This window comes from Nocardioides acrostichi (genome assembly GCF_015319165.1).
GTDB lineage: Bacteria > Actinomycetota > Actinomycetes > Propionibacteriales > Nocardioidaceae > Nocardioides > Nocardioides acrostichi.
Window position 1 is genome coordinate 284,903 of record NZ_JADIVZ010000004.1, and the last position, 57,671, is coordinate 342,573.

Sequence of the window (57,671 nt, forward strand, 5' to 3'; positions counted from 1 at the left end):
TCAGCACCTTCACGATCAGCTCGGCCACGGCGTCGAACTCGTCGTGGCCGAAGCCGCGCGTGGTGAGCGCGGGCGTGCCGAGCCGGATTCCGGAGGTGTACCAGGCGCCGTTGGGGTCGCGCGGCACGGAGTTGCGGTTGGTCACGACGCCGGCGTCGAGCAGGGCCGACTCGGCCTGACGCCCAGTGAGCCCGAAGCTCGAGACGTCGAGCAGCACGAGATGGTTGTCGGTGCCGCCGGTCACGAGGTTCGCGTCGCGCTTCGAGAAGCCCTCAGCCAGTGACTTCGCGTTGTCGGCGACCTTCTGCGCGTAGCTGCGGAAGGAATCCTGGCGCGCCTCGGCCAACGCCACGGCCTTGGCGGCCATCACGTGCGAGAGGGGACCACCCAGCACCATGGGGCAGCCGCGGTCGACGCTGGGGGCGTACTCCTCGGTGGCGAGCACCATCCCGCCGCGCGGGCCGCGCAGCGACTTGTGCGTCGTGGTCGTGACGACGTGGGCGTGCGGCACCGGATCCTCGTCGCCGGTGAACACCTTGCCGGCCACCAAGCCCGCGAAGTGGGCCATGTCGACCATGAGCGTGGCGCCTACCTCGTCGGCGATCTCACGCACCTTCGCGAAGTTCACCCGGCGCGGGTACGCGGAGTAACCGGCGACCAGCACGAGCGGCTTGAACTCGCGGGCCTTGGCGGCCAAGGCGCCGTAGTCGAGCAGCCCGGTCTCGGGGTCGGTGCCGTACTGGTTCTGGTGGAACATCTTGCCGGAGATGTTCGGGCGGAAGCCGTGGGTGAGGTGGCCGCCGGCGTCGAGGCTCATGCCGAGCAGACGCTGGTTGCCGAGCTCGCGGCGCAGGGCCTCCCAGTCCTCCTCGGTGAGGTCGTTCACGTTCTTGGCGGACGCCTTCTCCAGCCAGGGGCCTTCGACCCGGTGGGCGAGGATCGACCAGAAGGCGACCAGGTTGGCGTCGATGCCGGAGTGCGGCTGGACGTAGGCGTACTCGGCGCCGAACAGCTCGCGCGCGTGCTCGGCGGCGATCGACTCCACGGTGTCGACGTTCTGGCAGCCGGCGTAGAAACGGTGGCCGACGGTGCCCTCGGCGTACTTGTCGGAGAACCAGGTGCCCATGGTCATCAGCACGGCCGGGCTGGCGTAGTTCTCGCTGGCGATGAGCTTGAGCGAGCCGCGCTGATCGGCGAGCTCGTTGCGGGTGGCCTCGGCGATGCGGGGCTCGACGCCCTCGATCACCTCGAGGGCCTGGCGGTAGACGCTGCTCACGAGAGTGCTGTCGCTCATGGCGGCAGACTACGAGGATCCGCCCCTCGCGCCGCCATCGGCTCGGATCGCCGTCCACTATATGGACGACAATCCCATATTGTGGGATTACGATTTGGAGATGGCAGGATGCCCTGCCCAGACTCTTCCTCATGAGTCTTGCTGCCACCCATGCGCACCTCGTGGTCCGTCGCCACGTGGATCTGTGCCGCATGCGCAGCGCGCTGTGTCACCGCTGAGGGTTCCGCCTCATCCGCACCACCGATCAGCCCGGACCGATCCAGCTCTCGCGCGCTCTCCGCCGCGCCCACCCGAAGGACGACGCATGCCCAGCACGACGACGCAGATTCCCCGCCCGCGCAAGGGCGAGGGTCAGTGGGGCCTCGGCTACTCCGAGCCGCTGAACAAGAACGAGCAGAGCAAGAAGGACGACAACCCGCTCAACGTCGCGGCCCGCATCGAGCACATCTACGCCAAGCGCGGCTTCGACTCCATCGATCCCGCCGACCTGCGCGGCCGGTTCCGCTGGCTGGGCCTCTACACGCAGCGGGCCGAAGGCTTCGACGGCGGCCGCACCGCCACGGTGCCGGAGGAGGATCTCGACGCCCGGTTCTTCATGATGCGCGTGCGCACCGACGGCGCGTTGCTCTCCGCCCACGCCTTGCGCACGCTCGGTGAGATCGGGCGCGACCACGCGCGCGACACCGCCGACGTCACCGATCGCGAGAACATCCAGTACCACTGGATCCAGATCGAGGACGTGCCCACCATCTGGTCGCGCCTCGACGAGGCCGGGCTCACCACCATGGAGGCCTGCGGCGACTCCCCGCGCCCGTTCCTTGGCTCGCCCGTCGCCGGCGTGTCGTCGGAGGAGATCATCGACGGCACCCCCGCGCTGGAGGAGATCAAGCGTCGCTACATCGGGGACGAGAAGTTCGCCAACCTGCCCCGCAAGTTCAAGACCGCGCTCACCGGTCACCCCGGCCACGACGTGTCGCCGGAGACCAACGACGTGGCGTTCGTCGGCTCGATGCACCCGGAGCACGGCCCCGGCTTCGACCTCTGGGTCGGCGGCGGCCTCTCCACGAACCCGAAGCTCACCCACAAGCTGGGCGTCTGGATCCCGCTCGCCGAGGTACCCGACGTGTGGGCCGGCGTGGCCTCGGTGTTCCGCGACTACGGCTACCGGCGGCTGCGCTCCCGCGCACGCCTGAAGTTCCTGCTGGCCGACTGGGGTCCGGAGAAGTTCCGTGAGGTGCTCGAGAACGAGTACCTCGACGCGCCGATGGTCTCCCTGCCCTCGCCGCCCTCCCCCGTGGGTCACCGCGACCACATCGGCGTGCACGAGCAGAAGGACGGACGCCGCTACGTCGGCGTCGCGCCCGTCGTCGGCCGGGTCTCCGGCACCATGCTCGTGGCGCTGGCCGACCTGGTCGAGGAGTTCGGGCTCGACGGCGCCCGGCTCACGCCGTACCAGAAGATCGTGCTGCTCGGGGCCGAGCCCGACCGCGTCGACGACCTCCTCGACGCCCTGGAGGGGATCGGTCTCTCGGGTCGCCCCTCGAACTGGCGCCGCAACACGATGGCCTGCACCGGCATCCAGTTCTGCAAGCTCGCGATCGTCGACACCAAGAACCGCGCCCGCGACCTCATCGCCGAACTCGAGCAGCGCTTCCCCGAGCTCAGCACCGACGACCTCGGTGGGGGCATCACCATCAACGTCAACGGCTGCCCCAACGCGTGTGCGCGCACCCAGGTCGCCGACATCGGCCTCAAGGGTCAGCTGGTCACGAAGGACGGCGAGCAGGTCGAGGGCTTCCAGGTGCACCTGGGCGGGGAGACCGGGCTGCACGCCAACTTCGGCCGCAAGCTGCGTGCGCACAAGGTGGCGAGCAGCGACCTCGGCGACTACGTGGCCAGCGTCGTGTCGGCCTACCTCGCCGACCGCCAGCCCGAGGAGAGGTTCGCCCAGTGGGTGCACCGAGCCGACGAGGGGTTGCTCACGGGGGCCTCCTCGTGACCTCCGCGACGACACATGCCGCCCGGGCCGCCCGGGGAACGGTGACCGAGGGGCGCTCCCCCGAGGAACTGCGCGACCTGGTCTCGCACTGGGGCGCCGAGCTCGAGCTGGCCCCCGCCGAGACCATCGTCGAGTGGGCCGCGGCCACGTTCGGTGAACGATTCTGCGTGACGTCGTCGATGGGTGACGCCGTGCTCGCCCACCTGGCCTCGCGCGTCGTCCCCGGCATCGACGTGGTGTTCCTCGACACGGGTTACCACTTCGTCGAGACCCTCGGCACCCGTGACGCGGTCGAGGCGACGCTGCCCGTGAACCTCCGCACCATCACGCCCGAGCAGAGCGTCGCCGAGCAGGACGCCACCGAGGGCAAGGATCTGTTCCGCACCGACCCGGACCGCTGCTGCGCCCTGCGCAAGGTGGCGCCGCTCCAGCGGGCGCTGGCCGACTACGACGCCTGGGCCACGGGGCTGCGTCGCGCCGAGACGCACGCGCGCGTGATCGCGCCCGTCATCGGATGGGACGCCAAGAAGCAGAAGGTCAAGGTCTCGCCGCTGGCCCGATGGTCAGACGAGCAGGTCGAGGCCTACATCGCCGAGCACCATGTGCTGGTGAACCCCCTCGTCTACGACGGCTACCCCTCGATCGGTTGTGCCCCGTGCACGCGTCGCGTCGCACCCGGCGACGACGCCCGCAGCGGACGCTGGGCCGGCACCGGCAAGACCGAGTGCGGCATCCACATCTGAACTCCCCCTCCCGACGCAGCACCACGAAAGAGACACCGATGACCGCTCCCGCCCTCATCGCCCTGGCCCACGGAAGCCGCGACCCCCGCTCTGCCGCCACGGTGCGCGCGCTCGTGGCCGAGGTCCGCCGTCAGCACCCTGGAATCCGCGCCGAGGCTGCGTTCCTCGACCTCAGCACGCCCGCCTTCGACGCGGTCGTCGATCGCCTGGTCGACGAGGGGCACGACGAGATCGTCGTCGTGCCGCTCCTGCTCACCGAGGCGTTTCACGCCCGGGTCGACGTGCCTGCCGCCGTCGCCGAGGCGAACGCCCGTCACCCGCAATGCCGCGTGCAGGCGACGCCGGTGCTCGGCACGGAGCGTTGCTTCCTCGAGGTGCTCGACGTGCGCATGCGCGAGGCGCTGCGTACCGCCCGAGTGCGCGAGCTCGACGCCCTCGTGCTGGCCGCGGCCGGCTCCTCGGACCCTCTCGCGAATCAGGCCGTGGCGCGCATGGCGCGCGTGTGGGGACAGCACCACAAGCTCCCGGTCACCGCGGCCTTCGCCTCCGCCGCACCGCCGGCCACCGGCGAGGCCGTACGCGCGTTCCGGGCCGAGGGACGGCGTCACGTCGCCGTCGCCTCGCTGTTCTTGGCGCCCGGCCGATTGCCGGACCGCGCGGCCGAGCTGGCCCTCGAGGCCGGTGCCGTGGCGGTCTCGGCTCCGCTGGGCGACCACTCGGAGGTCGCGCGGGTGGTGCTGGCCCGGTACGCCGTCGGCGCCGTCGAGCTCGTTCCGGTCTGACCTGGGCGGTTCAGCGCACGAGACGGTCGAGCAGCCCGCTCAGCTCGGCGGCGCAGTCGGCGGTGACGCCGCCGTGCACCGGACCGGGTTGGAGCACGGTGGAGCGGGGGGCCTTGAGCAGCCCGAAGCGCTGGGTGAGCGACTGGACGGCCGCCGCGCCCGCTCGCGCATCCCCCGCACACACGCCGTCAACGAACCTCAGCGCGTCGCGCACTCGGTCGACGTCGAGGCCGGGCGCGAAGACGTGGAGCCGGTCGCTGTCGACCTGCCAGGCGACGTCGAGGAATGCGGCGGCCTGGCAGTAGAGCACCACGCCGACGTTGACGAACTCCTCGCGGTCGGGCCGCGGCACACAGCGCAGCACGACGTACTGGTACGGATCCGGGTGCGTGCTCACGGCAGCCACCCGCTCGCCTGCAGGCGCGCGGCGAGGAAGTCGACGTAGGCGGCGCGCAGAGCCTGCGGCGTCTCAGCGCCCGGCACCGGCTCCAGCCACTCGTCGGGCACCTCGCCCAGCACTTCGGCGAAGACGTCACGGTCGAGCTGCTGGCGCAGGTCGGCGTCGACAGCCGCGAGGGCCTCGTCGTGCACCACAGCGCGCAGCACGTGGTCGCTGGGATCCCACGGTTGCGCCGCGAAGCGCGCCGGATCACCGACTCCGCGGCCCCAGCCGTGGTGGAAGTAGAGGGAGGCGCCGTGGTCGATGACCCACAGGTCGCCGTGCCACACCAGGAGGTTCGGGTTGCGCCAGGAGCGGTCGACGTTGGCGCAGAAGGCGTCGAGCCACAGCACCCGCGCCGCCTCGTCGACGCCCGCCGGCAGGTCGCCGTCGTACCCGAAGGCGCCGGGCAGGAAGTCGATGCCGAGGTTGCGACCCACGCTCTTGGCGAGTAGATCCTGCACCTCCTCGTCGGCCTCGTAGCGAGCCAGATCGCGGGAGAGGTCGAGCACGACCAGCCGCGGCGTGCGCAGGCCCACTCGTCGTGCCAATGCGCTCACGATCACCTCGGCGACGAGCACTCGCAGCCCCTGACCGGCGCCGCGGAACTTGCAGACGTAGGTGCCCAGGTCGGCGCCCTCGACGATGCCGGGCAGCGAGCCACCCTCTCGCAGCGGGGTGACGTACCGCGTGACCGGCACCAGGGGCAACGACTCGGTGCTCACGCCACCGGGGCCTCGTCGGTGAGCCGGGCCCGTTGCTCCTCGACGTCGAAGTCTGCGTCGGGCCAGGTCGGTCTCATCTGCGCGAGCGTGTCGCGCAGCAGCAGTCCGATGGCCAGGTTGCGGTACCACTTGCGGTCGGCCGGGACGACGTGCCACGGGGCGATCTCCGTGTTCGTCCGCTCCAGTGCGACCTCGTAGGCCTCACGATAGGCGGGCCACACCTGGCGCTCGTCGATGTCGCCCGGGTTGAACTTCCAGTGCTTGTCGGGCCGCTCCAAGCGCTCGAGCAGGCGCTCCTTCTGGGCGTCGGGCGACACGTGCAGCATGCACTTGAGAATGTGCGTGCCCGACGCGACCACGTCGGCCTCGAACTCGTTGATCGCCTCGTAGCGGCGCTCGATCTCGTCGGCGTCCGCGAGATCGCGCACCTTGGCGATGAGCACGTCCTCGTAGTGGGAGCGGTCGAAGACTCCGATACGCCCCGGCGTCGGCAGCGCCTTGCGGATGCGCCAGAGGAAGTCGTGCCCGCGCTCCTCCTCCGTCGGCGCCTTGAACGCGGTGATGTCGACGCCTTGGGGATCGACGAGACCGACGGTGTGCCGCACGACTCCCCCCTTGCCTGAGGTGTCCATGCCTTGGAGCACGAGGAGGACGGCGCGCGAACCGCCACGTTGACCCTCGGCGAAGAGCCGCTCCTGGAGGTCGGAGAGGGTGCTGTCGAGGTCGGTCAGCGCCTCCTTGCCCTCGCTCTTGCCACCGTCGAAACCGGGTGTCGCTCGCGTGTCGTGAGAGGTGAGGTCGACGGACCCGACGGGGAGCCGCAGGTGCGCGCCGATCATCGGGCCACCTCGCGCTCGTGGAGCAGCGAGGGCTGTGCCGACCACGGGAAATCGATCCACGCGTCGGTGTGCCGCCACACGTAGTCGGGTTGCACGACCGACCAGGGCTTCTCGTAGATCACGGCCGTGCGCGCCTCCGCCACGTGCTCGTGGCAGTACTCGCGCACGGTCTCGAGCGTGTGCCCGGTGTCGGCGACGTCGTCGGCGATGAGCACCTTCAGACCGGCGAGATCGACCGCGTTCGGGGTGGGCGGCAACAACACCGGCATCTCGAGTCGCTCCTCGACGCCGGTGTAGAACTCGACATTGACCGCGGAGAGGTTCTTCACCTCCAAGGCGTACCCCAACCCCATCGCCAGCCCGAGGCCGCCGCGCGCGATAGCCAAGATGAGGTCAGGCTCGAAGCCGGAATCGACCACGGAGCGGCCGATGTCACGGACGGCCAGCCCGAACTGCTCGTAGCTGAGAACCTCACGGGGCGGTGCCGAGTCGCTCATGGCGACCTAGTCTGGCAGGTGATCGAGCAACTCATCAGCCCCGGCCAGCTCCTCGCGGACGACCGTGTACGCCAGGCCGGCCGGGTAGCCCTTGCGGGCCAGCGCGCCCACGAGGCGCCGGGTGGCTGTGGTCGGTTCGACGCCCTGGAGGCCCCGCAGCTTCTTGCGGACCAGTTCGCGTGCGGCCTGCTCCTCATCGTGCGGATCGATCTCGTCGAGGGCGAGCTGGGCGACGTCGTCGTCGACGCCCTTGCGGCGCAGCTCGGTGGCCAGCGCCCGGCGAGCCAGCTTCTTGCCGGGCTGTCGCGAGGTCACCCAGGACCGGGCGAACGCCTCGTCGTCGACCAGCCCGACCTCCTCGAAGCGGTCGAGGAGGCGGGTCGCGACGTCCTCGGGCACGGCTTTGGCGCGCAGCTTGTCGGCGAGCTCGCTGCGGCTGCGAGCCCGACCCGTCAGCTGGTCGAGCAGGATGGTGCGAGCCACCTGCTCGGGATCGGCGTCGGGGTCGGCCTCGTGGTCGCGCGGCTCGCCGGTGAGCGGCGGATCAGAAGTCATCGACGCCGATCGGCTCGTCCGAGAGCGCCTCGTCGTCGACCTGCGGGCCCACACCGAGCTTCTCGAGGATGCGCTTCTCGATCTCGTTGGCGAGGTCGGGGTTGTCGCGCAGGAAGCCGCGGGCGTTCTCCTTGCCCTGGCCGAGCTGGTCGCCCTCGTAGGTGTACCAGGCGCCGGCCTTGCGCACGAGGCCCGCCTCGACACCGACGTCGATGAGGCCACCCTCGCGGGAGATGCCCTTGCCGTACATGATGTCGAACTCCGCCTGCTTGAACGGCGGGGCGACCTTGTTCTTCACGACCTTGACGCGGGTGCGGTTGCCGACCATCTCCTGGCCGTCCTTGAGCGTCTCGATGCGACGGACGTCGAGGCGCACCGAGGAGTAGAACTTCAGCGCGCGACCACCGGTGGTGGTCTCGGGCGAGCCGAACATGACGCCGATCTTCTCGCGCAACTGGTTGATGAAGATCGCGGTGGTGCCGGAGTTGTTGAGGGCACCGGTCATCTTGCGCAGCGCCTGGCTCATCAGGCGCGCCTGCAGGCCGACATGGCTGTCACCCATCTCGCCCTCGATCTCGGCCCGGGGGACGAGCGCCGCGACGGAGTCGATGACGATGAGGTCGAGCGCCCCGGAACGGATGAGCATGTCGGCGATCTCGAGCGCCTGCTCACCGGAGTCGGGCTGGGAGACCAGCAGCGCGTCGGTGTCGACGCCGAGGTTCTTGGCATACTCCGGGTCGAGCGCGTGCTCGGCGTCGATGAAGGCGACGATGCCGCCGCCGCGCTGGGCGTTGGCCACGGCGTGCAGGGCGACCGTGGTCTTACCGGAGGACTCCGGGCCGTAGATCTCCACCACACGACCGCGCGGCAGACCACCCAGACCGAGCGCGATGTCGAGCGCGACCGAACCGGTCGGGATCACCTCCAGCGGTGCCCGGGTCTCGTCGCCCAGCCGCATGACCGAGCCCTTGCCGAACTGCTTCTCGATACCGGCCAGCGCTGCGTCGAGCGCCTTCTCGCGGTCTCCACCCATGGGTCTCTCCGTCTTCTCGTCGAGGTCGTGCCTCGGGGGTCATCTCTCGTCGGGAGACGCTAGACGCGACCACCGACAGTGCGCCCGACACGGACGTCGGACTGTGGACGACACCCACCGGAAGGGCGTCTGTGGAGACGAACCTACTCCGAACAGGTGTTCGAGGGGTGAACCGGGCACGGCGTGTCGTCCGAGAAGATCCACGGCCCGAACGGGCGGGTGACGGAGTCGAGTCGTCAGGAGACGGGCGTGAGGACGCCGGCCCACCGGCGGGACGCGAACTCGACCACCTCGAGCACACCGAGGCCCACCGAGGCAGCCAGCTCCGCCACACCGTCGACACCCACGACGGCCCACCGGAACGGCCGGCTGCGCGAGACACCGCCGACCTCGAGCGTCGCCCAACGGGCCGAGGAGGGAACCCCCGGCCCGGCCAGTTCGACGACGAGGCGACCACGCGCGTCGAGCAGCTCTCGGACGCGTCCGAGCAGAGCAGCGGGATCGCCACCGATGCCCACGTTGCCGTCGGCGAGCAACGCCGTCTGCCAGCGCCCCTCCCCGGGCACCTCGTCGAACACGTCGCGGTGCAGCGCCGAAGCCCCGCGCGCCCGCGACTGGTGCACGGCCTCCTCCACGACGTCGATGCCCAGGCTCAGGTGTCCGAGCTCGGCCAGTCGCGCAGCCAGCCGCCCCGGTCCGCAGCCGATGTCGATCGTCGTGCCCGAGCACAGCGCGAGCAGGGCGTCGTCGCCCGCGTCGGCCTCACGCGTCCAATCCGCGACCGGCAGCACCATCGGCCCACCGTCGAGACCCTCCACCAGGCACTGCTCACCTCGCAGGGCACGCGAGAAGACGTCGGTGAACGACGCGTCGGCCGCCTCGCTCGAGAGCTCGTCGTCCAGATCGCCGTCGGCGCCGCCACACGTCATGCGTGCACCCCCGCGTGTTCGCGTCGGGCCGCCCACGCGCGGGCGAAGAGGGTGCCGGGCGCCTGGCTCGCCACCAGGTCGGCGTCGGCGACCGTGTCGACATCGACCAGGGTGGGGCAGTCGCCCACCGAGAGACCGGCGCCGGCCAGTGCGGTGCGCGTGTCGACACCGGTCGAGGGGGTCGACATCGGCACCCCGGTCAGACACGCGGCGGCGGCGGGGTCGCGCAGCGCGAGCACCCACCAGCCGCCGTCTTCGGCCGGGCCCAGCACGGCGTCGTGGAGGTCGAGGCCCTCGACGACCTCGCGCAGCAGCGAAGGCGTGATGTGCGGGGTGTCCATGCCGACCTGGACGACGGGGCCGGGCCCCGATGCAGCCACATCGGCGTGGGCGCGGGCCAGCCGCTCGTCGAACCCGTCGCCGACCTGGGTGTGGAGGGTCCAGCCCTGCGTCGCAGCGAGGAGCTCGGCCCCGCGGACCGCGCCCGCCAGGTCGCCCTCGAGCGAGAGATGGCACTGCGCAGACCCGAAGGCCTCGGTGCAGCAACGCACCGTGTCGAGCAGGGCCGCCGCGGCCATGTCGGCAGCCACGTCGAGACCGACGTCGGCCCCCAGACGCGTCTTCACCCGCCCGGTGACCGGCGCCTTGGCTACCACGAGGGCCCTCATCGCAGCACCCGGTAGAAGTCGCGGGCGGTGCGCAGCGTGCCCTTGACCGAACCCGACACCTTGGAACGGGTGCCCTCGGCTCGGGGGTGGTAGGCGACATCGCGCTCGCTCACCCGCCAGTCGGCGACCGTGAGTCGCTGGAGCAGCTCGACCGGGTAGCCGAAGCGACGGTCGCGCACGTCGAGCTCGAGCAGGGCCTCGCGACGGCACACCCGCATCGGGGCGATGTCGTGCGCACGCATGCGGATCCTCCGTCGTAGCCAGGCAACGATCAAAGCGTTACCCAGGCGGGCATGCCAGGGCCACACCCGAGAGGAGACTGGACGACGCCGGCCGACGCCGATGTCCGCGCGGCCGCTGCGCACGTCGTCGAGGAGAGGGAGCAGCTCACTGGGGTCGAAGCTGCCGTCGCCGTCCATCACCGCGACGTAGTCGTGGGTCGAGGCCACCACCCCTGCGTGCACGGCCGCGCCGTAACCGGGGCGGGACTCGCTGACCACGGTCGCGCCGAGCGCGCGCGCCACGCTGGCCGTGTCGTCGACCGAGCCGTTGTCGACGACGACCACGTGGAACTCCGGCGGGACGCGCGGCAGCAGGCCCATGAGGGCCGGCGCCTCGTCCTTGCACGGGAGCACCAGGTCGGCGACGGCCGGCGAGGAGTCGGGTCGGGGAGGGTCCGAGAGTTCAGACCTGGCGGGGGGAACCGAGTCAGGCATGAACCGGGACGCTAGCCAGCGAGTCTGATGATCGCCTGAGTGGGGTCTGGGCCGGTTCTGGGTGTGCTGCCCTAGGGTCAGCGGCATGCCCGGCCGTCTCCTTGCCCGGCGGACACCCTGGATCGGCCTCGGCGTGGCGCTCGTCCTGGTGGCCGCTGCCTTCGCGGTGCCGCCTCTCACGGGGTGGCAGGTCTATGCGCGCGCCCCCCGGTCGGCGTCCGACCTCGGGGCGCCGCCCCTGCACGGCGTGTGGGATCCGAAGCTGTTCGGACCCGGCACGATCCCGGCGATCCTCGTGGCCTGGGTGGGCTGGCGGTGGTTCGCCCGGTGGGTCGTCTCGGCCCGTTGGTGGCAGCTGCAGTCCGTCGGCTATGTGCTGGGCCTGATGTGGCTCTTCTCACTGGCGCTCGTCGACGGGCCCGAGGGACTCTCACGCGTGCTGGGGCACAGCTCCGAGTACCTGGAGAGCGCCCGCGACGTCGGCTCGATCGGCTCGTTGCTGCACCACTACGTCGACCGGATGCCCATCGACTCCCCCGGCGCCTGGCCCACCCAGCCGGCCGGGCACCCGCCGCTGGCGCTGCTCCTCTTCGTGGCGTTGGTGCGAGTGGGCCTCGGCGGGTCGCTGGCCGCCGGGTGCGTGGTCACGGTGATCGCGGCGCTCGTGGCGCCCTTGGTGCTCTCCACCGTGCGCACGCTCGGCGCCGAGGATCTCGCGCGCCGGGTCGCCCCGTTCCTGGTGCTCACCCCGGCCGCGGTGTTCATGGCAGTTTCCGCCGATGCGGTCTTCTCGGCCGTCGCGGCCGGCGGCCTGGCGCTGCTGGCTCGTGGGGCCACGGCCCAGCGGCTCACGTGGGTCGGCTGGTCGGCAGCGGCCGGGCTGGTGCTCGGGGCCGGCGTGATGATGTCGTACGGCCTGCCGCTCATCGGACTGGTGTGCCTGGCCGTGCTGGTGACGGCGCGATCGTGGCGACCGCTGCCGGTCGCAGCGCTCGCGGCGCTCCTGGTCGTGATCGGCTTCGCCCTGGCTGGCTTCTCGTGGTGGGAGGCCTATCCCGTGCTGCACGACCGCTACTGGGCCGGCGTGGCCGCGGTCCGGCCGGCGGCGTACTGGATGTGGGGCGACCTCGCCCTGCTCGCCATCTCGGCGGGCCCCCTCGTCTACGCCGGCATCGCCGTGCTGGTGCCGCGTGTGCGCGGACTCGCCGGGGTGCACCACCTGCACCACGACCTGCGGCCTGCGTGGACACCGGCCGCGCGCGCCGTCGTGCTGCTCGCAGCGGCGGGCGTGCTCTGCGTCGTCGTGGCCGACGTCTCTCGGATGAGCAAGGCGGAGGTGGAGCGCATCTGGCTGCCGTTCATGCCCTGGATCACCCTCGCGGTGGCCCTGCTTCCCCAGAAGTGGCGGCGCTGGGGGCTGCTGGGTCAGCTGGTCTGGGCTCTGGCAGTGCAGCAGTTGTTCTACACGTCGTGGTAGCGAGGGCGGCAGTTGTGGGTGCCGTTTGATCCCAAACGACGGCAAAATCCACGATCCGCGTGCAGTTTCCCACCAAACGTGGAGCCTGCCGCTGCCTCACGGGCGACCAGGCCCGAAACGCGACGTTTGGTCGAGAACTGCACTCGACAGTGGGACTTTACGCTCGATTGTGCCCAAACGACACCCAGTGTCACGCCCGCAGCGGGGCGGTGGCGAAGGCGGGCAGCCCGTCGTGGGGCAGCACGCTCGCGCTGAAGCCGAGCTCGACGCGCGCCCGCTCGGGCGAGGCGACGATGTGGCGCACGTCGCCGAGGCGATAGCCGCCGGTGACCTCCGGGGCGATGCCCGCTCCCACGCCCTGCCCCACCATCTCGGCCACCTCACGGATGCCGATGGGGTGGCCACTGGCGACGTTGTAGGCACGGTGGTGCCCGGACGGCGCGGCCACGGCCGCGTCGATCGAGGCCAGGTTGGCGCGGGCGACGTCGGAGACGTGCACGAAGTCGCGCATCTGGGCGCCGTCCTCGTAGACCTGGGGCGACTCCCCCCGCTCGAGGGAGGAGCGGAACATCGCGGCGACGCCGGAGTACGGGGTGTCGCGGGGCATGTGCGGGCCGTAGACGTTGTGGTAGCGCAGCGAGATCGCGGCGGAGTCGGCCTGGCGCACCCACGCGGTGGCGTAGTGCTCCTGGGCCACCTTGCTGGCGGCGTAGCTCGACCGCGGGTCGAGCCGGGCGTCCTCGTCGACCAGCCCCCACCCCAGCGCGGTGCCGCAGGTCGGGCAGTGGTTGTCGAAGTCGCCGGCGTCGAGCGCCTCGCGGGAGCGCGGTGGCGGCACCACGTCGCCGTGCTCGGTACAGGTGTAGCGACCCTCGCCGTAGACCACCATGCTCGAGGCCTGCACCAGGGTGCGGACGCCGGCCTCGTGCATGGCGACCAGCAGCCGGGCCGTGCCGAGGTCGTTGTGGGCGGCGTACTCGGGCAGGTCGGAGACCTTCACCCCGGCGCCGACCACGGCGGCCTGGTGGCACACGACGTCGACGCCACGCAGCAGCCCGGCCCACTCCTCGGAATCGGCCGAGCGCACGTCGAGCTGGTGGGTGCCCTCCGGCGCGGCGGCCTGCCCGTGCGCCATCGGCAGCATCAGGTCGACCGCGACCACCTCGTCTCCGCGCTCGCGCAACTGCTCGGCGATGGCGGTGCCGATGAACCCGGCCGAGCCGGTGAGCAGGATCTTCATTGGTCGCCTCCGGGGATGTCGTACGTGAGCTCGACGCCCTCGGTCCAGGTGGAGCACGTGCAGCCGTCGGGGTCGGGCAGGTTCGCGATGGCGGTGCCGAGCAGGCCGGTGAGCCGCTCGAGGTTCGACTTGAACAGCGCGAAGACCTCCTCCTGGCTCACGCTGGAGCCCTCCTCGGCACCGGCGTCCATGTCGGTGACCAGGGCGACAGAGGCGTAGCACTGACCCATCTCGCGGGCCAGGGCCGCCTCGGGCAGCGCGGTCATGTTGATGAGGGTCCAGCCCTGGGCCGCGTAGTGCTGGCTCTCGGCGCGGGTGGAGAACCGCGGACCCTCGATGACGACCATGGTGCCGCCATCCTTGACGACGGGGTCGGCGCCGACCAGAGCGCGGCGCACTCCGGCGCAGTAGGGGTCGCCGAAGGGCAGGTGCACGGCGCCGCGCTCGACGTAGGAGCCGACGCGGCGGTAGGTGCGGTCGACGAGCTGGTCGGGCACGACCACGTCGCCGGGCGCCACCTCCTCGCGCAGGCCGCCGACCGCGCAGGGCGCGATCACCTGCCGCACGCCCAGCGAGCGCAGTGCCCAGAGGTTCGCGCGGAACGGGATGCCGTGCGGCGGGAAGTCGTGGTGGTTGCCGTGGCGGGGCAGGAACGCGACCCGTCGTCCGGACACTGTGCCGACCGCGATCGGGGCCGACGGCGCACCGTAGGGCGTCTCGACCTCGACCTCCTCGGGATTCTCGATGAAGGAGTAGAAGCCGGTGCCGCCGATGACGCCGACCTCGGCGGTCGCAGGTGAGCTGGTCATGCGGCCACTCTGCCAGGCACCTCCGCGCCCGCTCGGGTGGCCCGGTGCGCTGCCACCGCGGCCCCCGCGACGACTGCCACCAGTACCACGGAACCGAGGGCCAGGGCCGGGTAGCCGGCCAGGGACACCACCACACCGGCCAGCGCTCCCGCCGCCGCGGCGGAGGTGTTCATCACGAGGTCGGCGACTCCCTGCACGTCGGCACGCGCGTCGAGCGGCGCATGCTCGGCCACGAGCGTGGACGACGCGACGGTGCCGCACGACCACCCCAGCCCGAGCAGGAACAGGCCGCCGAAGATCTGCGGCGAGCTGCCCGCCGGCGAGAGCGCCGCGAGCAGCAGCGCGGCCAGCAGGACGCCGGCACCCAGCGCGAGCACGCGCGGACGCCCCCAGCGGTCGGCCAGCCAGCCGACCAACGGGGAGAAGGCGAACATGCCCAGCACGTGCACGCTGATGACCACGCCGATGATCTCCAGCGAGGCACCGCCGTGCTCCATGTGCAGCGGCGTCATCACCATGACCGCCACCATCGCCGCGTGCGATCCGGCCAGCCCAGCGATGGCCGCGACGAGCACGGGCCGCTCGCGCAGTGCCTCACCTACCCGCCCCCACGAGGTGCCGCCGGGCGTGGTCGCACCGGCCGGCCCGGCTGCGGCGGCCGCGTGGTCGCGGGCCAGCAGGAGTGGGTCGGGACGCAACAGCAACGTGACGACGAGCGCCGCGAGCAGCATGCCGAGACTGCCGACGAGGAACGGGCCGGTGAGCGCCGGCACCCCCAGACTCCTCGCCAGGCGCCCCGCGGGGCCCGACAGGTTCGGACCCGCCACCGCTCCGACGGTGGTGGCCCACACGACGGTGGCGAGCGACCGAGCGCGCAGCTCGTCGCGCGCCAGGTCGGTCGCGGCGTATCGGGCCCCGCTGTTGGCCGCGGTGGTCGACCCGAGGAGCAGCGCGCCGAGGAGCAGCAGGGTCATCGAACCCACGGCTCCGGCCAGCACCGCCAGCACGGCCCCGAGCGCGCCCAGCAGGTAGCCGGTGGTCAGGCCGATGCGGCGGCCGCTGCGGGCCATCACCCGCGCGAGCAGATAGGAGGCGGCCGCGGCGCCGAGCACCTGGAAGGTCTGGGTGAGGCCGGCCAGCCCCTCACGGCCCGAGATGTCGCGGGCGAGCAGGGAGGCGGTCGCGATGCCGATGGTGATGCCCACCGCGCCGACGGCCTGGGCGAGCACCAGCACGAGCACGGTGCGCCGCTGGGCGGCGTCGAGGTCGGTCGCCGCGGCACGCGCGGTGCCGTCCTGCGCGATCACCTCATCACCCGCGGGAGGTCGAGGAACCGCCACACCGCCGCCCAGACCTCCTTCGGCGGCACGCCGGCAGCGAGCGCCTCGTCGACCGTGCGGCCGTCGAGGTCGCCGAGCACGGTCAGTCCGGCCCAGCTGCGTGAGGAGGCGCGCCCCAGCGCGGTGTCCATCCGGTCCCAGAACTCCGTGTGCCGCACGCGGTCATCCTCGCCCACGGAGCGCGTGCACCATCAACCAGCGCTCACCCCGTAGACCCTCGCGCCGCGTCACCTCGAGCACCCGCCAGCCACCGGCTGCCAGCACCTCGCGCAGCGCCGGCTCGCGCCAGTAGGTGAACCGGCGGGGCGCGGCGACGTGGCCGTGGGTCGACCACGCCTCGCCCTCGCCCTCCTTGAGCGAGCAGAACAACGCTCCACCCGTCCGTGTGGCCGCCGCCAGCCGGGTCAGCACCGTGCCGAGGTCGGCACGAGCCACGTGCAACAGACACGCGTTCGCCCACACGCCGTCGTAGGGCTCCTGCCCGGTCTCGAGCAGCACGTCGCGCAGGGGGTCGAGCACGTCGGCTTCGAGGCCAGCCTCGTGCAGCAACGCCACGAACCCGGGTGAGACGTCGGTGCAGCGCACCGTGAGGCCGTGCTCGGCCAGCAGCCGCGCATCGCGCCCACCGCCGCTGCCGATCTCGAGCACCCGGCCGCTGGTCCCCACGGCCTCGGCGAATGTGGCGACGGCATCCCCCACCGCGTCGTCGACCTCGAAACTGGCCGCCGCGTACGCCCGCGCGGAGCGGTCGTAGGCGCACACGGTGGCGCGCTGCGCGGCAGCACGCACGTCCCAGCGGTGGTGCACCTCGTCGTGCAGGTGGTAGCGGGCCAGGCTCTCGAGGGTGAAGGTGCTGCCGTTGGAGCGCCGGGAGGGCCGGGCCCAGAGGTCGTCGTCGAGGGGGTCGAGCTCGTCGTAGACCGCCGCCACGTCACGCGCCGCAGAGGCCAGCTCCTCGACGACCACGGAGGCCGTCTGCTCGCCGTAGCGCTCCTCGACGGCCGCGGCGTCTTGGTCCCAGTTCGCGAACAGCGGATCGTGCTCGGCCAGCACGAGGCGCACCCGCTCGGCGAAGGTGAGGTGCACGTCGCGCACGTGGCAGCCGTACTCCAGCACCGACCACGTTGCCTCGTCAGGACGCCGCCCCGCGTCGTCGACGGCCAGCACGGCGCGCCAGGTGTCGACGCCGGCGAGCACCTCGGTACCCAACTCGGCCCGCCCCACCCGGGCGGCGTCGAAGCCGCAGTCGGGACAGGGCCGCTCCAGCACCCAGGTCCAGTCCTTGACGTCGGGCTCGAACGTGCCGTTCACGTCAGCAGCAACCGGTCGAGTCGGCGTCGGCAGATGTAGAGGCCCACGGCACCCAGCGCCACGAGATACAGCAGAGAGGCTCCCGACGCCCAGGAGACCATGCCGGTGGTGAGCTCACGACACAGCACGACGCCTCGGTAGAGCGGCGTGACCTCGACGACCCAGCGCAGGGCCCCGGGGTAGGCCGTGACCGGGAAGAACGTGGCCGAGAAGAGGAACATCGGCAGCGTGGCGAGGGTGACGAACTCGAAGTCCTGCCACGAGCGCATCCAGGTGGTCAGCGCCATGCCGATGCCACCGAACGCGAGACCGATCAGCAGCGAGGCCGGGACCACCAGCACCGCCCACCACGAGTGCACCAGGCCCATCGCCACCATGACGAGCAGGAACGCGGTGGAGTAGATGCCACCGCGCAGCAGCGACCAGGCGAGCTCGCCGCGAGCGACGTCCGAGGTCGTCAGCGGAGTGGCCAACATCTGGTCGTAGAGCTTGTTGTACTTGAGCTTGAAGAAGAAGTTCATGGTCGCATCGAGCACGGTGCCGTTCATCGCCGAGGCGGCGAGCATGCCGGGTGCGACGAAGGAGGCGTAGCCGATGACCTCGCCGTTGAACTCGAATCCCGACACGAGCTGACCGACGCCGACGCCGATGGAGAAGAGGTAGAACACCGGCTCCAGGAATCCGGTGAGGAAGATCCACCAGGCCCGCCGGTAGGCCAGGAAGTTGCGGTAGAGCAGCAGCCGGGTGGCCTCGCCGGCCCCGAGCGAACGGGCCATGGAGCGGGTCACGGAGGTGGTCACGGAGTGTGTCGCGAAGCTCATCAGACCACCATCCTGCGCGTGAGCCGACGCACCGCCCACCACCAGCCGAGCCCTGCGAGCGCGGCGAGGTAGACCACGTGTACGAGGGCTGTCGTGGGGTCGAGCTCGCCGAGCACGAGCATGCGGGTGAGGTCGACGCCGTGCCACAGCGGCGTCGCCCTCGCCACGGCCTCCAGCGGAGCATCGAGATTGGCGACCGGGAAGAAGGCGCCGCTGAAGAGGAACATCGGGATCATGCCGAGCCGGAAGACGAGCGAGAACGCGGTCTCATTCATCAGCCCCGCAGTGAACGCGTAGACGGGTGCGGCGAAAGCCAGCCCCAAGAGCAGCTGCACCGGCAGGGCCGCGAGCACGCCCCACCAGCTCACGTAGACGCCGAAGCAGGCCGTGACCGCCAAGAACACGACGCTCGCGAGAGCCACCCGCGCCAGCACGAACCCGAGGTTGGCGAGGATCACCTCGGGCACCGACAACGGCGAGGTGGTCATCGCGAAGTAGGTCTTGTGCCACTTCACGGCACTCATCACCGGGTAGGTGCACTCGCCTACCACGCTGGTCATGGTCTGGGCTGCCAGCATGCCGGGCACCACGAAGGCCAGGTAGCTGGTGGCGCCCTCGAGCCGGGCCGGGTCACCGTCGATGAAGCCGCCGAGCAGCACGCCCATCGCCAGCACGTAGAGCAGCGGCGTGACGAACGACGACACGACGCTGGCCTTCCAGGTGCGCCGGTAGACCATGGCCCAGTAGTCGGCCAGCCGCCAGGCCCCGGCCCACACACTGGTCGGCGCGGTCGGCGCGGTCGGCGCGGTCGGCGCCGGGGACGTCGTGTCGGTCATCAGGCGCCTCAATCGACCAGGGTCCGGCCGGTGAGCCGCAGGAAGACGTCTTCGAGCGAGGAGCGCCGCACGAGGGTGGCGGCCGGCTCCAGGCCGCGCTCGTGCACCTTGGCGACGCACTCCTCGCCGTCGTCGGTGTAGAGCAGCAACCGGTCGGGCAGCACCTCGACACGGTCGGCGAGATCCTCGACCTGCGCGGCCATGGGTGCGTGCGACCCGCCCTCGGGTGGCACCGGGAACCGCAGCTCGGCCACCTCGCGGGTGGAGTGCTCGGCGATGAGGCTCAGCGGCGAGCCCTCCGCCACGATCAGACCCTTGTCCATCACCACGAGCCGGTCGGTGAGCTGCTCGGCCTCGTCCATGTAGTGCGTGGTGAGCACGAGCGTCACGCCTTGCTGCTTGAGTGCGAAGAGCCGCTCCCACACCACGTGTCGCGCCTGCGGATCGAGCCCGGTGGTGGGCTCGTCGAGCAGCAGGATCTCGGGTCGGTTCACCAACGAGCGGGCGATGGTGAGCCGCCGCTTCATGCCGCCGGAGAGGTCGTCGACGACTGCGTTCGCCTTCTCGGTGAGCTGCACGAACTCCAACAGCTCGTCGACCCGCGCGCGCACCTCCTTGCGGGGCAGACCGAAGTAGCGCCCGTAGATGTAGAGGTTCTCGCGCACGGACAGCTCGGTGTCGACGGTGTCGTCTTGCGGGCACACGCCGATGCGGGCACGGATGGCCGGCCCGTCGGTAGCCGGGTCCATCCCGAGGATGCGCAGCTCGCCTTCGGTGACCGGCGACACGGCGGCGACCATGCGCATCGTCGAGGACTTGCCCGCGCCGTTGGGGCCGAGGAAGCCGAACGACTCGCCTCGCCGTACGTCGACGTCGATGCCGCGCACCGCCTCGAAGTCGCCGAAGCGCTTGCGCAGGCCGACAGCGCGGATCATCGACTCCCCGAGTTTTGCCTCCACCCCCGACACCCTAGAAGGTATCGCCGACAACCTGGCCGGTGGCCAGGACGGCGGTGGTGCGCAGCCGTAGCCTGTTCCCGACCACGTGGTCGGCCACCAGCACCCGGTAGGCGGTCCGCAGGCGATGCCGCTGTGCATCGTCGAGGCGCGCCACGGTGGTCCCGATGCCGCCGATGCCGGCCGACGCGGCTCGCCACAGAGCGTCGCGATCTGCCTCGTAGGTCCACTCCACCGAGTGCGAGGTGACCTCGACCAGACCCGATTCGTGCAGCAGGGAGGCTGTGCCGGCCACCGTGCGCTCGAAGTCCAGGTGGGCAGGCAGCCGCGGACCGGGCGGACCGTCGATCTCGGCCCGTGCCAGCGCCGCCGCCCACAACCGGGTCTGGGCACTCGCCTCCGAGGGCCAGATCGCCACGACCACGCGGCCGCCAGGGCGCACCAGACGAGCCAGCTCGGCCACGCCCGCGCGCGGGTCGGGCAGGTGGTTGACGACGAAGCAAGCGACGACCGCATCGACGACCGCGGAGGCCAGCGGCAGCTCGGGCAGCGCCGCCTCGACCCGGACGGCGCCGGGCGCGTTGCCCGCGACCAGCGCGAGCATGCCGGGGTCCGGGTCGACCGCGGTCACGTGTGCCCCGGCGTCGACGAGCCGCGCGCTGAGCCGGCCGTCGCCCGCGCCGGCATCGACCACCCGCTCGCCCGGTCGCACGTCGAGTGCCGCGAGCACGGCGTCGTGCGCGCCCGCGCACAGCACCGCGCACGTATCGGCGTACGCCTGGGCCTGACCTGCTGCTCCCCATCCGCCTGCCACCCACCGGAGTCTGGGGCCAGTCGGTGGTCTCGGCCAAGATGTGCGGGTGCCCGATGCAGCTGGAGCCCCCGCCGACCCCCTGGCGCGGTTCAGCGAGCCCACGCGCACGTGGTTCTCGGCGGCCTTCGCCGAGCCGACCTCGGCCCAGGCCGGCGCCTGGGAGGCGATCGGGGCGGGGCGGCACGCCCTGGTCGTGGCCCCCACGGGCTCCGGCAAGACCCTCGCCGCGTTCCTCTCCGCCATCGACTCGGTCCTCACGGCCCCGGCGCCCGCGAGCAAGGAGCGGCGTTGCCGGGTGCTCTACGTCAGCCCGCTCAAGGCGCTGGCGGTCGACGTCGAGCGCAACCTTCGTGCACCCCTCACCGGCATCCGGCACACCGCCGACCGGCTCGGCATCGACGTGCCCGAGGTGAGCGTCGGCGTGCGCTCGGGCGATACCTCGGCCGCCGACCGACGCCGGCTCTCCACCCGGCCTCCGGACGTCATGATCACCACGCCGGAGTCGCTGTTCCTGATGCTCACCAGCCAGGCCCGCGAGGCTCTGCGCGGGGTGCACACCGTGATCGTCGACGAGGTGCACGCCGTGGCCGGCACGAAGCGCGGCGCCCACCTGGCCCTGAGTCTCGAACGGCTCGACGAACTGCTCGAGACCCCCGCCCAGCGCATCGGTCTCTCCGCCACCGTGCGGCCCCTGGAGGAGGTCGCACGCTTCCTCGGAGGGGTCGCCCCGGTCGAGATCGTGGCACCGCCGGCGAGCAAGCGCTGGGATCTCTCGGTCGTCGTCCCCGTCGAGGACATGACCGCGCCGGGCGGCGTGGAGGACTTCGACGAGGACGACCCCGACTCCGGCCGGCGGGGCAGCTCGATCTGGCCGCACGTCGAGGAGCGGGTGGCCGACCTCATCGGCGAGCACCGCTCCACCATCGTCTTCGCCAACTCCCGGCGGCTCTCCGAGCGACTCACGGCGAGGCTGAACGAGATCGCCGCCGACCGTGCCGGCGTCGAACCCGACGAGCGTGCCGAGCGCGACCACACGGGGGCGCCGGCCGAGGCGATGGGCCAGGCGGGCAGCACCTCCGGCGCGGCACCGACCCTGGCGCGCGCGCACCACGGGTCGGTCAGCAAGGAGCAGCGGGCGCTGATCGAGGACGACCTCAAGCGCGGCCGGCTGCCCGCGGTGGTCGCCACCAGCAGTCTCGAACTCGGCATCGACATGGGTGACGTCGACCTCGTCGTGCAGATCGAGTCGCCTCCGAGCGTGGCCAGCGCCCTCCAGCGCGTCGGTCGGGCCGGGCACCAGGTCGGCGAGGTCTCCCGCGGCGTGCTCTTCCCCAAGCACCGCGGCGACCTGCTGCCCACGGCCGTCTCCGTGGAGGGCATGCGCACCGGCGCGATCGAGTCGATGCGGGTGCCGACCAACCCGCTCGACGTGCTCGCGCAGCAGATCGTCGCCGCCACCGCGATGGAGGCGTGGAGCGCCGACGACCTCTACGCCCTGACACGCCGGGCAGCGCCGTTCACCGAGCTGCCCCGGTCGGCGTTCGACGCCGTGCTCGACCTGCTCGCCGGCCGCTACCCCTCCGACGAGTTCGCCGAGCTGCGGCCTCGCCTGGTCTGGGACCGCGTCACCGACACCCTCACCGCCCGGCCCGGCGCGCAGCGGCTGGCCGTCACCAGTGGCGGCACCATCCCCGACCGCGGCCTCTTCGGCGTCTTCCTCGTCGCCGGGTCCGGCCCTGGCGCGCGCGTGGGCGAGCTCGACGAGGAGATGGTCTACGAGTCCCGCGTCGGCGACGTCATCGCACTGGGCGCCACCAGCTGGCGCATCGAGGACATCACCCACGACCGGGTGCTGGTCACTCCCGCGCCCGGCATCCCCGGTCGGCTCCCCTTCTGGCGCGGCGACGGTCTCGGCCGACCCTTCGAGCTCGGCGAGGCCGTCGGCCGCACCGCGCGCGAGCTCGGCGCCATGCCGCGTGCGAAGGCGGAGCAGGCGGTGCGCGAGCGCGGGCTCGACGCGTGGGCGGCCGGCAACCTCGTCGACTACCTTCACGAGCAGCTCGAGGCCACCGGCGTGCTGCCCACCGACACCACTCTCGTGCTCGAGCGGTTTCGCGACGAGCTCGGCGACTGGCGCCTCGTGCTGCACTCCCCCTACGGCCGCCAGGTGCACCAGCCGTGGGCGCTGGCCATCGACGCCCGGCTGCGCGAGCGTTTCGGCATCGAGGGCCAGGCCGTCGCCAGCGACGACGGCATCGTCGTGCGCGTGCCCGACACCGAGGCCGAGCCGCCCGGGGCCGACATCGTGGTCTTCGACGCCGACGAGATCGACGAGGTCGTCACCGCCGAGGTGGGCGGGTCGGCCCTGTTCGCCTCCCGGTTCCGCGAGTGCGCAGCGCGGGCGTTGCTGCTGCCTCGGCGCGACCCCGGACGCCGCTCGCCGCTGTGGCAGCAGCGACAGCGGGCGGCGGCGCTGCTCGACGTCGCGGTGAAGTACCCCTCGTTCCCCATCGTGCTCGAGGCGGTGCGCGAGTGTCTCCAAGACGTCTACGACCTGCCCGGTCTCACCGGCCTGATGCGGCGTCTGGAGCGGCGCGAGGTGCAGGTCGTCGACGTGCCCACGGCGTCCCCGTCGCCCTTCGCCGGGTCGCTGCTGTTCGGCTACGTCGCCCAGTTCGTCTACGAGGGCGACTCCCCCATCGCGGAGCGACGGGCGGCCGCCCTCTCGCTCGACCAGGGCCTGCTCGCGGAGCTGCTCGGCCGGGCCGAGCTGCGCGAACTGCTCGACCCCGACGTGCTCGCCGAGGTCGAGGCCGAGCTCCAGCGCACGCACCCGGAGCGTCGTGCCAACGGCCCCGAGGGCCTGGCCGACCTGGTGCGGCTGCTCGGCCCGCTCACCACCACCGAGGTGGTCGCCCGTGCCGCCGAGGGCACCGAGCCCGCGACCGTCGAGGCCTGGGCCGCCGACCTCGTCTCGGCACGACGCCTGATCGAGGTGCGCATGGCCGGCGAGGAGCGGTGGGCCGGCATCGAGGACGTCGCCCGGCTGCGCGACGGGCTGGGCGTGCCCGTGCCGCCCGGCACGCCGACCGCCTTCACCGACCCGGTGGAGGATCCGCTGGCCGACCTCGTCGGCCGCTTCGCCCGGACGCACGGCCCGTTCACCGGCGACGAGGTGGCGACCCGCCTGGGCCTGGGCACGGCCGTCGTCCGGCACACGCTGCAGCGCCTGGCCGCCCAGGGGCGCGTGGTCGACGGCGAGTTCCGGCCGTCGGGGTCGGGTTCGGAGTGGTGCGACGCCGAGGTTCTGCGCCGCATCAGGCGCCGTTCGCTGGCCCGGCTGCGCGAGGAGGTCGAGCCGGTCGAGCCGGAGACGCTCGCCCGGTTCACCCCGGCCTGGCAGCAGGTCTCCGCCGGGCGACTGCGCGGGGTCGACGGCGTGCTCGGGGCGGTCGAGCAGCTCGCCGGGTGTGTGCTGCCGGCCAGCGCGCTGGAGTCGCTGGTGTTGCCCGCCCGGGTGCGTGACTACGAGTCGTCGATGCTCGACGAGCTGACTGCCACCGGCGAGATCGTGTGGGCGGGGCACGGCGCCCTGGGCTCGGGTTCTCGCGGTGGCGGGGGCGGCGACGGCTGGGTCTCGCTGCACCTGGCCGACCAGGCACACCTGACCCTGCCCGAGCCGACCCCGCCTCAGCACTCCGAGGTGCTCGAGGCGGTGCTCGCCGCTCTCGACGGTGGCGGAGCCTGGTTCTTCCGGCAGCTCGCGGGGCAGGTGAGCGCCGCCGGTGTCCACGCGACCGACGACGCGGTGGCGGCGGCGCTCTGGGAGCTGGTGTGGAGCGGCCGGGTGGGCAACGACACCCTCGCCCCGCTACGGGCTCTGACCAGCACGGGCCGCAGCGCACCGCGCACCTCGCGCTCACGCGCCGGGAGCGCGCGGCGTCGTCCGCCTCGACCCCGCTCCACCCTGACCCGTTCGGCTCCGGCGAGTGCCGCCGGCCGCTGGGCCCTGCTGCCGCCCGTCGACAATGACCCCACCCGGCGCGCCCACGCGCGCGCCGAGCAACTGCTGGAGCGTCATGGCGTGCTGACCCGCGGCGCGGTGGTCGGCGAGCGGGTGCCCGGCGGCTTCGCCGGCGTCTACAAGGTGCTCTCGGCGTTCGAGGATTCCGGCCGCGCGCGACGCGGCTACTTCGTCGCCGGCCTCGGCGCGGCGCAGTTCGGCACCGCCGGGTCGGTCGACCGGCTGCGCACCTTCACCGACGACGCCCTCGACGACGCGGGCGGAGCCGCGCCCACCGCCGTCCTGCTGGCGGCCACCGACCCGGCGAACCCCTATGGCGCGGCGCTGCCGTGGCCCGAACGCGCCGGCGGTGACTCCGGGGGCAGCGAGGGCGCGGAGTCCGGCCATCGCCCCGGTCGCAAGGCCGGCGCCCTGGTCGTGCTGGTCGAGGGACATCTGGCGCTCTACGTCGAGCGCGGCGGCCGCACGCTGTTGAGCTGGTCCGACGACCGGCGGCTGCTCGACCCCGCCACCTCGGCCCTCTCCGACGCGGCACGCGAGGGCGCGCTCGGCCGCGTCAGCGTCGAGAAGGCCGACGGCGCACCTCTGCTCGGCTCGGGCAGCGCACTGCGCGAGTCGCTGCAGGCCGCCGGCTTCGTGGCCACTCCACGGGGACTACGCCTGAGTCCCCGTGGAGGCTGACCCAGAGCTCACCCGACCGGCGGGCTGTAGACGCCGAGTCCCTCGATCTTGACCTTCTTGTCGCGGATGGTCTTGATCGTGATCAGACCTGATCGCGGCGTGTCGAAGACCGCGATCTTGCCGTAGGCGCCGTTCTTCTTCGTGGCCCGGTCGAGGTCGATCACCGTCAGACGCTTGCCATCGAGGAACACCCGCACCTTGCCGAAGCCGGGCTGCTTGGTGACGAACAGCCCCACCTTGGTGGCGTCGGTGACCCGGTAGCTCAGCAGTTGCCCGCGGTGGGCGGTGACGAGCATCCGGTTGCGGTAGTAGTGCCCGCCCCGGCGCAGCCGCCAGCCGTCGGTCTCCTGGGTGAGGCGGCGTGCCTCGACCGGAGTCGCGAAGGTGCGCACGGCAGGCGTCGGGTCGAGGTTGCCGGCGGCGTCACGCGCGGCCACCTCGAAACGGTGCGTGCTCTGGGTGAGCCCCGTGAAGGTCACCGAGCCACCCGAGCAGTCGGCCGGAGCACCGTCGAAGGTGCACTCGAAGGTGCTGCCGCTCTCGCTCGAGGCGAACCCGAAGGTGATCGAGTCGGTCCGCAGCGGGAACGAACGCTCCTTGGGCCCGCTGGTGATCGTCGTCTCCGGGGCCGTGGTGTCGGTGTCGCTCACCACGAGCGTCGCATCGTCGGCGGCGTCGTCACGCTCGAAGCGGCCCCCCACCACGCTGCCGATCGTGTACGTCGTGCTGGCGCCCGAGTGGGGCAGCAGCGCGCCGCAGGCGGCGTGACCGTCGGACGCCACCGACGCCGTGCACAGCACGTCGCCGTTGTCGCGGTCCACGAAGTCGACCTTCGCGGTGGTGAGGTCACCGGGGGTGCCGTCGTCCGGCTGGGCGACCGTGGCCGACAGCGCCACGGGTTGCGGGTTCTGGGTGGCCTCCACGGCGGTGTCGCCGGTGTAGCTCACCGAAGCATCCTCCGGCCGCACCTCCACCGGCAGGTCGCTGGTGGCGGACTCGACGTCGGGCGCGGTGGCCGTCAGGGTGGCGGTCTGCTGACCGACCGGACCGGTGAGCGGTCCGTCGACGGAGAAGGTCGCCGTGCCCGGACGCTCACCGGAGGCGCTGGTCGAGACCGGCGTGGCGGTCAGGCCCGGCACCCCGGAGACCTCGAGGCCCAGGTCGGAGCCGTCGGTCTCGGCGGCCGTCACGGTGACCTGCACGGCCTGGTCGAGCGAGTCGCTGTACTGGCCCGAGGTCTGCTCCGGGCTCGCCGTCACGGCCAAGGAGGGCGTGATGGCGAAGTCGGCTCGGTTGACGTCGAAGAAGTAGTTACCGACCGCCTCGACCTTGATCCGCGCCTGGTCGGTGTCGACCTGCGGCCACGTCACGTCGGCGGAGCCGTCGTTGGGTGTGGATTGCGCCAGCACCGTGTCGAAGCTCTGACCACCATCGGTCGACAGCAGGATCCGCACGTTCTGGGCGTAGGTGGCGGAGTCGGTGCCGGCGACGTCCCAGGTGATCGTGCCCGGCTGCCCGCCGACCACGTCGAGCTGCGGCTGGCCGCTGTCCGGCGTCGGCTGCGAGGTGACGCGGAAGGGGCCCGCCGACCCGAGGGTCAAGGTGGTGTCGTCGTACTGCGTGCCCCCGCCGGTCGCGAACAGGTCGCGCGCCGTGAGCCGGAAGGTCAACGAACCGGACGCGAGTCGGTAGGCCGCCGTGGGCAGGAACTCCGAGTAGCAGTCCACGATCGTCGGGTCGACCGGCGCCGTCCCGGCTGTCGGGCAGCTGCCGGTGGCCGCGTTCGTGTTGTCGGCCAGGATCTGCGCCATGTCGGGGAAGGTGCGCGACGGGTTGCCGTCGGCGAGGTTCTCGCCTTCCGATTCGTAGGTCAAAGAGTCCTCGAGGGACACATCCGCCCGGGTGCCGAAGACGCGGAACAACGGACCGGTGGTCTTGTTGTTGTCGACCAGCCCGGTGCCCTGGAGCGGATTGCCGACGTCGTTCTGCTCCCAGAGGTAGAGCAGCGAGTCGCCGTCGGAGTCGGTGCCCGAGCCGGTGAGCGTGAACGGCGTACGCAGCGGGATGGTCTTGGCGGCCGGAGCCGTGACGCTGGGCGCGTGGTTGGTGGTGACGCTCGCCGTGCCCTGGTTGGTGCCGGGGCCACCGTTGGTCTGCACGCCGACGAAGGCCTCGACGTCACCGGTGGTCGACGTGACCTGGATCCGGGGGTGATCGGCCGTGCCCGGCCACTGCACGTAGAAGCCACCGTCGTTGAGCTGGAGCTGACCGCTGTCGTACCCACCGACGGTGACGTTCGCGCCGGTGAGATCGCGCAGCTTGTTCTGCACCTGCACCTTGTTGTAGCTGGTGCCGCGCACGATGGAGGTGACCCGCCCCTCGTAGGAGAGGTTGACCGTCTCGCCGTCGGTGTCGAAGTTGCGCAGCGTGATGGTCTGGAACTCCTGGTAGCTCGACGGACTGCCGGTCACGTGCTCGGTGAACTCGTCGATCGAGCGCTGGGAGAAGTAGGGGTCGGTGTGCGGCTGGAGGTCGTCGGTGCCGCAGATGCCGGCGTAGGCCATGACCGAGGAACCGGATCCCGGCTCGACCGACGTGGCGCCGTTGCGGTTGCCGGCGCTGCAGGCGTTCTCGGTGCCGTCGAAGGTGTGGTTGGCACCGAACTGGTGGCCCATCTCGTGCGCGACGTAGTCGATGGCCATGAAGTCGCCCTCGGGGAACGGCAGACCCGTGCAGCCTGCGGCCTTGTCCTCGCCTCCGACCACGCCGAGGCCGGCGACGCCGCCGCCGTTGATGCCCAACATGATGTGGCCGATGTCGTAGTCGTCGGCGCCGATCAGCTGACCGATGACGAACTGGTTGCGGGTCAGCAGTCCGCTGGAGCAGCCGCCCGTGTCGGGATCGAGGTCGTCCGGGTCGTAGCAGGCGTCTACCCCGCACGGCCCGTCGGCGCCCGTCGCCTCCTCGGTCGTGGCGAAGTCCAGCTGGTCGGTGCCGTCGACGAGCACGAGGTGGATCGCGAAGTCGTCGTTGTAGATCTGGTTCACCCGGTTCATCAAGATCACCTTCTCCGCGAGCACGACGTCGGAGGAGGCGGGCTGACCGTCGGTGCCGAAGTAGTCGGCGTAGGCGGGGTCGGTGACCAGCGCCAGCCGGAAGGTGCGTCGGGTCACCAACGCGTCGGGCGCGGTGCGGGCGGCGCGGGCCGCCTGGCGCAGGTCGGCGGAGCTGACCGCGCCGTCGAGCGCGTCCGTCAACGGCGCCTCCTCGAGGCCTTGACCGGCGGGCAGCGCCGAGGCCCGGTAGCTGAGGTGCTCGGTCGTGCCGATGGCATCGACGACGGGGTCGAGGTACCAGGTGCCCTCGCCACCCTCACCGCGCACCGAGGCGTGCACACCCAGCGGCGAGACGTCGAGGCGGATGCTGCGCGCCGCGCCGTCTGCGGTGCCCAGCTCGTGGCCGGCGTAGGTGCGGATGTCGGGGTGTGCCTTCTGCAGCCCAGCCTGCATGACGGAGTCCTCGGCGACCACGAACGTGTGCCGCGTGCCCGAGGGGCCCGGGAGCGTGATGCGGCTCGTGCCCGTGCTGCCTGGCAGTGCAGCCGCGAGCTGGTCGACGTCGACGTCGAAGGCCGCGTAACGATCGGGTTGCACGCGCAGCGGCCGGCCGTCGAGCTCGCCACTGCGCGGCAGGGTGAAGTCGTGCAGCCGGTCGAAGGTCCGGGTGTCACTCCCCGGCCCGGGCTCGGCCGCGGTGGCAGACGTGGGCGCCCCACCGAGTGCGACCAGCGCGGCGGACGCCGCCAGGGTCAGGGATACGACACCACGAGACGCGCACCGCAGCGCAGACACAGTCATGGGGCACAGCCAACAGCACGAGGCGGGCCGCGGTCACCCCAAACCTGGAATGTTCACCTGATCGTGTCGTACCGGGGCAGCGAATCCTCAGGCGGCCGAGGCCACCGGCGTGTCGAGAGAGGGATCGCCCGAAGCCAGGGGCATCGGCATGGCGCCGGCCAGCACGGCCTCCTCGACCGCGACGGCGTCGCTCACCGATCGCAGCACCGACGACAGCGGCAGGTCGAGGGCCGAGCAGAGCGAGGCCAGCAGCTCGGAGGACGCCTCCTTCTGCCCTCGCTCGATCTCGCTGATGTACCCCAGGCTCACGCGGGCCTCTTGCGAGAGCTCACGCAGCGTGAGTCCGCGCTCCACACGGTGGGCACGGAGCACGTCGCCCAGCAGACGGCGGAACAGCACCATGATGGGCCTCCTCCCCTTCTGCCACGGACGGGTTGCGACGTCACCGTCGCCGACTGTGGTGCTCAACGCTACCCGAGCCCGCCCTCTTCCCGGGTGAGGACTCCCGGTTCGTGGACGTTCGTCCGCACCACCCGCGAGCGAAGCGAGCCTGGGGGGTGCGAAAGAGAGGGCGGCGAGCGCAGCGAGCTCCAAGCCCTTCCGAAGCGAAGCCAGCCCTTCTGGAGCGGAACTTCGAGGCACCGCCGACTACGTTGTGGCCGTGGCCCTCCCCATCGAGCAGTACGCCCTCATCGGCGACCGCCGCACCGCAGCCCTGGTCGGACTCGACGGATCCATCGACTGGCTCTGCCTACCACGCTTCGACTCCCCCGCCTGCCTGGCCGCACTGCTCGGCAGCGAGGAGCACGGCCGCTGGCTGCTGGCGCCGGAAGACGACTACGAGGTGCACCGCCGCTACGTCGGAGAGTCCGGGGTTCTGGAGACGACGTTCACGACGTCTGGGGGCGAGGTCACCCTGATCGACGCCATGCCCCGTGGTGACAGCCGGGCCGACCTGCTGCGCCGCCTGGTCGGGGTGCGAGGCACGGTGCGCATGCGTCACGAGTGGCGGGTGCGCATGGACTACGGGTCGGTCCGGCCGTGGGTGCGCCGCGAGGATCTCGGCGAGGAGTCGGTGATCACGGCCATCGCCGGCCCCGACAAGCTCATCCTGCGTGGTCCGCGCCTGCCCGTGGCCACCGACCACACGCACGCCGACTCCTTCGAGGTGAGCGCGGGTGAGTCGTTGACCTTCTCGATGACATGGATCCCCTCGCATCACGACCCCGCGAACCTCCACGACCTCGGCGAGCCGCACGATCGGATCGCGGAGACCGTCGAGCAGGACGAGGCGTGGCTGGGCAGCTGTCGCGACGAGCTGCCGCACGCCGACGTCGTCCGCCGGTCGCTGATGGTGCTGCGACTACTGACCCACGAGTCCACGGGCGGCATCGTCGCCGCCCCGACCACCTCGCTGCCCGAGGCCTTCGGTGGCGAGCGCAACTGGGACTACCGGTACTGCTGGCTGCGCGACGCCGCCCTCACCCTCGACGCGCTGGTGCGCGCAGGGTTCACCGAGGAGGCGGTGCTGTGGCGCGACTGGCTGCTGCGCGCCGTGGCCGGAGACCCGGAGGATCTCCAGATCATGTACGCCGTCGACGGCGGCCGCCGGCTGCCCGAGCGCGAGCTCGACCACCTGCCCGGTTACGCCGACAGCGCGCCGGTGCGGGTCGGCAACGGTGCCGTCTCGCAACTCCAGCACGACGTGCTGGGCGAGGTCGTCGACGCGCTGGCCAAGGTGCGCCGTCACACGACGCAGGCCCAGCAGGACGACGAGCCCGACGCCTCGGCCAACGCCTGGGCGGTGCAGACGGCGCTGCTCGGGGAGCTGGCCACGCACTGGGACAAGCCCGACAGCGGCGTGTGGGAGATCAGGGGCGAGCCCCGACACTTCGTGCACTCCAAGGCGATGGTCTGGGTGGCCTTCGACCGGGCCGTGCGTGCGGTCGAGGAGGAGGGCCTGCCCGCCGAGGACGACGTGCTCGCGCGGTGGCGGAAGATCCGCGACGAGGTGCGAGCCGAGATCCTCGACCGGGGCTACGACGAGCAGCGCGGCTGCTTCACGCAGCACTACGACACCGACGAGGTCGACGCAGCCCTGCTGCAGCTCTCGGCGGTCGGCCTGGTCGACGGCGACGACCCGCGCATGCTGGGCACGATCCGCGCCGTCGAACGCGATCTGCTGCGCGACGGGCTCGTGCTGCGCTACCGCACGACGTCCGGCGTCGACGGCCTCGAGGGCGACGAGCACCCGTTCCTGGCCTGCTCCTTCTGGTTGGTCTCGGCCTACGCGAAGGCCGGCCGCCTCGACGACGCGCATGCTTTGCTCGACCGCCTGGTCGGCCTGGTCAACGACGTCGGCCTGCTCAGCGAGGAGTACGACCCTGGCGAGCAGCGCTTCGTCGGCAACTTCCCGCAGGCGTTCAGCCACCTCGCGTTGGTGCGGGCCGCATTCGACCTGGCTGATGCGGAGTCCTAAAAACTCTGCACCGGTACTCGACCGCCGACCACGCGAAGGCCCGCCCGAGCCGAAGCTCGAGCGGGCCGTCGTGAGGCGATCAGGCGTCGACTACTTCTTGTAGACCTGGATCGTCGTGGCGGTACGGGCGTTGGTGGTGTTCGGATCCTTCTTGTAGAGGATGTGGATCGTCTTCTCACCGGTGCGGTTGAACACCTTGTTCAGCCGCACCAGCACCGTGCCGTTCTCACCGATCGGAACCTGGCGATAGCCCTCCCCCGGCGGGTTGATGCGCACCACACCGGAGGGCGTCACGTCACCCGCGTCGACCGCCACGTACACCAGCAGGTGCGTCTTGCCCTTCACGACGTGCGTGGGCCGCGTGAGGACCGTGAGCGTCGGCGTCGGCTTGTCCGGGGTGGTCGACGCCACGGGAACCGTGACGGTGGTGCCGCTGGGTGCGGCCACCATCTCGACGACCGAGCCGGCCGGGGCGTCGCCCGGGACGTCGAGGTCGACCTGCGCCGTACCGGCGTCGACGGCGAACGTGCCCAGCTCGGTCGAGTCGTCGCCGTCGACGAGCGTGGCCGTGACCTCGGTGTTCGCCGGCGAGCCGAGCGAGGTGAGGTCGAGGGTCTCGCCCGTGGTCGGGGCCAACGGGGTGTCGAGATCGGTGCCCAGCGTGAACGAGTAGCCCTGACCCGGCGTCATCTCCGCCGGCAGACCCGACTCGAACACCTGCTGGCGCGCGTAGTCGGGGTCGATCGGCGAGGAGTCGGCCAGGTAGTCGCGCCACAGGTCGGCGTCGAGCAGGCCCGTGTCGGTGACCTTCCCGTCCTGGAAGGAGGTGAAGTTGTCACCGCCGGAGGCGAGGAAGTTGAACGTCGACACGGTGTAGGTCGCGTCCGGGTCGAGCGGCTGACCGTCGATCATCACCGAGGTGATGCGCTCGCCGACCGGCTTGCTCGCGTCGGCCGTGACCTCGACGTTGTCGGACATCCCGAGCTGGAGGTACGGACGCGACGCGCCCGCGGGCTGCCACTGCTCCTCCAGCACGCTCTTCAGCTGGGCACCGGTCAGGTCGACCAGGGCGATGCTGTTGCCGAACGGCAGCACCGAGTTAGCCTCGGCGTAGGTGACGACACCGTCGGTGTTCTGCTCGTTCTCGCTGGTGTCGCCGGCGTAGAGCAACTCGGCGCGCAGGCCGCCGGGGTTGGTCAGACCGAGGTCGGGATCGCCGAAGTCCAGTCCATCGCGCAGTGCGTTGCCGACCAGGTCGCCCAGGGTCGACTCCGCGGATCGGTCGTCGCGCTTGCCGCCGTTGAAGGCGGTGGTGATGTCGTCCGTGATCTCGGCGACCGGCTGGTTGCCGACCTCCGCGGCGTGAGCGAGAGCAGCGTCGACGATCTCCTTGACCTTCGCCACGCGGGGGTAGGTCGCGGCCAGCTCGTCGTCGGTGCGGTCGGTGCGACGCGGCACGTTGCGCGCCTCGTAGGAGACGACCTCGCCCGTGGTGGAGTCGACCGTCAGTCGCACCTGGCCCACGTTGGCGGCATACGACCCGGTCTGGATCATCGGGCGGGTGCCGTCGGCGGTGGGCTGGTCGTAGACGTAGGTCTGGTGCGTGTGACCGTTGAAGATCACGTCGACGGCCGGGTCGACGCTCGCCATCTCGGCGAACTCACCGCCCTGGGCGAGGTTCTCCTCGTAGGTCTTGTCACCCTGGTTGGCTCCGGCGTGGTAGCTGGCGACGATCACGTCGGCCTCGCCGTTGGACTCGTCCCCGTCGTGCAGCTTCGCTGCGACCCGGTTGACGGCGTCGGTGGCGTTGCCGAAGTCGATGTCCTTGATGCCGTCGGGGCTCACCAGCGAGCTGGTCTCCTCGGTGACGACACCGATCACACCCACCGTCACGCCGTCGACGTCGAAGAGCGCGAACTCCGGCAGGACCGGATTCTCGGTGCCCTTCTCGTACACGTTGGCGCCCAGGTAGTCCCACAGGGCGTTGCGTGAGCCCTCGGCACCGATGACGCGGTCGCGCAGGTCGATCCAGCCCTTGTCGAACTCGTGGTTGCCCACGGCCGACGCGTCGAGCTCAAGCGCGTTGAGGACGTCGATGGTCGGCTGGTCGTCGTCGATCGCCGAGGCGAACTCCGAGGCGCCGATGAGGTCACCGGCACCGATGAACAGCGTCGAGTCGTCGCCACCGCCGCTGCGGGTCAGCTTCTCGACCGTGCCGGCCCACGACACGGTGGACTTGTTGATGCGGCCGTGGAAGTCGTTGACCCCCAGCAGGTTCAGCGTGACCTGGTTCGAGGTGTCGGCCAGGTTCACGCCGACGATCTCGGGGTCGTGGTCGGAGGCCGCGAACGGGTCGGCTGCGTAGAAGTCGGTGACGTTGTTGTTGTAGCGCGAGTACTGGAACGCCACCGTCTCGGCGGAGTTGATGTTCCAGACGTCGGCCCCGGTCACCATCTTCATCGCGGCGTTGTTCGCGAACACGTGGTCCAGCGAGCCGGAGAGACCCGAGAAGGAGTAGGTCTCCTCGCCCGCGGTGTCGGACTCGATGGCGGTGTAGCCGTCGTCCTCGAGCACCTGCACCGGATCCTCCTCGGAGTAGGCGTTGAAATCGCCGGTGAGGAAGAGGGCCTTGATGCCGCGGTCGGACTTGAACGTGCTCGCGAAGTCGCTCAGCGCCTGCGCCTGCCCGATGCGGTCGGCGTTGTAGGCGCCCTGACCCTGGTCGGCGTTGTCGCCGCTGGCCCCCGATGAGCCCTTGGACTTGAAGTGGTTGACGATCACGCCGAACGCATCGGAATCGGCTCCCCCGGCGGCCTTGAAGGCCTGGGCGAGCGGCTCGCGGGCGTTGTCGAAGTTGGTCTCGTCGACGAGCACCTCGGAATCTCCGACCGGCTCCACCGCGGCGGGCTTGTAGATGAACGCCGTGCGGATGACGTCCTGGTCGGCGAGCGCAGGCAGGGCCGAGGCGTCGGGCGAGGGCACGTAGGCCCAGGTGTCCGGGCCGGCGGCGGCGTTCAGCGCGTCGACCAGGTTGGCCAGCGCGAAGTCGCGGTCCTTGCCGAACTGCACCGAGTTCTCGATCTCCTCCAGCGAGACGATGCTGGCGGAGAGCTTGTTGATCGCATCGACGATCTTGGCCTGCTGACGAGTGAAGTTGGCGTCGTCGGCGGCGCCGCGCGGACCGTTGTTGGTGCAGGAGTTGGTCGTGATGTGGTTGCCGTCGCGGTCGTCGTAGTAGGTGCAGGTGCCCAGGCCCGAGTCGACGTACTCCTCGCCGGTGGTCGGGAAGTAGTTGAGCACGTTGAACGTGGCCAGACGGATGTCACCGCCCACGTCGGCCGGCGCCTGGTTGTCGGCCCGGGTGTCCTCGAAGGTGGCGACGTCGGTGCCGAGCCCCTCGATCGGGGCGGTCGGCTGCACGCGCCAGAGACCGAAGCGGTAGTCGATGACCATCGGCTGCTTGAGCGTGGCCGCGGCGCCCACGCGCACGGCGTGGTCGGCGTCGACCCAGCTGCTCGGCTCGTCGCTCGCGGCGCCGCCGAAGTTCGCGGACCTGCCGTCGTCGAGCGTCAGGAGGCGCGCGGCGTTGTCGGCCTCCACACCGGCGATGTCACCGGTCTGGAAGTCCTCGACCTCGGTCGGCTGGATCAGCGGGTGGTCGCCCGTGGCCAGACCGATCTCGCCGTACTGCCAGGTGGCGTAGCTGTTGGTGACCGTGAAGTCGTCGGTGAGCGAGACGAGCTCGCTCTCGTGCGCCTCGCGCTCCTCGTCGGTGGTGAACCACGCGGTCTCGAGCGCGGTGACCGGGTCGAGCGGGGCGTCGGTCGCGGACACGTCGGAGGCCGTCAGCTCCGTGAGCCCGTTGTACTCCGAGACCGCACCGGTGACCTGCACGGAGTCGCCCACCTCGGGGAGGGTGGCGATCGAAGGGGCGTAGACGAAGATGCCGTCGGACGCGCCGGGGGTGGCGTCGTCGCCGGCGCCGGTGCCCTCGGTCTGAAGGTTGAATCCCTTGAAGCCACCGGTCGGGTACGCCGCGGTCACGACGCCCTCGGTGACGACGTCGGAGCCGGCCAGGGGCGAGGTGTCGGTGTCGGTGCCCTGGATCTCGGCGATGGTGACGCTCTGCGGCTCGGTGTCGCCACCACCACCGCCGCCGGTCGACCCGGAACTCTGCGGGTCGGGCGCGGCGAGGGTGAACTCGGTGCTGTTGTCGTCGGCGTCTGCGGCGGTGCGCTGGGCCGAGGTGGTGGCCGAGAGAGCGCCGGTGGCCGCGGTCTCGTAGGTCGCGGCGCTGCCGTAGCCGACCATGTCGACGAATGCTGCGCTGCCCTTGACGTCCCCGGTGACGTCTGCGGCCACGGGGTCGGTGGAGTCCACCAAGAAGACCTGGCCGTTGGAGCCGGACATCGCGATCGAGCCGGTGGCGTCCGGGGTCGGCAACGCCTGCGAGCCGCCACTGCCCGCAGCTTCCTGCACGAGGTAGTGACCGCCCGCAGGCACCGTGCCGGTCAGGTTCGTGACCTGGGCCGAGGTGCCCGAGGCGCTGCGGTACTGCACCGACCAGCCGTCGACGGAGATGTCGGTGTCGGTGGGGTTCGACAGCTCGATGAAGTCGTTGGTCAAGGTGGCACCGGTGTTGCCACCGCCGCCGTAGACCTCGCTGATGACGAGGCCTGCGCTCGCCGCCGAAGCGGGCGCGATCTGGAACGCCAGCAGGCCGCTGGCCGCGACACTCACGGCAACGCCGCGCGCGATCGCTGATTGAGGAGGACGCATCTGAGTTCTTGACTCCGGTCTGCAGGGATCAGGACACGCCAAGGCCGCCCGAGAGTTGAGGCGGAGCCCCGGCCGTCTTGCACCTTAGACGCGGCTGAGAGTCATCAGACAGAGCATGGAGGTGAACGTCATGTAACGATCAAGCACCGCAGATCGACCGGCCGACACCGCACCTCACCGCAGGGAGTGACGTTGCCTCCACACGTCGCGGAAGAATTCGTAGCCTGAGTAGAGCGTGAGCGCGACCGCGACGACCAACAGTGCCTGGAAGAGGTAGAAGAGCACTTCGCCGGGCGTCTGGAGCGCACCGGGCAGGTCGGGGTCGCGCAGCGGCAGCGTCAGACCGCCCAGCGCCAGGCCCTGCGCGGTGGTCTTGTACTTGCCGAGATCCTTGGCCGCGATCACGACCTTCTTCAGCACCGAGAGGCGTAGCAGCGTCACGCTCCACTCGCGCAGCAGCACCACGATCGTGACCCACCACCAGATGTCGCCGACGATCGAGAGCGCGATGAACGCCATACCGGTGATCGCCTTGTCGGCGATGGGGTCGGCGATCTTGCCGAAGTCGGTGACCATGTTGCGCGAGCGGGCCAGGTCGCCGTCGATCTTGTCGGTGACCATCGCGACGAAGAAGATCACCCAGGCGATCGTGCGCCAGGTGGCGGACTCCCCGCCGTCGACCAGCAGTGTCCACCCGAAGAACGGCACCAGCACGATGCGCAGCGTCGTGAGCGCGTTCGGGAGGTTCCAGTTCGACGGCTTCGCTTGCGCTTGAGTCATCGGGCCTCCTCCGTGAGTGGTCGGGCGACGAGGTCGACTCCCTCGCTGTCGGTCACCTCGGCGAGCACCAGGGCGCCGATTCGGCACTGGGCCTCGCTCACGTCGACGAGCCTGGTGGTGCCGTCGACCTCGGGACCCTGGTGGGCGCCGCGACCCACGACCTCGCCGTCGTCGACGGACTCCACGAGGATCTCGACGCTCTCGCCGATCCGCTCCGCGGCCCGGTCGGCGGTGAGCTGCTCGACCAGGTCGTTGACGTGCTCGACCCGGGCGCGCACCTCGTCGTCGTCCAGCTTGCCGCCGAAGCCGGCCGCCTCGGTGCCGTCCTCGTCGGAGTAGCCGAACACGCCGGTGACGTCGAGCCGTGCCGCGGTGAGGAAGTCGCACAGCGTCTCGAGGTCGTGCTCGGTCTCCCCCGGGAAGCCCACGATCACGTTGCACCGCACGCCGGCGTGCGGTGCGTAGGAGCGCACCTGCTCCAGCAGCCCGAGGAACGACTCGGGGTCGCCGAACCGGCGCATGCGGCGCAGCACGGCGTTGCTGGCGTGCTGGAAGGAGAGGTCGAAGTACGGGGCGACGCCCGGGGTGCTGCCGATCACCTCGACCAGGCCGGGCCGGGTCTCGGCGGGTTGGAGGTAGGAGACTCGCACCCGCTCGACGCCGTCGACTGCCGCCAACTCCGGAAGCAGCGTCTCGAGCAGCCGCAGATCCCCGAGATCCTTGCCGTAGGAGGTGGAGTTCTCGCTGACCAAGAAGAGCTCGCGGGCGCCCTGCTGGGCGAGCCAGCGCGCCTCGTCGAGCACGTCGGTGGGGCGCCGGCTCACGAAGGAGCCTCGGAAGCTGGGGATCGCACAGAACGTGCAGCGGCGATCGCAGCCGCTGGCCAGCTTGAGCGACGCCGTCGGGCCATCGTCCAACCGTCGGCGCAGGGACGCCGGCCCGGACGCGTGCCCGGGCACGGGCGTGGTCGAGAGCGTCCGCTCCACCGGCGTGATCGGCAGCAGGGTGCGGCGGTCGGCGGGCACATGGGAGGTGTGCTTCTCGCCGGCGACGATCGAGCGCAGGCGGGCCGCGATGTCGGGGTAGTCGTCGAAGCCGAGCACGGCGTCGGCCTCAGGCAGGGAGTCGGCCAACTCGTGGCCGTACCGCTCGGCCATGCAGCCGACCGCGACCACGGCCTGCGCCTTGCCACCGTGCTCGGTCTTGAGGTCGGAGGCCTCGAGCAGCGTGTCGACGGAGTCCTTCTTGGCCGCCTCGACGAAGCCGCAGGTGTTCACCACCACGGTGTCGGCCTCGGCCGGGTCGTGCACGAGCCGGAACCCGTCGGACTCCAGCCGCCCGGCCAGCTCCTCGGAGTCGACCTCGTTGCGGGCACACCCCAGGGTCACCAGGGCCACGGACAGCAGCGGGCGCTCGGTCTCGTCAGTCGTCATGGCTCGTCGAGTATGACGGCCTCCCCCGCCCGATGCCGAAACCTGCACGCCTGCCCCCGCCGTGATCCCCGTTCGAGAGCAGGCCCAGCCGCGATCACCGACCCGAGATCACTGGGCGACGAAGGTGTCCTGAGCGGCCTTGCCCGTGGCTCCCAGCGGCTTCGGATCCTGGCCGGCCAGGCCCACCTCCAAGGAGCCGTCGGTGGACTGGACGCGCACGGGCTGGCTGACCTTCTCCAGCACCTTCTGCTCACCGAAGGCCAGGTTGCCCTTGAAGACGAGCTTGTTCTCGCCGTCCCGGACGACCACGGTGGCGCCGCCACCGGCGGCGTTGAGCGTGACCGGCACCTTGGCCCCCGTGGTCGTGCTCGCGCTGGTGGTGAGCTTCGGCAGCGGGTCGCGGACGGCCGCCGGGCCGTCGGTGATCAGTCGCGCGACCGACCAGCAGAGCACGACCGCCATCACCGCGGCGACCAGCACCGACCAGTTCGGCCCGCCGCGGGTGCCGCGGAGGGCGCCACCGGAGCCGAGCTCCGCCTCGAACACCCGGCGCGGACTGATCGGCGCGTCGGCGTACCGCTCGTCGTAGCTGGCCAGCAGGGGCGTCACGTCGACCCCGAGCACGCGCGCGAGCGTGCGCAGGTGACCGCGGGCGTAGAAGTCGCCACCGCAGGGCGCGAAGTCGTCGACCTCGATCGCCTCGATGACGTGTGGCCGGATCCGGGTGCGCTCGGCCAACGCGTCGACGCTGAGCCCCAGCCGAGTGCGCGCGGCGGCGAGATCGGGACCGATCACGGGGTCGAGCGCCGGCTCCTCGATGTCGTCGAAGACGATCGGGTCGACCGGCGAACCCTCCACGGCGATCGGGCGCACCCGCTCGCTCCAGACCACGGTCTCCTCGACCAGGGGCACGCTGCCCGGACGCCGCAGCTCACGGCCGGCGCCGCTCTCGCCGCCTGGCTCCTCGGTCTCGGAGGTGTCGAGCCGCAGTGCGGTCGCGCCCAGGGTCGGGTGGCTCAGCGAGGTGTCGGTCGGCATGTCGATGCGCACCGCGGCGACCGGCTCGCGCAACGGGAGCGGGGTCCGGCTCGCTGCCATCGGCGCGGTCGGTACGGCCTCCTCGCGAACCGGCTCCGCGTGCCGCTCGCGGGCCGAGGCCAGCCGACCCAGCAGACCGGCCAGCGCCGGGCGCGGGTCGAACCGCTCCAGGCTCGGGCGCGGCGCGTCGTCCGCATCGCTCTGGCCGCTCTCGGACGAGGCGCCCACGCGCTCGTCGTCTCGGAGCATGGTCGGCCCGGTCGTCTGCCCCAGGGTCGATGCGGCGGTGGGCTCGGCGGCGGGCTCGGCGGTGGGATCGGCGGCGGGCTCGGCAGTCGGCTCGGCGGTGGTCTCGACACCGCGCGAGGCCAGCCACTCCTGCTCGTCGACGTACTCATAGCCCTCGATCTCGGCGACGTCGGTGCGCCCGGCGGCGAGACGGTCCAACCCGGCCAGCAGTCCGGCCCGACCGCCCTCGACCCCGGCGATGCGCGTGGAGAGCGAGAGCGGCACGCTCAACGGGTCGTCCTCCCCGCTGAGCACGTCGAGGGATCCGTCGTGCAGCACCCCGCGAGCGGGCAGCAGCTCCACGGCATCGATCTGCTCCCACGGCAGGCCGCGCCAGGTGCGGCCGCGGCGCATCCGCACACCCAGCTCGTCGGCCACGAGCAGGGGCGCCCGGGCGTCGAGCGCCGCCAGCAGATAGGCCGTGGTGACGGCGAGCATCGCCACCGCGATGGCGCCGTCGACGACCGTGCCGCCACCGGAGAGGCGCACCACGTAGGCGCACGCCACCACCGCTGCGGTGACGGTGATGACGATCGAGAGCAGCGCGTTGCGACGCACCTCGACGGTGCCGGTCGGCTCGCCGGTCTCGACGCCTCGGTTGATGGTCTCGGGGCTGGTCTGGCTGCTCACATCTCCCCCTGGAGGGTCGCGATGACTCCGTCTACCTCGTCGGGCTTGACCAGCACGTCGCGTGCCTTGGAGCCCTCACTGGGACCGACCACGCCTCGGGACTCCATGATGTCCATGAGGCGGCCGGCCTTGGCGAAGCCCACGCGGAGCTTGCGCTGAAGCATCGAGGTGGAGCCGAACTGGGTCGAGACGACCAGCTCCACCGCCTGGATCACGAGATCGAGGTCGTCACCGATGTCGTCGTCGAGATCCCTCTTCGACTGCGCCGGGGCCGTGACGTCCTCGCGGTAGGTCGGCTGCAGCTGCTCCTTGCAGTGCTTGACGACCTCGGCGATCTCGGCCTCGGTGACCCACGAGCCCTGCACGCGCATCGGCTTGCTGGCGCCCATGGGCAAGAACAGCCCGTCGCCCTGACCGACCAGCTTCTCGGCACCCGGCTGGTCAAGGATGACCCGGCTGTCGGCGAGGCTGGAGGTGGCGAACGCCAGCCGGCTCGGCACGTTGGCCTTGATCAGGCCGGTGACGACGTCGACGCTGGGTCGCTGCGTGGCGAGCACCAGGTGGATGCCGGCCGCGCGGGCGAGCTGGGTGATGCGCACGACCGCGTCTTCGACGTCACGCGGGGCGACCATCATGAGGTCGGCCAGCTCGTCGACGATGACCAGCAGGTAGGGGTAGGGCTCGAGCGTGCGCTCGCTGCCGAGTGGCACCTCGACCTTGCCCGCTCGCACGGCCTTGTTGAAGTCGTCGACGTGCCGGAACCCGAAGTTGGCGAGATCGTCGTAGCGCAGGTCCATCTCGCGCACGACCCAGGCGAGTGCTTCGGCGGCCTTCTTGGGGTTGGTGATGATCGGGGTGATCAGGTGCGGCACGCCCTCGTAGGCGTTCAGCTCGACCCGCTTGGGGTCGACCATGATCATCCGCACCTCATCGGGCGTGGCCCGCATGAGGACCGAGGTGATCATCGAGTTGATGAAGCTGGACTTGCCCGAGCCGGTGGCGCCGGCCACCAGCAGGTGCGGCATCTTCGCCAGGTTCGCGACGACGAAGCCACCCTCGACGTCCTTGCCGAGGCCCGCGACCATCGGGTGGTGGTCGCCACGCGCCCGGCCCGAGCGGAGCACGTCGCCGAGCGAGACGATCTCCTTGTCGGTGTTCGGGATCTCGACACCGACCGCGGACTTGCCGGGGATCGGGCTGAGGATGCGCACGTCGGCGCTCGCCACCGCGTAGGCGATGTTCTTCTGGATGTTGGTGATCTTCTCGACCTTCACACCCGGGCCGAGCTCGACCTCGTAGCGCGTGACCGTCGGGCCGCGGGTGTAACCGGTGACCGCCGCGTCGATGTTGAACTCGTCGAGCACCTGGGTGAGGCGGTCGACGACGGCATCGCTGGCCGCCGACTTCGCCTTGTGCACCGAGCCTGGCGCGAGGGCCTCGCTCGAGGGCAGCGTGTAGGCGATGTCGCCCGACAGCATCAGCTGCTCGACGCGCTGCGGCAGGTCGGCGTGCGGCGGCGGGACCAGCTCCTCCTTGGCCTCGGACGCCGCCTTGGCGACCTTGCCCGCCTTCGCGGTGGCCCGCTTCTCGGCGGCCGCCATCAGTGCGGTGGGGTCGTCGTCCGGCCCCTCCGTGTCGACGGCCGAAGCGGAGGCCTCGGTGTCGTCCTCGGCGCCGTGACGCAGAGCGACGTCGAGCGCGTCGGCATCGGCCTTCTTGCGGCGACGCGACTTCTTGGCGTCGGTGTCGACCAAGGGTGAGTCGTAGGCGTCGGGTCCGGTGGGGGCGAAGTGGCCGTCGTCGGTGAGCCGGTCGGCCGGCTCGCCGGCGTCGTCGAGGTTGCGGCCCAGGGCGCGGTCACGCAGGTCGGCGAGCTTGACCGGCACCTGGTAGACGGGTGTGGCGGTGATGACCAGGACGCCGAAGAACGCCAGCAACAGCAGCAACGGCACCACCAGGTAGGCCGAGCGCAGCAGGTCGAGCAGCAGGCTCGAGACCACGTAGCCGATCGCACCGCCGCCATCGCGCAGCGACGTGACGTCGCCGTCGACCGGCTGCGGGCTGCCCGCGGAGATGTGCACGATGCCGAGGACGCCGAACCCGAGCGCTCCCCACCCGATGACCTGGCGCCCCGCGGGGCCGTTGCCGATCGGGTCGCGCATCACGCGCCAGCCGGCGGCGACCAGGGCGAGCGGGACGAACCATCCGATGGTGCCGACCGTGCCCTGCACGGCCACGCGCACCGGGTTGGTGAGCGGGCTCTGGATCTGGAACCACACCGCGGCGGCACTGACGAGCGCGACCGCGACGAGCAGCAGGCCGGCGCCGTCGCGCCGGTGCTCCGGCTCGAGGTCGCGCGCGGCGCCGCCGATCGCTCGGGTCGCACCGCCCACCGCGTGGGCGATGCCGAGCCAGAGCGCGGTCACCGCCCGGAGCACGGCGTCGAAGAATCGCGCGACCGGGCCCCGGCCGCTGCGCACCGCGCGCGGAGCGGGCCGCTTGCCGGTGCTCTTCTTCGCCGACGACGAGCGGCTGCTCGACCCCTTGCTGCCGGTCTTGCTCGCGGCAGGCCGGGTCGCCCGGGCAGGGGTCGCTCGGGTGCTGGTCTTGGTCGTACTCCGGGATCTGGTGCCCGAGCCGCTCGAAGACGTGCTCGTGCTCCGCGACCCCGGCGGGGAAGACGTACGGGTCGCCATGGTCGCCACCCTAGGCGACCGCCACACGCGTCACATGGATTGACAGGCGCCCCACCCTCACGTGTCGCTTGAGGGTTTCCGAGGCAGCCCACCCGACGAAGGAGGGTGGGCGTCGCCGAGGAGGTCGAGCAAGGCGCGCGACCGACGAAGGAGGTCGCGACCGCCGGGTCGAGACCCGGCGAGCGAGGCACGAGCTCGGTCTCGTCGTACCCGAAGGTCGAGCAAGGCGCGCGACCGACGAAGGAGGACGCGACCGCCGGGTCGAGACCCGGCGAGCGAGGCAGGCCCTCAGCCCCAGTCGCGGTCGCGGGCTCCGGTCACACGCACCCCACGCCGGCTCGGTCTCGACACGCCCGTCGCGCGCTCGTTCCTCGCGCGCCGGGCCTGCTCGACCTCCCTCGCGACGCTCAGGACTCGATGACCACCGGGATGATCATCGGACGCCGGCGGTGGGTCTTGTTGACCCAACGGCCGATGACTCGGCGCACGGTCTGCTGGAGCTGGTAGGTGTCGGTGGTGCCCTCGGCGAGCATCCGCTCGAGCGCGGAGACGACGTCGGGCTTGACGTCCTCGAAGACCTTGTCGTCCTCGGCGAAGCCGCGGGCGTGGACCTCGGGTCGGCCCGAGACGGTGCCCGAGACGGTGTCGACGACCACGATCACCGAGATGAAGCCCTCCTCGCCGAGGATGAGGCGGTCCTTGAGATCGGACTCGGTGATGTCGCCGACCGACGACCCGTCGACGAAAACGTACCCGCACGGAACCTTGCCGGCCACCGACGCGACGCCGTCGACGAGGTCGACCACCACGCCGTCCTCGGCCAGGACGACGTTCTCGATGCCCACGGAGCGGGCCAGGGCCGCGTTGGCCTGCATGTGCCGGATCTCGCCGTGCACGGGCAGCACGTTCTTCGGCCGCACGATGTTGTAGCAGTACAGCAGCTCGCCGGCCGAGGCGTGGCCGGAGACGTGCACCATCGCGTTGCCCTTGTGCACCACGCGAGCGCCCCACCGGGAGAGGCCGTTGATGACCCGGTAGACGGCGTTCTCGTTGCCGGGGATGAGGGAGGAGGCGAGCAGCACGGTGTCGCCCTCCTCGATGTGCACGAAGTTGTGGGTGCGCTGGGCGATGCGAGACAGGGCCGACATAGGTTCGCCCTGGGAGCCCGTGGAGAGCAGCACCTGGTGCTGGGGCGGGATGTCGGCGAGCTCCTTGGCGTCGACGAGGGTGTTGGGCGGCACCTTGAGGTAGCCGAGGTCGCGGGCGATGCCCATGTTGCGCACCATGGAGCGGCCGACGTAGCCGACCTGCCGCTCGTGGGCGTGCGCGGCGTCGAGCACCTGCTGCACACGGTGCACGTGCGAGGCGAAGCAGGCCACGATGATGCGCTGCGTCGACTCGCGGAAGACCTGGTCGATGACCGGGGTGATCTTCTTCTCGCTCGGCGTGAAGCCGGGCGTCTCGGCGTTGGTGGAGTCGACGAGGAAGAGGTCGACCCCCTCCTCACCCAGCCGGGCGAACGCGCGCAGGTCGGTGATGCGGCCATCGAGGGGCAGCTGGTCCATCTTGAAGTCGCCGGTGTGCAGCACGGTTCCCGCACCGGTGCGGATCGCCACCGCGAGCGCGTCGGGGATGGAGTGGTTGACCGCCACAAACTCCAGGTCGAAGGGGCCGAAGGAGATCCTCATCCCCTCCTTGACCACGTAGTGCGTCGTCTCGCGCAGCCGGTGCTCGCGCAGCTTCGAGCCGAGCAGCGCCAAGGTGAGCTCGGAGCCGACGAGCGGGATGTCGCCGCGCTCGCGCAGCAGGTACGGCGTCGCGCCGATGTGGTCCTCGTGGCCGTGGGTGAGCACCAGCGCCTCGACGGAGTCGAGCCGGTCGCGGATCGAGGACCAGTCCGGGAGGATCAGGTCGACGCCGGGGTGGTGGTCCTCGGGGAACAGCACCCCGCAGTCGACCAGCAGCAGCCGGCCGTCGTACTCGAAGGCGGTCATGTTGCGCCCGACCTCGCCGAGACCGCCGAACGGGGTGACCCGCAGGCCGCCCTTCTTCAATTTCTTGGGCGCGGAGAGCTCGGGGTGCGGGTGCGACATGTGGTCCTGTTCTGTTCTTGCGGTTCGGTGGGTGGCTCAGAGCAGGCCGGACGCCGTCAGCCCGGCGCGCAGGGCGGCGACCTCGTCGTCGTCCAGCTCGACCAGCGGGCCGCGCACGGCCCGGTTGTCGAGCACGCCGAGCAGTTGCAGCGCCGCCTTGGCGGTGGTGGCGCCGTAGTTCGAGACGCCCATGACCGCCTCCATGGCGGGCAGCAGCCGATGGTAGGTCGCGAGGGCGGCGGCATGGTCGCCGGCGAGGAAGTCGGCGATCATCGAGGACAGCTCGGACCCGGCCGCGTGACCGACGACCGACACCAGGCCGCAGGCGCCGTGGGCGAGGTAGCTGAGCGTGTTGACGTCGTCGCCGGAGTACACCGCGTAGCCGAGGGCGGCGAGCTTGGCCGAGCGCACGAAGTCGCCGGTGGCGTCCTTGACGGCGACGACCTGATCGAGACCGACGAGCTGCTCGTAGGTCTCCAGGCCGATGGTCGAGCCGGTGCGGCCGGGCACGTCGTACATCATCACCGGGAGCTCCGCGGCGTCGATGACCCGGCGGAAGTGCTCCAGCATGCCCCGTTGGCCGGGCTTGTTGTAGTACGGCGAGACCAGCAGCACGCAGTCGGCGCCGCGTTCGCGGGCCTGCTTGGCCAGCCCGATGGAGGTGCGGGTGTCGTTGGTGCCGACGCCGGCCACCAACGGTACGTCGGGGCCGACGGCGTCGCGCACTGCGGCGAGGGTCTCGCCGTCCTCGTCGGGCGTCGTGGTCGGTGACTCGCCGGTGGTACCGGAGACGACGAGCCCGTCGTGGCCGTGGGTCAGCAGGTGCTTGGCGAGGAGCTGCACGGCGTCGAGATCGACCGCACCGTCGACGGTGAACGGGGTCGCCATCGCGGTGAGCATGCGCCCGAACGGAGCGGCGGGGTTCGAGACCGGCTGGTAGGTCATGGGGTCAGGCTATCGCCCGTCACAGACAGGGGACGACGCGCTCGGCCACGAGTCGCAGGTGGTCGAGGTCGCCGAGGTCGAGCATCTGGAGGTAGAGCCGCGACTGACCGGACGTCGCGTAGCGCGCCGCCTTCTCGACGACCTCGTCGACCAGGCCGGCGAACCCGTTCTCGCGCAGCTCCTCGACCTCGCGGCCGATCGCCTCGGCACGACGGGCCAGCTCGGCCTCGGTCTCGCCGACGCACAGCACCAGCGCTGCGGAGTGGGTGAGCGTGGCGGGGTCGCGGTCGATGGTCTCGCAGGCGCGGCGCACCCGGTCGTGCTGCTCGAGCCCGGCCTCGAAGGGCACGAACGGCAGGTTGAACTCGTCGGCGTACTGCGCGGCGAGTGCTGGGGTGCGCTTCTTGCCCATGCCCCCGATCAGTACAGGTGGGCCACCGGCGTGGCCGTCGCGCTGCACGGGCTTCGGCAGGCCGGGCGAGTCCGTGACCGGGTAGTGCTCACCGTCGAAGCTGAAGCCACCGTCGGTCGACCAGAGTCCGGTGATGACGGCGAGCTGCTCCTCCAGACGGTCGAATCGCTCACCGGTGCCCGGGAACGGGATGCCGTACTTCTCGTGCTCCGCGGCGAACCATCCCGCGCCGATGCCGAGCTCGACCCGGCCAGCGCTCATCGCGTCGACGTTCGCCACCGTGATCGCCAACGGACCGGGGTGGCGGAAGGTCGCGCTCGTCATCATCGTGCCCAGCCGGATCGTCGAGGTGTCTCGCGCCAGCCCGGCCAGCGTCGTCCACGCGTCGCTCGGACCGGGCATCCCGTCACCGCTCATGTGGAGGTAGTGGTCGGAACGGAAGAAGGCGTCGAAGCCGAGCCGCTCGGCCTCGCGAGCCACCGCGAGCAGCTCTTCGTAGGAGGCGCCCTGCTGGGGCTCGGTGAAGATGCGCAGGCTGATCGGGGCGTCGGCGGGAGTCGAGGTCACTCCCCCACCCTGCCAGTGCCCTCCGACGCCCCGCCCGCCGGAGGTCGAGCAACCGGTGGTCGAGCAGCGAGTGAGCGCGCAGCGCTGACGAGCACCGGGTGGGTCAGGACTGGTCGCCCACCAGCAGGCAGAACGGGTGGCCCGCCGGGTCGGCGAGCACGTAGAGCGCCTCCTCGGGGTCGTCGGTGCGGTCGAGCAGCACCCGGGCGCCGAGGGCCTCGGCCCGCTCGCGCGCCGTCTCGAGGGAGGCCCGGTCGGGCACCGCCCAGTCCTGGTGCGCCTGCATCGGCACGGCCGGGTCGGGCCAGGTGGTCGGCGTGAGCTCGTCGACCTGTTGGACGGCGAGCACGCGGTGGCCGTCGGTGTCGAGCAGCACGAGCCAGTCGGCGTCGTCCTGGCTGCCGTCGTCCGGGCTGCCGACGTCCGGGCTGCCGACGCGCGGCTCGTCGCCATCCCGGTAGACCAGGCCCATGAGCGCCCGGTAGAACTCGGCGAGCCCGCGCGCGTCGACCGCGTCGAGGGCCGTGTGCAGCAGTCGCGGATGCGTCACCCCGGCGAGCCTGCCACACCCCTCGCGCACCGACCGACCATGTAACGCGGTGTTGCGCACGTGGCGCGGTGTTGCGCTAGCTGGTCACCCCTCATTGCCCGTGGCCAGCCCACGCAACACCGCGTTACATAGGGCGGGCGCCGAGGCGGGGTCAGGCGCGGCGTAGCCAGACGCGCTCGTAGCCCTCCATCTCGTCACGGCGGACCTCGGTCCAGGAGTGGCGGTCGAAGGCGGGGTAGAACACGTCGCCGACGGGCTCGAGCGGGATCTGGCTGATCACCTGCTCGGTCGCCAGCGGCAGCGCCGCCTCGTAGACCTGCGCTCCACCTGCGACGACGAGATGGCCGGGCAGGGTGACCTTGCGCTCCACGGCCTCCTCGACCGAACGGACGGCGTGCACGCCGTCGGCGCGCCAGTGCGGGTCGCGCGTGAGCACGAGGGTCTCGCGGCCGGGCAGCGGCCGCCCGATCGATTCGTAGGTGGTGCGCCCCATCAGCAGGGTGTGGCCCATGGTCAGGTGCTTGAACGCCTTCTGCTCACCCGGCACCTGCCACGGGATGTCGGGGCCGTTGCCGATGACACCGTTGCGGGCGACGGCGGCGACCAGGATGACCTTCGCGCTCATCAGACGGCGATGGGGGCCTTGATGACCGGGTGCGGATCGTAGCCCTCGACCGCGATGTGCTCGAGATCGAAGGCGTCGAGGGCGGTGACGGTGGGGTCGAGGCGCAAGGTCGGCAGCGGGCGGGGCTCACGCGTCAGCTGCTCGCGGGCTTGGTCGAGGTGGTTGAGGTAGAGGTGCGCGTCGCCGAGGGTGTGCACGAAGTCGCCGACCCCGAGACCCGTCACCTGCGCCACCATGTGCGTGAGCAGCGCATAGCTGGCGATGTTGAACGGCACGCCGAGGAACACGTCGGCGGAACGCTGGTAGAGCTGACACGACAACCGGCCCGGCCCGTCGGGCTGGGGTGCGACGTAGAACTGGAACATCGTGTGGCACGGCGCCAGCGCCATGTCGGGGACGTCGGCCACGTTCCAGGCCGAGACGATGTGACGCCGGGAGTCGGGGTTGGTGCGGATCTGCTCGACCACCTGGGCGAGCTGGTCGATGTGGCGGCCCTCAGGTGTCGGCCACGAGCGCCACTGGGCGCCGTAGACCGGGCCGAGGTCGCCGTTCTCGTCGGCCCACTCGTCCCAGATCGAGATGCCGCGCTCCTGGAGCCACGTCACGTTGGTGTCGCCGCGCAGGAACCACAGCAGCTCGCCGAACACCGAGCGCGTGTGCACCTTCTTGGTGGTGACCAGCGGGAATCCGGCGGAGAGGTCGAAGCGCATCTGGTGGCCGAACACCGACAGCGTGCCCGTGCCGGTGCGGTCGCCCTTCTCGACACCCTCGTCGAGGATCCGGGCCAGCAGGTCGAGGTAGGCGCGCACGGGGTGAACGCTACCGCTGACCACCCTCACGACCGAGGTCGACGGTGCCCTCGATCGTCGTGCGGGTTGCGCCGCCGACCCAGATCGTGCCGTCGGCCTCGCGGTCGATGTGCACCCGGCCGCGACGGCCCATCACCGTGCCCTGGGCCGCCACATAGCTGGGTGGGAGCGGCAGCGGCGACCCGGCATCGGTGAGCCACATCGCGAGCCCGGCGTTGAGGCTGCCGGTCACGGGATCCTCGTCGATGCCCAAGCCGGGGCAGAACGCGCGCACCTCCACGTGGGCCTCGCCTCCCGCGGCGTGCGGCCCGACCACACCGAGCTCGAGGTCGCCGAACTCCGACCAGCGCGGCCGCAGCGCCAGCACCGTCTCGGCGGAGTCGAGCACGAGCCCCATCCAGCCGGGACCGTTGTCGACCCACGTCGCGGACACGATCGCATCGACGCCGATCCCGAGCGCCGCCGCGGCCCGTGAGACGTCCTCGGCGGCGACCGGTCCGCTGCGCACCAGCGGTGGCGCAGCGAACGCGAGGCCGTCCCGGCGGCTGATCGTGACGAGTCCGGCGCCACACTCCTGCACGACCAGGCCCTCGGAGGCCGGGGAGCCGCCGTCCTCGAGCCAGGCGTGCGCGGACCCGAGTGTGGGGTGGCCCGCGAACGGCAGCTCGCTCCCCGGGGTGAAGATCCTCAGCCGGTAGTCGGCGCCCGCCCGCTCGGGCGTGAGCAGGAAGGTGGTCTCCGAGAGGTTGGTCCAGCGCGCGAACGCTGCCATCTGCGCATCGGTCAGGTCGTCGGCGTCGTGCACGACGGCCACCGGGTTGCCACCCAACGGCTCGGAAGAGAACACATCGACCTGGCGGAAGCGGTGGCGGACCATGAGGTCATCCTCTACCGCGCCAGGAAAGCCGCGCTGTCGGGTCCGAGAACGGAGGTGACCGGGCCGCAGGAGCGCAGCCCGATCTGGCACCGCACCACCGAGACCGCCCCGGGCGTGGCGTCGGTCGGATCGTCGGGGTCGCCCACCAGGAGCGTCACCTCGACCGCGCCCGTGAACCGGGCGTCGAGCACCCCCTCGGCAGGCAGCCGACCGAGCTCGGCCTGGCCGCCCTCACCGGCCCGCAGCACGCTCACCGGACCGTTCGGGCCGCCGTTCGGCACCCGCGTCAGCACGAACTGGGCGCGCGGGGACAACTCGGCGCCGACGCCGGGCGCGGTGAGGGAGGCCGTGTAGTTCTGCTCGATGAGCAACCGGTCGGGAGCGACCTGGTAGACAGCACTGTTCGCGACTTGGTCGAGCAGTGGGCCGCTCTCGAGACCGGAGCCGCTGACCTGGCCGGCTTCGAGATCCCAGACGTGGTTGCCGTCGGCGTCGACATAGGCGAGCAGGGCGCCGGAGAACCGGACGATGCTCACCGCGGGTCCGTCGCCGCCCCGGCCGCCGTCGTTCACCTCCGCACGACTCGTCACCGCGAGCTGCTGTTCGCCCACGATCGCGCCGGAGCTCACGTCGACCACCTCGAGCACCTCGTCCGGTGTGGCGAAGGCGACCCAGCCGAAGGTCGGGCTGGCTCGAAGCCCCACGGCGGCATCGGTGCGACCGAGCAACGTCCGGCGACCGCGCGCGTCGATGTGCACGACCCGGTCGAGGGTGTCGACGTACACCGCCCCTCGCCCCATGCCGACCGCGGCCACGAGGTCGGGCACGTCCGCCACACCGCCGAGCAGGTGCAGCCGTTCGGCGGCGTACCAGACGATGCCGACGTCGTCGGACTGGCGGCGCACCTCGACGTGGGTGAGCGGCGGCTCGGGCGCGACCGCGCCGGGCCGCGAGACCCACCACGAGACTCCGCCGACGACCACGAGCCCGGCGAGCAGTGCGGCCAGTCCGCGCAGGGTGCGACGCCGGGCCGGCGGTGCGACCGCCAGCGAGGGACGGCCCGGCGCCGGTTCCGGCACCGGCATCGCTCCAGCGGCGTCGAGCACCGCGCGGTGGCTCGGGCTGGGGTCGGGCATGGCGGTGGGCGCCAGCGTCTCCCAGACCAGTGCGGCGCGCTCGCTCGGCCCGAGCACGTCGAGCGTGGGGTGGCTCGCCGCCGGCTCCCGCTCCCACCACGGCGTCTCGTCGTGCGAGTGCAGCAGCCTGATCTGCGACCAGAGCGCATCGTCGGGGTCGCGGTCGTCGCGCACGTTCGCCCAATCACGGCGCGCCCGGTCGAGCACGGCGTCGACCAGGAGGGCGGCGTGGCCGACCGGGACGCCCAGCAGGGCGGTGGCCCGAACGAGGGCCGGACGCCGCGACGCGACGTAGGCGGCGAAGTCCGCCGCGAGGTCGTCGTCGCGGCGGCTCATCGTGGATCCTCAGTGCACGGTGAGGGCCATCGGCCCGTAGACCTCGCGGTCGATCTCGAGCAGCACCACGGTCTCGACGCCCTCCTCGACCAGCCGCTGCCATTCTTCGCCGAGCCACGACTCGGCGTCGGCCTGGGAGACGAACCGCTCGGACTCGGCACCGATCTCGGAGCCGTCGACACCCAGCAGCCGCCACACCCACGGCCTCTCGGACGGGGTGGGTTCGCGGAAGGTGGGGGGCTGGTCGGGCAGGCTCATGCGTTGCTCCCGCGCACCGAGGGCTCGACGAACGGGGGTCTGCACAGTGCGAAGACCTCGCGGCGGCCGCGCACGTCGACCGACACCTCGGCGTCCGCTGCCACCATCGAGGCGACCAACGCGAGGCCGACGCCTTGTCGCAGCGTCGGGGAGAACGTGCCCGAGGTGACGACGCCGACCGGCACGTCGGCCGCCAGCCGCACGGACATGCCCGCGCGCGGGATCGCGCGGCCGGTGGCCTTGATGCCTCGCAGCACGCGCGCCGGGCCGGCCTCCTTCTCAGCGGTCAGCAAGGACTTGCCCCAGAACTGCTGCTTGGACCAGCCGACGGCCCAGCCGAGCCGGGCCTGCACCGGGGTGATGTCGAGGGAGATGTCCTGGCCGTGCAGCGGGTAGCCCATCTCGGTGCGCAGCGTGTCGCGGGCCCCGAGTCCGCACGGCTGGAGGGCGTAGGTCTCACCGGCGGCGACCAGGGCATCCCACAGCGCTACGGCGACGGCGTTGGGGGCGAGGAGCTCGTAGCCTCGCTCGCCGGTGTAGCCGGTACGGCACACCGTGATCTGCGCACCCTCGAAGGGGGCGGTCACGAAGCTCATGTAGTCGTGGTCGACCGGCAACCCGGCCGCGCGCAGCACCTCGTCGCTCTCCGGGCCCTGCACGGCGAGCACGACGTGGTCGCGGTGCTCGTCGGTGACGGTGACGCCTTCGGGCGCGGCGGCCGCGAGACGTCGCGCCACCTCGGCGGTGTTGGCGGCGTTCGGCACCAGCAGGAGGTCGTCGTCGGCGTGGAGGTAGACGATGAGGTCGTCGACGACGCCGCCGGTCGCGTCGTCGCAGCACAACGTGTACTGCGCCTGCCCGGCGCCGATGCGGGCGAGGTCGTTGGTCAGCGTGCGGTTGACCAGGTCGGCCGCCCCGGCTCCGCGGATGCGGATCTTGCCCAGGTGCGAGACGTCGAAGAGGCCGACCGTGCCACGCACGGCCCCGTGCTCCTTGACCACGCCGCCGCCGGCGTACTCCAGCGGCATCGACCAGCCGCCGAACTCGGCGAACTTCGCCCCCAGCGCCTCGTGCCGCTCATGCAGGGGGGAGGTCAGCAACGCCATGCGGGCGACCCTACCGTCACGACCGGCACCCGCCCGGTGACCTCCTCGACGCTATCGTCGCGGCCGTGACCTCACTCAGTCTGCGCAACGCCAGCCCCGCGAAGTCCAAGGCCGATGCCGTCGTCGTGGGCGTGACCACCTCCCCGGCCCCCAAGCGTCGCCGCACCAACGCGAGCGGCCCCGACGTCGTGCTGGCTCCCGGTGCGGACGACGTGGCGGCCGCCTACGGTCGCAAGCTCAGCCCGCTGCTGGCCTCCCTCGGGGTCAACGGCAAGGCCGGCGAGGTCCACTCGGTGCCCACGAGCGGAGCGATCAACGCTCCGCTGCTGGTGCTGGTGGGGCTCGGCCCCGAGGTCACTCCCGACGCGGTACGGCGGGCGGCGGGCGTCGCCGCGCGCTCCGTGCCGAACGCGGCGAGCGCCGCCCTGGCCCTCCCCGCCGACTCCCCCGAGCTCGTGCGCGCAGCCGCCGAGGGCTGGCTGCTCGGCGGCTACACCTTCACCGCCTTCAAGGGGTCGGACGTCACGCCGCGCCCGACCGGTCCGAGCGAGGTCGTCGTCCTCACCTCGGCGGCGCGGCGCAAGGAGACCCAGCAGGCGCTGACCGAGGCCGAGGTGCTGGCCGAAGCGGTCGCCGGGGCCCGCTCGTGGGTCAACACACCGCCCGGCGACTTCACTCCCCCGCGTTTTGCCGACGCCGTGCTCGAGGCGACGGCCGATCTCACCTCCGGGCGCGGTGCGCCGCTCGAGATCACCGTGCTCGACGAGAAGAGGCTCGCCGAGCTCGGCTGCGGCGGCATCCTGGGCGTGGGCCAGGGCTCAGACGCCCCGCCGCGGCTGGTCGAGATCAGCTACGCACCGAAGGGCGCTCAGGCGCATCTGGCCCTGGTGGGCAAGGGCATCACCTTCGACTCCGGCGGCCTCTCCATCAAGCCCGCCGCATCGATGAAGGAGATGAAGTCCGACATGGCCGGCGCAGCCGCTGTCGTGCAGGCGACCATCGCCATCGCCAGGCTGGGTCTGCCGATCCGGGTCAGTTGCTTCGCGCCGATGGCCGAGAACATGGTCTCGGGCCGCTCGATGCGGCCGGGCGACGTGCTCACGATGTACGGCGGCAAGACCGTCGAGGTGCAGAACACCGATGCCGAGGGTCGCCTCGTGCTGGCCGACGCGCTCGTGCGCGCGACCGAGATGTCGCCCGACGTGATCCTCGACGTCGCGACCCTCACGGGCGCGATGGTCATGGCGCTGGGCGACCGCGTCAGCGGCGTCATGGGCGGCGACGACGTCGTGCCCGGCGTGCTCGCGGCGTCCGAGGTCGCGGGCGAGGCGATGTGGCACATGCCGCTGCCCGAGGAGATGAAGCAGCGGGTGCTCTCCTCGAAGATCGCCGACGTCATGCAGCACGACTGGGTGCGCTGGGGTGGTGGCCTCTTCGCCGGCGCGTTCCTGCGGGAGTTCACCGCCGGCAAGCCCTGGGCACACCTCGACATCGCCGGCCCCTCGTTCAACTCCGGCAGTCCCTGGGGCCACGTGACCAACGGCGGCACCGGCGTGGCCGTCACCACCCTCGTCGAGTACGCCCGCTCCCTGTCGGCCACCGCTGGTTGAGCCGCGAGGAGCGCCAGCGACGAGCGCGTCCGCCGGTGGTTGAGCCGCGAGGAGCGCCAGCGACGAGCGCGTCCGCCGGTGGTTGAGCCGCGAGGAGCGCCAGCGACGAGCGCGTCGAAACCCGGCGACTGTGAAAGCGACGCTGCTTTCCACCTCACCGGGTTTCGACACGGGACTCGGCTAGCGCCTCGCCCGGCCCAACTATCGGAGGGTGGTCAGTCGCCTATTCCTTGTTGCTTCTTGCGCTTGTTGTACTCGCGCATCCGCTGCGGCACCCCCACGACGGCGGCATCGTAGGACGGCACCTGGTGGCGGTTGCAGAACTCGTGGGCCCACCTCACCGAAGGCACCCGGCGCCGGGTCCACTCGCCGTCGTGGGCGACCAGCAGCAGGGTCACGTCGCTGACTGCGGTGCGCGGCTCGACGAACCCCTCGACACCACGACGGGCACCGACCCAGGTGCGCAAGTGGTCGACGTCGGCACCGTCTGCGGCACGCACCGTGGTGGAGCCGGTGCGGTAGCCGTCCTTCGCCGGCCGACGCACACGCGGCCTGCGGAACCGGTCGAGAAGTCCCATGGGTCCAGTCTGCCGCACCGACGTGCAAGGATGGACGGGTCCGGCCGTCGGGACGCCGGATGAGAGGTTCGAGGGAGAGAAGGCGCTAGGTGGCCGACGACGTCCGCGGAGGTGGGCCCACAGGGGTCGACGCTGACTTCGACGTACTGATTCTCGGTGCGGGATCCGGAGGCTACGCCTGCGCGCTGCGCGCGGCGCAGCTCGGCCTCTCGGTCGCCCTCGTCGAGCGCGACCAGCTCGGCGGCACCTGCCTGCACGTGGGGTGCATCCCCACCAAGGCGCTGCTGCACGCGGCCGAGATCGCCGACTCGGCGCAGGAGGCCGACCAGTTCGGCGTGCGCGCGAGCTTCGACGGCGTCGACATGCCCGGCGTGCACCGCTACAAGGACGCCGTCGTCGGCCGGCTCTTCAAGGGTCTCACCGGTCTGGTCTCCTCCCGTGGCGTCACGGTCGTCGAGGGCTCCGGTCGGCTGAGCGGCTCGCGCGAGGTCACCGTGGCCACGCCCGACGGCGAGAGCCGGGTACTGCGCGGGCGTCACGTCGTCCTCGCCACGGGGTCGACGCCGCGCACCCTGCCCGGTCTCGAGATCGACGGCGAGCGCATCGTCTCCTCCGAGCACGCCCTGCGCCTGGACCACGTGCCCGCGAAGGCGATCGTGCTCGGAGGCGGTGTGATCGGGTGTGAGTTCGCCAGCGTGTGGCGCTCCTTCGGCGCCGAGGTCACCATCGTCGAGGCGCTCCCCCGACTCGTCGCCGGCGAGGACTCCGACTCCTCCAAGCAGCTCGAGCGCGCCTTCCGCAAGCGCGGCATCAAGGCGCTCACGAACACCCGCTTCTCCTCCGCCAAGGCGAGCGACGACGGCGTGCACGTCACGCTCGAGGGCGGCGACACCCTCGAGGCCGACGTGCTGCTGGTCGCCGTCGGCCGCGGGCCCGTCACCGAGGGGCTCGGCTTCACCGAACAGGGCATCACCGTCGATCGCGGCTTCGTGCCCACCGACCAGATGTGCCGCACGAACGTCGACGGCGTCTACGCGGTCGGCGACATCGTGCCCGGCCTCCAGCTCGCGCACCGCGGTTTCGCCCAGGGCATCCTCGTGGCCGAGCACATCGCCGGGCTCGAGCCCCAGCCCATCGACGAGGCCGGCATCCCGCGCGTCACCTACTGCCGTCCCGAGGTCGCCTCCGTGGGCCTCGACGAGGCACGCGCCCGGGAGGTGCACGGTGACGCCGTCGAGACCCTCACCTACGACCTCGGCGGCAACGGCAAGAGCCAGATCCTCAAGACCCAGGGGTCGGTGAAGCTGGTGCGCGTCGTCGACGGCCCGGTCCTCGGAGTCCACCTGGTGGGTGACCGCGTCGGCGAGCTGATCGGCGAGGCTCAGCTCATCTACGGGTGGGAGGCCCACGCCGACGACGTCGCCCCGCTCGTGCACGCCCACCCCACCCAGAACGAGGCTCTGGGCGAGGCACACCTCGCCCTGGCCGGCAAGCCCCTGCACGCCCACTCCTGACCACCGCACGACCCCGCACACGACCCCGCACACGACCGAGCGAAGGAACCGCATGGCCACCGAAGTCAACCTCCCGGCACTGGGTGAGTCCGTCACCGAGGGCACCGTCACCCGCTGGCTGAAGTCCGTCGGCGACGAGGTCGCCGTCGACGAGCCGCTGCTGGAGGTCTCCACCGACAAGGTCGACACCGAGATCCCCTCCCCCGTCGCCGGCACCCTGCTCGAGATCAAGGCCGAGGAGGACGACACCGTCGAGGTCGGTGCCGTGCTCGCCCTCATCGGTGACTCCGACGAGGCCGGCTCCGGTGGCGAGACGGACGACGACTCCGGCGAGTCCGCCGACGAGTCCGCCACCCCGGAGGCCGAGCCTGCCGACGAGGAAGAGGCCGAGAAGAAGGCCGAGCAGGAGGAGCAGGCGGTCGAGGAGACCGGCGACCTGCCCCCGGGCGACGAGACCCCCGAGGCCGAGAAGTCGGGTGAGTCCGGCGGCTCGGGCGGCTCCGGCGGCGGGTCGGGAACGCCGGTGACGCTGCCCGCGCTGGGCGAGTCGGTCACCGAGGGCACCGTCACCCGCTGGCTGAAGTCGGTCGGCGACGAGGTCGCCGTCGACGAGCCGCTGCTGGAGGTCTCCACCGACAAGGTCGACACCGAGATCCCCTCCCCCGTCGCCGGCACCCTGCTGGAGATCAAGGTCTCCGAGGACGAGACCGTCGAGGTGGGCGCCGAGCTGGCCGTCGTCGGTGACGG

General features: G+C 71.5%; 47 protein-coding genes (2 of these 47 running past the window's edge). 10 read left to right on the forward strand and 37 right to left on the reverse strand.

The genetic code is table 11. The features are described from left to right. On the reverse strand, window positions 1-1,294 hold the 5' portion of the coding sequence (locus tag ISG29_RS11205; RefSeq protein ID WP_194503492.1) for a glycine hydroxymethyltransferase. It extends 146 nt beyond the left edge of the window; 1,294 of the gene's 1,440 nt are visible here — the first part of the coding sequence; the start codon lies at window positions 1,292-1,294; its stop codon lies beyond the left edge, outside the window. A 304-nt stretch (window positions 1,295-1,598) separates the two neighbouring features. On the opposite strand from ISG29_RS11205, the gene ISG29_RS11210 reads away from it, so the two are divergent. The 3 genes from ISG29_RS11210 to ISG29_RS11220 are packed head-to-tail and all read left to right on the forward strand — an operon-like array spanning window position 1,599 to window position 4,818. Further along, window positions 1,599-3,293 carry a nitrite/sulfite reductase gene (locus ISG29_RS11210; protein ID WP_207792988.1) on the forward strand — a complete coding sequence of 565 codons (1,695 nt, stop codon included), beginning with the start codon at window positions 1,599-1,601 and terminating at the stop codon, window positions 3,291-3,293. After that, window positions 3,290-4,036 (forward strand): phosphoadenylyl-sulfate reductase, encoded by a 747-nt coding sequence (locus ISG29_RS11215; RefSeq protein WP_194503494.1) that lies wholly within the window; start codon window positions 3,290-3,292, stop codon window positions 4,034-4,036. Before ISG29_RS11210 ends, ISG29_RS11215 begins: the two co-directional genes overlap by 4 nt. A gap of 38 nt (window positions 4,037-4,074) precedes the next feature. Then, window positions 4,075-4,818 carry a sirohydrochlorin chelatase gene (locus ISG29_RS11220; protein ID WP_194503495.1) on the forward strand — a complete coding sequence of 248 codons (744 nt, stop codon included), beginning with the start codon at window positions 4,075-4,077 and terminating at the stop codon, window positions 4,816-4,818. Between the two features lie 10 nt (window positions 4,819-4,828). Here the strand turns inward: ISG29_RS11220 and ISG29_RS11225 are convergent, their stop codons facing one another. From ISG29_RS11225 to ISG29_RS11265, 9 genes are all read right to left on the reverse strand, one after another. Then, complete coding sequence (locus ISG29_RS11225) at window positions 4,829-5,215, reverse strand: DUF3037 domain-containing protein (RefSeq protein WP_194503496.1); 387 nt, start codon at window positions 5,213-5,215, stop codon at window positions 4,829-4,831. Continuing rightward, window positions 5,212-5,982, reverse strand: coding sequence for a HipA family kinase (locus ISG29_RS11230; RefSeq protein ID WP_328828818.1), 771 nt, complete (start codon window positions 5,980-5,982; stop codon window positions 5,212-5,214). Before ISG29_RS11230 ends, ISG29_RS11225 begins: the two co-directional genes overlap by 4 nt. Beyond that, window positions 5,979-6,821, reverse strand: a complete 843-nt coding sequence (locus tag ISG29_RS11235) for a PPK2 family polyphosphate kinase (RefSeq protein WP_194503497.1) — start codon at window positions 6,819-6,821, stop codon at window positions 5,979-5,981. The genes ISG29_RS11230 and ISG29_RS11235 overlap by 4 nt, the downstream gene beginning before the upstream one ends. Then, the gene (locus ISG29_RS11240; RefSeq protein WP_194503498.1) at window positions 6,818-7,318 is read right to left on the reverse strand and encodes a phosphoribosyltransferase; all 501 of its coding nucleotides are present in this window, start codon (window positions 7,316-7,318) and stop codon (window positions 6,818-6,820) included. Before ISG29_RS11240 ends, ISG29_RS11235 begins: the two co-directional genes overlap by 4 nt. Window positions 7,319-7,324: 6 nt before the next feature. Next, the gene (locus tag ISG29_RS11245; protein WP_194503499.1) at window positions 7,325-7,873 is read right to left on the reverse strand and encodes a regulatory protein RecX; all 549 of its coding nucleotides are present in this window, start codon (window positions 7,871-7,873) and stop codon (window positions 7,325-7,327) included. After that, complete coding sequence (gene recA / locus ISG29_RS11250) at window positions 7,863-8,906, reverse strand: recombinase RecA (RefSeq protein WP_194503500.1); 1,044 nt, start codon at window positions 8,904-8,906, stop codon at window positions 7,863-7,865. Before recA ends, ISG29_RS11245 begins: the two co-directional genes overlap by 11 nt. A 236-nt stretch (window positions 8,907-9,142) precedes the next feature. Beyond that, the gene (locus tag ISG29_RS11255) at window positions 9,143-9,835 is read right to left on the reverse strand and encodes a methyltransferase domain-containing protein (protein ID WP_194503501.1); all 693 of its coding nucleotides are present in this window, start codon (window positions 9,833-9,835) and stop codon (window positions 9,143-9,145) included. Further along, the gene (locus ISG29_RS11260) at window positions 9,832-10,503 is read right to left on the reverse strand and encodes a TIGR04282 family arsenosugar biosynthesis glycosyltransferase (RefSeq protein WP_194503502.1); all 672 of its coding nucleotides are present in this window, start codon (window positions 10,501-10,503) and stop codon (window positions 9,832-9,834) included. Before ISG29_RS11260 ends, ISG29_RS11255 begins: the two co-directional genes overlap by 4 nt. Next, window positions 10,500-11,219 (reverse strand): glycosyltransferase family 2 protein, encoded by a 720-nt coding sequence (locus ISG29_RS11265; RefSeq protein ID WP_268927684.1) that lies wholly within the window; start codon window positions 11,217-11,219, stop codon window positions 10,500-10,502. Before ISG29_RS11265 ends, ISG29_RS11260 begins: the two co-directional genes overlap by 4 nt. Window positions 11,220-11,304: 85 nt before the next feature. On the opposite strand from ISG29_RS11265, the gene ISG29_RS11270 reads away from it, so the two are divergent. After that, window positions 11,305-12,696 (forward strand): hypothetical protein, encoded by a 1,392-nt coding sequence (locus ISG29_RS11270; RefSeq protein WP_194503503.1) that lies wholly within the window; start codon window positions 11,305-11,307, stop codon window positions 12,694-12,696. Between the two features lie 190 nt (window positions 12,697-12,886). Here ISG29_RS11270 and ISG29_RS11275 read toward each other — a convergent pair whose 3' ends face one another. The 9 genes from ISG29_RS11275 to ISG29_RS11315 are packed head-to-tail and all read right to left on the reverse strand — an operon-like array spanning window position 12,887 to window position 20,823. Continuing rightward, the gene (locus tag ISG29_RS11275; RefSeq protein WP_194503504.1) at window positions 12,887-13,936 is read right to left on the reverse strand and encodes an NAD-dependent epimerase/dehydratase family protein; all 1,050 of its coding nucleotides are present in this window, start codon (window positions 13,934-13,936) and stop codon (window positions 12,887-12,889) included. Then, window positions 13,933-14,745, reverse strand: coding sequence for an S-methyl-5'-thioadenosine phosphorylase (locus tag ISG29_RS11280; protein WP_194503505.1), 813 nt, complete (start codon window positions 14,743-14,745; stop codon window positions 13,933-13,935). The genes ISG29_RS11275 and ISG29_RS11280 overlap by 4 nt, the downstream gene beginning before the upstream one ends. Further along, window positions 14,742-16,052 carry an MFS transporter gene (locus ISG29_RS11285; protein WP_328828825.1) on the reverse strand — a complete coding sequence of 437 codons (1,311 nt, stop codon included), beginning with the start codon at window positions 16,050-16,052 and terminating at the stop codon, window positions 14,742-14,744. Before ISG29_RS11285 ends, ISG29_RS11280 begins: the two co-directional genes overlap by 4 nt. After that, entirely contained in the window at window positions 16,049-16,243 is a 195-nt protein-coding gene (locus ISG29_RS11290; protein ID WP_194503506.1) for a DUF3046 domain-containing protein, read from the reverse strand. The genes ISG29_RS11285 and ISG29_RS11290 overlap by 4 nt, the downstream gene beginning before the upstream one ends. Before the next feature lie 4 nt (window positions 16,244-16,247). Beyond that, window positions 16,248-17,396, reverse strand: coding sequence for a class I SAM-dependent methyltransferase (locus ISG29_RS11295; protein ID WP_194503507.1), 1,149 nt, complete (start codon window positions 17,394-17,396; stop codon window positions 16,248-16,250). Continuing rightward, entirely contained in the window at window positions 17,393-18,217 is an 825-nt protein-coding gene (locus ISG29_RS11300) for an ABC transporter permease (RefSeq protein WP_235959229.1), read from the reverse strand. Before ISG29_RS11300 ends, ISG29_RS11295 begins: the two co-directional genes overlap by 4 nt. After that, a complete protein-coding gene (locus ISG29_RS11305; protein ID WP_194503508.1) occupies window positions 18,217-19,053 on the reverse strand; it encodes an ABC transporter permease in 837 nt (278 codons plus the stop codon). Before ISG29_RS11305 ends, ISG29_RS11300 begins: the two co-directional genes overlap by 1 nt. Window positions 19,054-19,061: 8 nt before the next feature. Continuing rightward, window positions 19,062-20,012, reverse strand: coding sequence for an ABC transporter ATP-binding protein (locus ISG29_RS11310; RefSeq protein WP_456237962.1), 951 nt, complete (start codon window positions 20,010-20,012; stop codon window positions 19,062-19,064). A gap of 10 nt (window positions 20,013-20,022) precedes the next feature. After that, window positions 20,023-20,823, reverse strand: coding sequence for a class I SAM-dependent methyltransferase (locus ISG29_RS11315; protein ID WP_194503509.1), 801 nt, complete (start codon window positions 20,821-20,823; stop codon window positions 20,023-20,025). A gap of 46 nt (window positions 20,824-20,869) precedes the next feature. Here ISG29_RS11315 and ISG29_RS11320 point away from each other — a divergent pair, with 46 nt between their 5' ends. Beyond that, window positions 20,870-25,528, forward strand: a complete 4,659-nt coding sequence (locus ISG29_RS11320; protein ID WP_194503510.1) for an ATP-dependent helicase — start codon at window positions 20,870-20,872, stop codon at window positions 25,526-25,528. An 8-nt stretch (window positions 25,529-25,536) separates the two neighbouring features. Here the strand turns inward: ISG29_RS11320 and ISG29_RS11325 are convergent, their stop codons facing one another. Both ISG29_RS11325 and ISG29_RS11330 read right to left on the reverse strand, forming a co-directional pair. Continuing rightward, entirely contained in the window at window positions 25,537-29,385 is a 3,849-nt protein-coding gene (locus ISG29_RS11325) for a M12 family metallo-peptidase (RefSeq protein ID WP_194503511.1), read from the reverse strand. Between the two features lie 87 nt (window positions 29,386-29,472). Further along, window positions 29,473-29,787: a helix-turn-helix domain-containing protein gene (locus tag ISG29_RS11330; RefSeq protein WP_194503512.1), complete on the reverse strand. Its 315-nt coding sequence runs from the start codon at window positions 29,785-29,787 to the stop codon at window positions 29,473-29,475. A 259-nt stretch (window positions 29,788-30,046) separates the two neighbouring features. Between ISG29_RS11330 and ISG29_RS11335 the strand changes: the two genes are divergently transcribed. Next, window positions 30,047-31,864 carry a glycoside hydrolase family 15 protein gene (locus ISG29_RS11335; protein ID WP_194503513.1) on the forward strand — a complete coding sequence of 606 codons (1,818 nt, stop codon included), beginning with the start codon at window positions 30,047-30,049 and terminating at the stop codon, window positions 31,862-31,864. A 90-nt stretch (window positions 31,865-31,954) separates the two neighbouring features. Here the strand turns inward: ISG29_RS11335 and ISG29_RS11340 are convergent, their stop codons facing one another. From ISG29_RS11340 to ISG29_RS11360, 5 genes are all read right to left on the reverse strand, one after another. Beyond that, the gene (locus ISG29_RS11340; RefSeq protein ID WP_194503514.1) at window positions 31,955-36,604 is read right to left on the reverse strand and encodes an ExeM/NucH family extracellular endonuclease; all 4,650 of its coding nucleotides are present in this window, start codon (window positions 36,602-36,604) and stop codon (window positions 31,955-31,957) included. Between the two features lie 213 nt (window positions 36,605-36,817). Then, a complete protein-coding gene (gene pgsA / locus ISG29_RS11345; protein WP_194503515.1) occupies window positions 36,818-37,423 on the reverse strand; it encodes a CDP-diacylglycerol--glycerol-3-phosphate 3-phosphatidyltransferase in 606 nt (201 codons plus the stop codon). Further along, a complete protein-coding gene (gene rimO / locus ISG29_RS11350) occupies window positions 37,420-38,826 on the reverse strand; it encodes a 30S ribosomal protein S12 methylthiotransferase RimO (protein WP_207793041.1) in 1,407 nt (468 codons plus the stop codon). Before rimO ends, pgsA begins: the two co-directional genes overlap by 4 nt. A gap of 138 nt (window positions 38,827-38,964) precedes the next feature. Then, window positions 38,965-40,812 carry a helix-turn-helix domain-containing protein gene (locus ISG29_RS21640; protein ID WP_194503517.1) on the reverse strand — a complete coding sequence of 616 codons (1,848 nt, stop codon included), beginning with the start codon at window positions 40,810-40,812 and terminating at the stop codon, window positions 38,965-38,967. After that, window positions 40,809-43,238 (reverse strand): DNA translocase FtsK, encoded by a 2,430-nt coding sequence (locus tag ISG29_RS11360; RefSeq protein ID WP_328828832.1) that lies wholly within the window; start codon window positions 43,236-43,238, stop codon window positions 40,809-40,811. Before ISG29_RS11360 ends, ISG29_RS21640 begins: the two co-directional genes overlap by 4 nt. Here ISG29_RS11360 and ISG29_RS20890 point away from each other — a divergent pair. Continuing rightward, on the forward strand, window positions 43,216-43,551 hold the full coding sequence (locus ISG29_RS20890) for a hypothetical protein (RefSeq protein ID WP_235959238.1): 336 nt from the start codon (window positions 43,216-43,218) through the stop codon (window positions 43,549-43,551). The two genes, ISG29_RS11360 and ISG29_RS20890, sit on opposite strands and share 23 nt — an antisense overlap. A 364-nt stretch (window positions 43,552-43,915) precedes the next feature. On the opposite strand, the gene ISG29_RS11365 is transcribed toward ISG29_RS20890, so the two are convergent. The 10 genes from ISG29_RS11365 to gcvT all read right to left on the reverse strand — a co-directional run bounded on the left by ISG29_RS11365 (window position 43,916) and on the right by gcvT (window position 53,222). Continuing rightward, window positions 43,916-45,601 carry a ribonuclease J gene (locus ISG29_RS11365; protein WP_194503519.1) on the reverse strand — a complete coding sequence of 562 codons (1,686 nt, stop codon included), beginning with the start codon at window positions 45,599-45,601 and terminating at the stop codon, window positions 43,916-43,918. 36 nt (window positions 45,602-45,637) lie between these two features. Next, on the reverse strand, window positions 45,638-46,546 hold the full coding sequence (gene dapA / locus ISG29_RS11370) for a 4-hydroxy-tetrahydrodipicolinate synthase (RefSeq protein ID WP_194503520.1): 909 nt from the start codon (window positions 46,544-46,546) through the stop codon (window positions 45,638-45,640). A gap of 19 nt (window positions 46,547-46,565) precedes the next feature. Beyond that, the gene (locus ISG29_RS11375) at window positions 46,566-47,525 is read right to left on the reverse strand and encodes an LLM class F420-dependent oxidoreductase (RefSeq protein ID WP_328828835.1); all 960 of its coding nucleotides are present in this window, start codon (window positions 47,523-47,525) and stop codon (window positions 46,566-46,568) included. 103 nt (window positions 47,526-47,628) lie between these two features. Beyond that, window positions 47,629-48,075, reverse strand: coding sequence for a VOC family protein (locus ISG29_RS11380; RefSeq protein ID WP_194503521.1), 447 nt, complete (start codon window positions 48,073-48,075; stop codon window positions 47,629-47,631). A 151-nt stretch (window positions 48,076-48,226) separates the two neighbouring features. After that, window positions 48,227-48,700 carry a dihydrofolate reductase gene (locus ISG29_RS11385; RefSeq protein WP_194503522.1) on the reverse strand — a complete coding sequence of 158 codons (474 nt, stop codon included), beginning with the start codon at window positions 48,698-48,700 and terminating at the stop codon, window positions 48,227-48,229. Beyond that, window positions 48,700-49,509 carry a thymidylate synthase gene (locus ISG29_RS11390; protein ID WP_194503523.1) on the reverse strand — a complete coding sequence of 270 codons (810 nt, stop codon included), beginning with the start codon at window positions 49,507-49,509 and terminating at the stop codon, window positions 48,700-48,702. Before ISG29_RS11390 ends, ISG29_RS11385 begins: the two co-directional genes overlap by 1 nt. Before the next feature lie 10 nt (window positions 49,510-49,519). After that, entirely contained in the window at window positions 49,520-50,386 is an 867-nt protein-coding gene (locus tag ISG29_RS11395; protein WP_194503524.1) for a PhzF family phenazine biosynthesis protein, read from the reverse strand. Between the two features lie 11 nt (window positions 50,387-50,397). Then, a complete protein-coding gene (locus tag ISG29_RS11400) occupies window positions 50,398-51,858 on the reverse strand; it encodes a hypothetical protein (RefSeq protein ID WP_194503525.1) in 1,461 nt (486 codons plus the stop codon). Between the two features lie 9 nt (window positions 51,859-51,867). Beyond that, window positions 51,868-52,116, reverse strand: a complete 249-nt coding sequence (locus ISG29_RS11405; RefSeq protein ID WP_194503526.1) for a hypothetical protein — start codon at window positions 52,114-52,116, stop codon at window positions 51,868-51,870. Continuing rightward, window positions 52,113-53,222: a glycine cleavage system aminomethyltransferase GcvT gene (gcvT, locus tag ISG29_RS11410; protein ID WP_194503527.1), complete on the reverse strand. Its 1,110-nt coding sequence runs from the start codon at window positions 53,220-53,222 to the stop codon at window positions 52,113-52,115. The genes ISG29_RS11405 and gcvT overlap by 4 nt, the downstream gene beginning before the upstream one ends. Before the next feature lie 65 nt (window positions 53,223-53,287). Here gcvT and ISG29_RS11415 point away from each other — a divergent pair, with 65 nt between their 5' ends. Then, window positions 53,288-54,832 (forward strand): leucyl aminopeptidase, encoded by a 1,545-nt coding sequence (locus ISG29_RS11415; RefSeq protein ID WP_194503528.1) that lies wholly within the window; start codon window positions 53,288-53,290, stop codon window positions 54,830-54,832. A 215-nt stretch (window positions 54,833-55,047) separates the two neighbouring features. Here the strand turns inward: ISG29_RS11415 and ISG29_RS11420 are convergent, their stop codons facing one another. After that, a complete protein-coding gene (locus ISG29_RS11420) occupies window positions 55,048-55,410 on the reverse strand; it encodes a hypothetical protein (protein ID WP_194503529.1) in 363 nt (120 codons plus the stop codon). An 89-nt stretch (window positions 55,411-55,499) separates the two neighbouring features. On the opposite strand from ISG29_RS11420, the gene lpdA reads away from it, so the two are divergent. Both lpdA and sucB read left to right on the forward strand, forming a co-directional pair. Continuing rightward, window positions 55,500-56,924: a dihydrolipoyl dehydrogenase gene (lpdA, locus tag ISG29_RS11425; RefSeq protein WP_194503530.1), complete on the forward strand. Its 1,425-nt coding sequence runs from the start codon at window positions 55,500-55,502 to the stop codon at window positions 56,922-56,924. A 52-nt stretch (window positions 56,925-56,976) separates the two neighbouring features. Beyond that, window positions 56,977-57,671, forward strand: the beginning of a protein-coding gene (gene sucB / locus ISG29_RS11430) for a 2-oxoglutarate dehydrogenase, E2 component, dihydrolipoamide succinyltransferase (protein WP_194503531.1). The gene runs 1,132 nt beyond the window's last position; the window shows 695 of its 1,827 coding nt (coding positions 1-695); its start codon is at window positions 56,977-56,979; the stop codon falls past the right edge of the window.

Coding starts and splice junctions, on each gene's coding strand:
- ISG29_RS11210 (WP_207792988.1), top strand. CDS start 1,599: ATGCCCAGCACGACGACGCAGATTCCCCGCCCGCGCAAGGGCGAGGGT.
- ISG29_RS11220 (WP_194503495.1), top strand. CDS start 4,075: ATGACCGCTCCCGCCCTCATCGCCCTGGCCCACGGAAGCCGCGACCCC.
- ISG29_RS11235 (WP_194503497.1), bottom strand. CDS start 6,821: ATGATCGGCGCGCACCTGCGGCTCCCCGTCGGGTCCGTCGACCTCACC.
- ISG29_RS11240 (WP_194503498.1), bottom strand. CDS start 7,318: ATGAGCGACTCGGCACCGCCCCGTGAGGTTCTCAGCTACGAGCAGTTC.
- ISG29_RS11245 (WP_194503499.1), bottom strand. CDS start 7,873: ATGACTTCTGATCCGCCGCTCACCGGCGAGCCGCGCGACCACGAGGCC.
- recA (WP_194503500.1), bottom strand. CDS start 8,906: ATGGGTGGAGACCGCGAGAAGGCGCTCGACGCAGCGCTGGCCGGTATC.
- ISG29_RS11255 (WP_194503501.1), bottom strand. CDS start 9,835: ATGACGTGTGGCGGCGCCGACGGCGATCTGGACGACGAGCTCTCGAGC.
- ISG29_RS11260 (WP_194503502.1), bottom strand. CDS start 10,503: ATGAGGGCCCTCGTGGTAGCCAAGGCGCCGGTCACCGGGCGGGTGAAG.
- ISG29_RS11265 (WP_268927684.1), bottom strand. CDS start 11,219: ATGCCTGACTCGGTTCCCCCCGCCAGGTCTGAACTCTCGGACCCTCCC.
- ISG29_RS11270 (WP_194503503.1), top strand. CDS start 11,305: ATGCCCGGCCGTCTCCTTGCCCGGCGGACACCCTGGATCGGCCTCGGC.
- ISG29_RS11275 (WP_194503504.1), bottom strand. CDS start 13,936: ATGAAGATCCTGCTCACCGGCTCGGCCGGGTTCATCGGCACCGCCATC.
- ISG29_RS11280 (WP_194503505.1), bottom strand. CDS start 14,745: ATGACCAGCTCACCTGCGACCGCCGAGGTCGGCGTCATCGGCGGCACC.
- ISG29_RS11300 (WP_235959229.1), bottom strand. CDS start 18,217: ATGAGCTTCGCGACACACTCCGTGACCACCTCCGTGACCCGCTCCATG.
- ISG29_RS11305 (WP_194503508.1), bottom strand. CDS start 19,053: ATGACCGACACGACGTCCCCGGCGCCGACCGCGCCGACCGCGCCGACC.
- ISG29_RS11325 (WP_194503511.1), bottom strand. CDS start 29,385: ATGACTGTGTCTGCGCTGCGGTGCGCGTCTCGTGGTGTCGTATCCCTG.
- ISG29_RS11330 (WP_194503512.1), bottom strand. CDS start 29,787: ATGGTGCTGTTCCGCCGTCTGCTGGGCGACGTGCTCCGTGCCCACCGT.
- pgsA (WP_194503515.1), bottom strand. CDS start 37,423: ATGACTCAAGCGCAAGCGAAGCCGTCGAACTGGAACCTCCCGAACGCG.
- ISG29_RS20890 (WP_235959238.1), top strand. CDS start 43,216: ATGCCGAGCCAGAGCGCGGTCACCGCCCGGAGCACGGCGTCGAAGAAT.
- ISG29_RS11365 (WP_194503519.1), bottom strand. CDS start 45,601: ATGTCGCACCCGCACCCCGAGCTCTCCGCGCCCAAGAAATTGAAGAAG.
- dapA (WP_194503520.1), bottom strand. CDS start 46,546: ATGACCTACCAGCCGGTCTCGAACCCCGCCGCTCCGTTCGGGCGCATG.
- ISG29_RS11385 (WP_194503522.1), bottom strand. CDS start 48,700: ATGAGCGCGAAGGTCATCCTGGTCGCCGCCGTCGCCCGCAACGGTGTC.
- ISG29_RS11395 (WP_194503524.1), bottom strand. CDS start 50,386: ATGGTCCGCCACCGCTTCCGCCAGGTCGATGTGTTCTCTTCCGAGCCG.
- ISG29_RS11400 (WP_194503525.1), bottom strand. CDS start 51,858: ATGAGCCGCCGCGACGACGACCTCGCGGCGGACTTCGCCGCCTACGTC.
- ISG29_RS11405 (WP_194503526.1), bottom strand. CDS start 52,116: ATGAGCCTGCCCGACCAGCCCCCCACCTTCCGCGAACCCACCCCGTCC.
- gcvT (WP_194503527.1), bottom strand. CDS start 53,222: ATGGCGTTGCTGACCTCCCCCCTGCATGAGCGGCACGAGGCGCTGGGG.
- ISG29_RS11420 (WP_194503529.1), bottom strand. CDS start 55,410: ATGGGACTTCTCGACCGGTTCCGCAGGCCGCGTGTGCGTCGGCCGGCG.